The 57,671-nt window shown below is 71.1% G+C and carries 35 protein-coding genes and 1 pseudogene (1 of these 36 running past the window's edge); 15 read left to right on the top strand and 21 right to left on the bottom strand.

Annotation, left to right across the window (positions count from 1 at the left end; all coding sequences use genetic code 11):
- Window positions 1-12,562: the 3' portion of a type I polyketide synthase gene (locus tag J5X86_RS44995; RefSeq protein ID WP_208522418.1), read on the top strand. 5,219 nt of this gene lie to the left of the window's left edge; only the last 12,562 of its 17,781 coding nucleotides appear in the window; its start codon lies beyond the left edge, outside the window; the stop codon is at window positions 12,560-12,562.
- A 74-nt stretch (window positions 12,563-12,636) separates the two neighbouring features.
- Window positions 12,637-13,830 (top strand): cytochrome P450, encoded by a 1,194-nt coding sequence (locus tag J5X86_RS52690; protein ID WP_208522417.1) that lies wholly within the window; start codon window positions 12,637-12,639, stop codon window positions 13,828-13,830.
- 83 nt (window positions 13,831-13,913) lie between these two features.
- On the opposite strand, the gene J5X86_RS44985 is transcribed toward J5X86_RS52690, so the two are convergent.
- The 5 genes from J5X86_RS44985 to J5X86_RS44965 form a co-directional block, all read right to left on the bottom strand.
- Window positions 13,914-14,345, bottom strand: coding sequence for a hypothetical protein (locus J5X86_RS44985; protein ID WP_162952882.1), 432 nt, complete (start codon window positions 14,343-14,345; stop codon window positions 13,914-13,916).
- A 76-nt stretch (window positions 14,346-14,421) separates the two neighbouring features.
- Complete coding sequence (locus J5X86_RS44980; protein ID WP_208522416.1) at window positions 14,422-14,847, bottom strand: hypothetical protein; 426 nt, start codon at window positions 14,845-14,847, stop codon at window positions 14,422-14,424.
- A 211-nt stretch (window positions 14,848-15,058) separates the two neighbouring features.
- On the bottom strand, window positions 15,059-16,549 hold the full coding sequence (locus J5X86_RS44975) for an MFS transporter (RefSeq protein WP_208522415.1): 1,491 nt from the start codon (window positions 16,547-16,549) through the stop codon (window positions 15,059-15,061).
- Between the two features lie 124 nt (window positions 16,550-16,673).
- A complete protein-coding gene (locus tag J5X86_RS44970) occupies window positions 16,674-17,162 on the bottom strand; it encodes a MarR family winged helix-turn-helix transcriptional regulator (protein ID WP_208522414.1) in 489 nt (162 codons plus the stop codon).
- 63 nt (window positions 17,163-17,225) lie between these two features.
- Window positions 17,226-18,080 (bottom strand): LysR family transcriptional regulator, encoded by an 855-nt coding sequence (locus J5X86_RS44965; RefSeq protein ID WP_208522413.1) that lies wholly within the window; start codon window positions 18,078-18,080, stop codon window positions 17,226-17,228.
- Between the two features lie 68 nt (window positions 18,081-18,148).
- On the opposite strand from J5X86_RS44965, the gene J5X86_RS44960 reads away from it, so the two are divergent.
- The 4 genes from J5X86_RS44960 to J5X86_RS44945 all read left to right on the top strand — a co-directional run bounded on the left by J5X86_RS44960 (window position 18,149) and on the right by J5X86_RS44945 (window position 21,765).
- Window positions 18,149-19,168 (top strand): DMT family transporter, encoded by a 1,020-nt coding sequence (locus J5X86_RS44960; RefSeq protein WP_243983105.1) that lies wholly within the window; start codon window positions 18,149-18,151, stop codon window positions 19,166-19,168.
- A 175-nt stretch (window positions 19,169-19,343) separates the two neighbouring features.
- On the top strand, window positions 19,344-19,862 hold the full coding sequence (locus J5X86_RS44955; RefSeq protein ID WP_208522412.1) for a hypothetical protein: 519 nt from the start codon (window positions 19,344-19,346) through the stop codon (window positions 19,860-19,862).
- A 68-nt stretch (window positions 19,863-19,930) separates the two neighbouring features.
- Window positions 19,931-21,133: a sensor histidine kinase gene (locus J5X86_RS44950; protein ID WP_208522411.1), complete on the top strand. Its 1,203-nt coding sequence runs from the start codon at window positions 19,931-19,933 to the stop codon at window positions 21,131-21,133.
- Window positions 21,130-21,765: a response regulator transcription factor gene (locus J5X86_RS44945; protein WP_078638731.1), complete on the top strand. Its 636-nt coding sequence runs from the start codon at window positions 21,130-21,132 to the stop codon at window positions 21,763-21,765. The genes J5X86_RS44950 and J5X86_RS44945 overlap by 4 nt, the downstream gene beginning before the upstream one ends.
- A gap of 199 nt (window positions 21,766-21,964) precedes the next feature.
- On the opposite strand, the gene J5X86_RS44940 is transcribed toward J5X86_RS44945, so the two are convergent.
- From J5X86_RS44940 to J5X86_RS44915, 6 genes are all read right to left on the bottom strand, one after another.
- The gene (locus tag J5X86_RS44940) at window positions 21,965-22,723 is read right to left on the bottom strand and encodes a nucleotidyltransferase domain-containing protein (protein ID WP_208522423.1); all 759 of its coding nucleotides are present in this window, start codon (window positions 22,721-22,723) and stop codon (window positions 21,965-21,967) included.
- Between the two features lie 217 nt (window positions 22,724-22,940).
- Entirely contained in the window at window positions 22,941-24,017 is a 1,077-nt protein-coding gene (locus tag J5X86_RS44935; protein WP_208522410.1) for an aldehyde reductase, read from the bottom strand.
- A 57-nt stretch (window positions 24,018-24,074) separates the two neighbouring features.
- The gene (locus J5X86_RS44930) at window positions 24,075-24,533 is read right to left on the bottom strand and encodes a MerR family transcriptional regulator (protein WP_208522409.1); all 459 of its coding nucleotides are present in this window, start codon (window positions 24,531-24,533) and stop codon (window positions 24,075-24,077) included.
- Window positions 24,534-24,613: 80 nt separating this feature from the next.
- Window positions 24,614-26,104 (bottom strand): MFS transporter, encoded by a 1,491-nt coding sequence (locus J5X86_RS44925; RefSeq protein ID WP_308124926.1) that lies wholly within the window; start codon window positions 26,102-26,104, stop codon window positions 24,614-24,616.
- Window positions 26,101-26,733: a TetR/AcrR family transcriptional regulator gene (locus J5X86_RS44920; RefSeq protein ID WP_243983104.1), complete on the bottom strand. Its 633-nt coding sequence runs from the start codon at window positions 26,731-26,733 to the stop codon at window positions 26,101-26,103. The genes J5X86_RS44925 and J5X86_RS44920 overlap by 4 nt, the downstream gene beginning before the upstream one ends.
- 218 nt (window positions 26,734-26,951) lie before the next feature.
- Window positions 26,952-29,360 carry a beta-L-arabinofuranosidase domain-containing protein gene (locus tag J5X86_RS44915; RefSeq protein WP_208522408.1) on the bottom strand — a complete coding sequence of 803 codons (2,409 nt, stop codon included), beginning with the start codon at window positions 29,358-29,360 and terminating at the stop codon, window positions 26,952-26,954.
- A 231-nt stretch (window positions 29,361-29,591) separates the two neighbouring features.
- Between J5X86_RS44915 and J5X86_RS44910 the strand changes: the two genes are divergently transcribed.
- Window positions 29,592-30,323 carry a class I SAM-dependent methyltransferase gene (locus tag J5X86_RS44910; protein ID WP_208522407.1) on the top strand — a complete coding sequence of 244 codons (732 nt, stop codon included), beginning with the start codon at window positions 29,592-29,594 and terminating at the stop codon, window positions 30,321-30,323.
- Window positions 30,324-30,488: 165 nt separating this feature from the next.
- Window positions 30,489-31,343, top strand: coding sequence for a hypothetical protein (locus tag J5X86_RS44905; RefSeq protein ID WP_208522406.1), 855 nt, complete (start codon window positions 30,489-30,491; stop codon window positions 31,341-31,343).
- 107 nt (window positions 31,344-31,450) lie between these two features.
- Here the strand turns inward: J5X86_RS44905 and J5X86_RS44900 are convergent, their stop codons facing one another.
- Both J5X86_RS44900 and J5X86_RS44895 read right to left on the bottom strand, forming a co-directional pair.
- Window positions 31,451-31,846 carry a hypothetical protein gene (locus J5X86_RS44900; protein WP_208522405.1) on the bottom strand — a complete coding sequence of 132 codons (396 nt, stop codon included), beginning with the start codon at window positions 31,844-31,846 and terminating at the stop codon, window positions 31,451-31,453.
- A 108-nt stretch (window positions 31,847-31,954) separates the two neighbouring features.
- The gene (locus tag J5X86_RS44895; RefSeq protein WP_308124925.1) at window positions 31,955-33,685 is read right to left on the bottom strand and encodes a glycoside hydrolase 43 family protein; all 1,731 of its coding nucleotides are present in this window, start codon (window positions 33,683-33,685) and stop codon (window positions 31,955-31,957) included.
- A gap of 219 nt (window positions 33,686-33,904) precedes the next feature.
- On the opposite strand from J5X86_RS44895, the pseudogene J5X86_RS44890 reads away from it, so the two are divergent.
- Window positions 33,905-34,966: pseudogene (locus J5X86_RS44890) on the top strand (polysaccharide lyase family 1 protein); the annotation flags it as partial.
- Between the two features lie 39 nt (window positions 34,967-35,005).
- On the opposite strand, the gene J5X86_RS44885 reads toward J5X86_RS44890, so the two are convergent.
- Window positions 35,006-36,199 (bottom strand): FAD-dependent monooxygenase, encoded by a 1,194-nt coding sequence (locus tag J5X86_RS44885; protein WP_374229455.1) that lies wholly within the window; start codon window positions 36,197-36,199, stop codon window positions 35,006-35,008.
- Window positions 36,200-36,350: 151 nt separating this feature from the next.
- On the opposite strand from J5X86_RS44885, the gene J5X86_RS44880 reads away from it, so the two are divergent.
- Entirely contained in the window at window positions 36,351-36,863 is a 513-nt protein-coding gene (locus J5X86_RS44880) for a MarR family winged helix-turn-helix transcriptional regulator (protein WP_243983103.1), read from the top strand.
- Between the two features lie 28 nt (window positions 36,864-36,891).
- On the opposite strand, the gene J5X86_RS44875 is transcribed toward J5X86_RS44880, so the two are convergent.
- The 5 genes from J5X86_RS44875 to J5X86_RS44855 all read right to left on the bottom strand — a co-directional run bounded on the left by J5X86_RS44875 (window position 36,892) and on the right by J5X86_RS44855 (window position 41,687).
- The gene (locus J5X86_RS44875; RefSeq protein ID WP_208522402.1) at window positions 36,892-37,365 is read right to left on the bottom strand and encodes an SRPBCC domain-containing protein; all 474 of its coding nucleotides are present in this window, start codon (window positions 37,363-37,365) and stop codon (window positions 36,892-36,894) included.
- 161 nt (window positions 37,366-37,526) lie between these two features.
- The gene (locus J5X86_RS44870; RefSeq protein ID WP_078638720.1) at window positions 37,527-38,273 is read right to left on the bottom strand and encodes a succinate dehydrogenase/fumarate reductase iron-sulfur subunit; all 747 of its coding nucleotides are present in this window, start codon (window positions 38,271-38,273) and stop codon (window positions 37,527-37,529) included.
- Window positions 38,270-40,228, bottom strand: a complete 1,959-nt coding sequence (locus tag J5X86_RS44865) for a fumarate reductase/succinate dehydrogenase flavoprotein subunit (protein WP_208522401.1) — start codon at window positions 40,226-40,228, stop codon at window positions 38,270-38,272. Before J5X86_RS44865 ends, J5X86_RS44870 begins: the two co-directional genes overlap by 4 nt.
- A 2-nt stretch (window positions 40,229-40,230) precedes the next feature.
- Entirely contained in the window at window positions 40,231-40,959 is a 729-nt protein-coding gene (locus J5X86_RS44860; RefSeq protein WP_243983102.1) for a succinate dehydrogenase, read from the bottom strand.
- Between the two features lie 146 nt (window positions 40,960-41,105).
- The gene (locus J5X86_RS44855; protein WP_208522400.1) at window positions 41,106-41,687 is read right to left on the bottom strand and encodes a TetR/AcrR family transcriptional regulator; all 582 of its coding nucleotides are present in this window, start codon (window positions 41,685-41,687) and stop codon (window positions 41,106-41,108) included.
- A gap of 160 nt (window positions 41,688-41,847) precedes the next feature.
- Here J5X86_RS44855 and J5X86_RS44850 point away from each other — a divergent pair, with 160 nt between their 5' ends.
- A complete protein-coding gene (locus J5X86_RS44850) occupies window positions 41,848-43,677 on the top strand; it encodes an NAD(P)/FAD-dependent oxidoreductase (RefSeq protein WP_208522399.1) in 1,830 nt (609 codons plus the stop codon).
- Window positions 43,678-43,712: 35 nt separating this feature from the next.
- Window positions 43,713-45,386: a hypothetical protein gene (locus J5X86_RS44845; protein ID WP_208522398.1), complete on the top strand. Its 1,674-nt coding sequence runs from the start codon at window positions 43,713-43,715 to the stop codon at window positions 45,384-45,386.
- Window positions 45,387-45,456: 70 nt separating this feature from the next.
- Here J5X86_RS44845 and J5X86_RS44840 read toward each other — a convergent pair whose 3' ends face one another.
- Window positions 45,457-46,419, bottom strand: a complete 963-nt coding sequence (locus tag J5X86_RS44840) for a zinc-binding dehydrogenase (protein ID WP_208522397.1) — start codon at window positions 46,417-46,419, stop codon at window positions 45,457-45,459.
- Between the two features lie 193 nt (window positions 46,420-46,612).
- Here J5X86_RS44840 and J5X86_RS44835 point away from each other — a divergent pair, with 193 nt between their 5' ends.
- The gene (locus J5X86_RS44835; RefSeq protein ID WP_208522392.1) at window positions 46,613-47,242 is read left to right on the top strand and encodes a malonic semialdehyde reductase; all 630 of its coding nucleotides are present in this window, start codon (window positions 46,613-46,615) and stop codon (window positions 47,240-47,242) included.
- A gap of 587 nt (window positions 47,243-47,829) precedes the next feature.
- Window positions 47,830-50,703 carry a LuxR family transcriptional regulator gene (locus J5X86_RS44830; RefSeq protein ID WP_243983106.1) on the top strand — a complete coding sequence of 958 codons (2,874 nt, stop codon included), beginning with the start codon at window positions 47,830-47,832 and terminating at the stop codon, window positions 50,701-50,703.
- 5 nt (window positions 50,704-50,708) lie between these two features.
- On the opposite strand, the gene J5X86_RS44825 is transcribed toward J5X86_RS44830, so the two are convergent.
- On the bottom strand, window positions 50,709-52,259 hold the full coding sequence (locus J5X86_RS44825; protein WP_374229451.1) for a bifunctional 3-(3-hydroxy-phenyl)propionate/3-hydroxycinnamic acid hydroxylase: 1,551 nt from the start codon (window positions 52,257-52,259) through the stop codon (window positions 50,709-50,711).
- 317 nt (window positions 52,260-52,576) lie between these two features.
- Here J5X86_RS44825 and J5X86_RS44820 point away from each other — a divergent pair.
- The coding region (locus J5X86_RS44820) for a type I polyketide synthase (RefSeq protein WP_208522389.1) at window positions 52,577-57,671 on the top strand (5,095 nt) is incomplete at its 3' end.

Genomic DNA, 57,671 nt, shown 5'->3' with positions numbered 1-57,671 from the left:
CGTGGCCGCCGGGGTCGACGCGCCGTTGTGGTGTGTCACCCGGGGGGCGGTCTCCGTGGCGGACGGAGACCTGGTGGAGCCCGACCAGGCCGGAGTCTGGGGGCTGGGCCGCGTGATCGGTCTGGAGCATCCGGACCGTTGGGGCGGGCTGATCGACCTGCCGGCGGTCATGGACGATCACGCGGGGGAGGCGCTTGCCGCCATCCTCGCCGGGCACACCGGTGAGGATCAGATCGCCATCCGCGCCACCGGGACGTGGGCCGCCCGTCTGACGCGGGCGGAACCGACCGCCGCGGCGTCGGTCGCATGGCGTGGTCGTGGTACCGCGCTGGTCACGGGTGGTACGGGGGCGTTGGGTCGGCATGTGGCGCGTTGGTTGGCGGATACCGGCGTGGAGCGGATCGTGCTGACGAGCCGTCGGGGGGCCGAGGCACCTGGCGTCGCGGAGTTGGTGGCCGAGCTGGGGGACCGAGTGCGCGTGGTGGCGTGCGATGTCGCCGATCGCGAAGCGCTCGCCGCTCTTCTGGGGACGATTCCGGATCTGCGTACCGTGGTGCATGCGGCGGGTGTCCTCGACGACGGTGTGCTCGAATCGCTGACCCCGGAGCGGATCCGCGACGTGATGCGGGCCAAGGCGGACAGCGCACGCCATCTTCACGAGTTGACCCGTGACACCGGTCTCGACGCGTTCGTGTTGTTCTCCTCGGCCGCCGGGACCGTGGGCAATCCGGGCCAGGGGAGCTATGCGGCGGCCAATGCGGCGTTGGACGGACTGGCCCAGCGGCGCCGGGCCGAGGGACTGGTGGCCACATCGGTGGCCTGGGGAGCCTGGGCCGATTCCGGTATGGCCGCGGGAGTGGCGCGGTCGCAGGGCATGGATCCGAAGTCGGCGCTCTCCGCCCTGGGGCTGGTGCTGGCCGCTGATGAAACCACGGTCATGGTGGCCGATATCGACTGGGCGACCTTCGGGGCGCGGCTCACCGCCTCACGGCCGAGCCCGCTGCTGAGGGAGTTGCTCAGGGACGTATCCGTGCCGACCGGGCCGGCCGGCAGCGGGGCGGCCGACGCGTTCGCCACTCGCTTGGAGGCCATGGCAGAGCGGGAACGGACTGCCACCGTACTGGACCTCGTCCGCACGCATGTGGCCGCCGTACTGGGCCACGCGGCATCCGAGGCGATCGATCCGGCCCGGCCCTTCCAGGAAATCGGCTTCGATTCGCTCACCGCGGTGGAGCTGCGGAACCGGCTCGCCGCGGCCACCGGGGCACGCTTCCCGGCTTCCGTGATCTACGACTACCCGACCCCGGCGGCGCTCGCCGAGCATGTGTGCCGGGAGGCGCTGGGCCTGGCCGGCCGGACACCGGTCCCGGTGGCGCCACGCCCGGTGGACGACGAACCGATCGCCATCATCGGGATGAGCTGTCGCTTCCCCGGCGGGGTGAGTTCGCCGGAGGACCTGTGGGGGCTGCTGGCCGAGGGCCGCGACGCCGTATCGGAGTTCCCGGCGGACCGTGACTGGAACCTGGCCGAGCTGTACGACCCGGATCCCGGCCACCCTGGCTCCTCCTACGTCCGGGCGGGCGGCTTCCTCGATGACGCGGCCGCGTTCGACCCGGGGTTCTTCGGGATCTCGCCGCGTGAGGCGATCGCCATGGATCCGCAGCAGCGGCTGCTGCTGGAGGTCGCCTGGGAGGCGTTCGAGCGCGCCCATATGTCCCCCGCCACGCTCAAGGGCAGCCGGACCGGTGTGTTCATCGGGACCAACGGCCAGGACTACGCCGCTCTGGCGAGCGGGGCCCCGCAGAGCGCGGAGGGCTATCTGGGCACGGGCAGCGCCGCCAGCGTCGCCTCGGGCCGGCTGGCGTACACCTTCGGCCTCGAGGGCCCGGCGGTCACCGTGGACACCGCCTGCTCGTCGTCTCTGGTCGCACTGCATCTCGCCGCGCAGGCCCTGCGCTCCGGCGAATGCTCCTTGGCCCTGGCCGGTGGCGCGACCGTCATGGCCACCCCGGCGGCCTTCCTGGAATTCTCCCGCCAGCGCGCACTGGCGGCCGATGGACGCTGCAAGGCGTTCGCGGCGGGGGCGGACGGCACCGGCTGGGGCGAAGGCGCCGGCATGCTCCTCGTGGAGCGGCTGTCCGACGCCGAGCGGAACGGACACCGGGTGCTGGCAGTCATGCGTGGTTCCGCCGTCAACCAGGACGGTGCCTCCAACGGCCTGACGGCGCCGAACGGCCCGTCGCAGCAGCGGGTGATCCGCCAGGCGCTGGCGAACGCCCGCCTGTCCGCCACCGACATCGACGTAGTGGAGGCGCACGGTACCGGCACCAGCCTCGGCGACCCGATCGAGGCACACGCGCTGCTTGCCACGTACGGTCAGGAACGGCCCGAGGACAAGCCACTGTGGCTCGGTTCGGTGAAGTCGAACATCGGGCACACGCAGGCGGCCGCAGGTGTGGCCGGTGTGATCAAGATGGTCATGGCCATGCGACACGGCGTACTGCCGCGAACCCTGCATGTCGACGAGCCGTCGCCCCATGTGGACTGGACGGCGGGCCAGGTCGCGTTGCTCGTCGAAGCGAGGGAGTGGCCACGGGACGGCGCTCCGCGCCGGGCGGGCGTGTCCTCGTTCGGGGTCAGCGGCACCAACGCCCATGTGATCGTCGAACAGGGGCCGGTGGCGGCCCGGCCCGATGCGGTGGACGGGTCGGAGCCGGTGCCCGGGCTGTTGCCGGAGTCGGCGTCCGGGCCATTGCCGGAGTCGGCGCCCGAGTCGCTGCCCGACCAGCACCGGAGGGCGCTGCCCCTGCCGTGGGTGCTGTCAGGCGCCGGCGAGGCCGGGCTGAGGGGCCAGGTCGAACGCCTCACGTCCTTCATCGATGCCCATCCGGGGCTGGATCCCGCCGATGTCGGATGGACGTTGGTGGCCGGCCGTTCGCTTCAGTCGCACCGTGCCGTGGTGGTGGGCGCGGACCTCGCGGAGCTACGACGGGGGCTGGACGCCATCGAGACCGGCGGCGCTGCCCAGCCCGGGCGCTCGGTGGTGTTCGTCTTCCCGGGGCAGGGGTCGCAGTGGGTCGGGATGGCGTTGGAGCTGATGGAGTCCTCGCCGGTGTTCGCGCGGCGGATGAGTGAATGCGCCGATGCGCTGGCCCCGTTCGCTGACTGGTCGCTGTTCGATGTGCTGGCGGATGAACGAGCGCTGGGCCGTGTCGATGTGGTGCAGCCGGTGTTGTGGGCGGTGATGGTGTCGCTGGCCGAGTTGTGGCGTTCGTACGGTGTGGTGCCGTCGGCGGTGGTGGGTCATTCACAGGGCGAGATCGCGGCGGCGTGTGTGGCGGGTGGTCTGTCCTTGGCGGACGGGGCGCGGGTGGTGGCCTTGCGGAGCAAGGCGCTGCTGGCCCTGTCGGGCCAGGGCGGGATGGTGTCCGTCCCGGTGCCTGCTGACCGGCTTCGTGACCGTCCGGGGCTGTCGGTGGCGGCGGTGAACGGTCCGGCGTCCACAGTGGTGTCCGGTGCGGTCGAGGAACTGGACGTGGTGCTGGTGGAGTTCCCGGAAGCCAAGCGGATCCCGGTGGACTACGCCTCGCACTCCCCACAGGTGGAGCAGATCCGAGGGGAGCTGGCGGAGGTCCTGGCGCCGGTCCGGCCGGGCGCCGGGCAGATCGCGTTCCACTCGACGGTGACCGGACGGCTCACCGACCCCCGCGCACTCGACGCCGACTACTGGTACCGCAACCTTCGGCACACGGTGGAATTCCAGAGCACCCTCGAAACCCTGATGGACCAGGGCCACACCGTGTTCGTCGAGGTGAGCCCGCACCCCGTGCTGACCGTCGGCATCCAGGACACCGCCGACGCCGTCGACACCGACATCGTGGTGACCGGATCGCTGCGCCGCGACGACGGCGGTCCCGCCCGTTTCCTCACCGCCCTCGCCGACCTCCACACCCACGGCGTCGACGTGGATTGGCGTCCGCTCTTCGCCGGCGCCCGCACGGTCGACCTCCCCACCTACGCCTTCCAGCGGGAACGCTTCTGGCTCGAACCCGTGCGGGCGGTGACCCAGGCGTCCGGTCTGGGGCTCGGCGATATCGAGCACCCGCTGCTGGGCGCGGTGCTGCCGCTGCCCGGGACCGAGGGCGGTGTGCTGACCGGATTGCTCTCCCTGGCCGGACAGCCCTGGCTGGCGGACCACAGGGTGCGGGGCACGGTGGTCTTCCCCGGCACGGGCTTCGTCGAGCTCGCGCTGCAGGCCGGTCAGCAGTTCGGCCACCCGGTGGTGGAGGAGCTGACCATCCAGGCCCCGCTGGTGGTGCCGGAGCAGGGCGGTGTCCAGGTGCAGGTGGCCGTCTCCGCGGCGGACGAGTCGGGCCGCAGGCCGGTCACGGTGCACTCGTGCCGCGCCGGGGAGTGGCTGCTGCACGCCTCGGGCACCCTCAGCGTCACAGCCGCCCCGGACGCCACCACGCCGGCCCGATCCTTGGAGGTGTGGCCGCCCGAGGGCGCGCGGCCCGTCGACGTCTCGGGGATGTACGAGGCGATGGCGGAGCGCGGTCACGGATACGGCCCCGCCTTCCAAGGGCTGCGTGCCGCGTGGACACGCGACGACGAGATATACGCCGAGGTGACGTTGGAGCCGACGGCGCAGGACGTGGCGGCCCGGTGCGGTGCGCATCCGGCCCTGCTGGACGCCGCCCTGCACGGAGTCGGGCTCGGCCGGTTCCTCACCGATCCCGGCCAGGCGTATCTGCCGTTCTCCTGGAGCAAAGTGGCGTTGCACGCGGTCGGCGCCTCCGCCATCCGCGTGGTGCTGTCCCCGGCCGGTCCGGACGCGGTGTCGCTGGAGGTGGCCGATCCGGCGGGCGCGCCGGTGCTGTCCGTGGCGTCGCTGGCGCTGCGTCCGCTGTCCGGCCGTCAGATCGCGGACCCCCGGGGCATGGACCAGGACGCGCTGTACCGCGTGGACTGGGCCGAGACGGCGCTGCCGACCACGACGGCCGCCCAGGCGCCGGTGGAGTTCGACGACCTGGGAGACGATCTGGGGGACGACCTGGGACCGGACACCGCCGTACCCGACGTCGTGGTGCTGCCCTGCGAGTCGGCCGGTGACGCCGTGTCCATAGTCGTCGGCCGGGCGCTGACGGCGATACGGCGGTGGCTCGCCGACGAGCGCCGCGCCCGGTCGCGGCTGGCCGTGCTGACACGTGGCGCGGTGTCGACCGCTCCCGGCGAGAACGTCGAAGACCTCGGCGCGGCGGCGGTCTGGGGCCTGCTGCGCAGCGCACAGGCCGAGCATCCGGACCGCTTCGTCCTGGTCGACCACGACGGCCACCAGGATTCCGGTACGGTGCTGGCCGCCGCGGTGGCAGCCGGCCATCCGCATCTCGCACTGCGCCGTGGCCGTGTCCTGACGCCTCGGCTGGCTCCGCTCACCCCTTCGGCCACCACCCCGGCCGCCGGGGACGGGACGCCGTGGCGGATGGACGTCACCAGCCAGGGCACGCTGGAGAATCTGGCCGCCGTCCCCTGTCCGGAAGCCGCCGGTGTCCTCGGCGCCGGACAGGTGCGGGTGGCGATGCACGCGGCCGGGGTGAACTTCCGGGACGTCGTGGTCGCCCTCGGCATGATCCCCGGCCAGGACGTCATCGGCAGCGAGGGCGCCGGAGTGGTGCTCGACATCGGTCCCGGCGTGTCCGGCCTGACGCCCGGTGACCGGGTGATGGGCCTGTTCTCCGGCGCGTTCGGCCCCGTGGCGCTGACCGATCACCGGTTGCTGGCGCGGCTGCCGGAAAGCTGGTCGTTCGCCGACGCGGCGGCCACGCCAGTGGTGTTCCTGACCGCCCTGTACGGCCTGATGGACCTGGCCGGTCTCCGGTCCGGTGAATCGGTGCTGGTGCACTCGGCCGCGGGCGGGGTGGGCATGGCCGCGACGCAGGTGGCCCGCTGGCTCGGCGCGGAGGTGTACGCCACCGCGAGCCCGGGGAAGTGGGACACGCTGCGCGCCGGGGGAGTGGCCGACGACCGGATCGCCTCCTCTCGTACTCTGGAGTTCGCCGAGCGCTTCGACCGGGTGGACGTGGTGCTGAACTCGCTCGCGGGCGAGTACGTGGACGCGTCGCTCGGTCTGCTCGCCGACGGCGGACGTTTCCTGGAGATGGGAAAGACCGACATCCGCGACGGTGAGCACGTCGCCGCCGAACACGGGGTGCGCTACCAGGCGTTCGATCTCATGGACGCGGGCCCCGACCGGATCGGGGAACTGCTCCAGTTGCTGGTGTCGCTCTTCGAGCAGGGGGTCTTCACCGCGCTGCCGACCCGGTCCTGGGACGTCCGGCAGGCGGGCGACGCGCTGCGTTTCCTCTCGCAGGCACGCCATATCGGCAAGCTGGTGCTGTCCGTTCCGCAGCCGCTGCGGGAGCGGGACACCGTGCTCATCACGGGCGGCACCGGCACCCTGGGCGGGCTGGTCGCCCGTCACCTGGTCGAACGGCACGGGGTACGGGACGTCGTCCTGGCCGGACGGCGGGGGCCGGACGCCCCGGGCGCGGCCGAACTCACCGCCGCCTTGCGGGAGTCGGGTGCCCAGGTGCGGGTGGTGGCCTGTGATGTGGCCGATCGGGACGAGCTGGCCCGGCTGCTGGACACCATGCCCGGTCTGCGGATGGTGGTGCACACCGCGGGCGTGCTCGACGACGGGGTGGTGGAATCGCTCACCGCGGAGCGGGTGCGCGAGGTCCTGCGGCCGAAGGTGGACGCCGCATGGCATCTGCACGAGCTGACGGCCGGTCGTGAGCTGGCGGAATTCGTGGTGTTCTCCTCGGCCGCGGGTGTCCTGGGCAGCCCGGGACAGGGCGCCTACGCGGCGGCGAACGCCTGGCTGGACGCGCTGATGGCGCATCGCCGGGCCGCCGGGCTGCCGGGTGTCTCCGTGGCATGGGGACTGTGGGCCGAGCGCAGCGGGATGACCGGCCATCTGTCGGACCGGGATCTCGCCCGGATGGCCAGGGCCGGTGCCACGCCTCTCGCCACCGATCAGGGGCTCCGCCTCCTGGACAGCGCCAGGGCGGCCACCGAGGCGGTGGTGCTGGCGACACCGCTGGACGCCGCGGCGCTGCGGGCACAGGCCGACGCCGGTGCGCTGCCGGCGCTCTTCCACGGTCTGGTCCGCGCGCCGATCCGCCGCGCGACCGGCGCGGGCTCGGGCGAAGACGCGTCGTCACTGCGCGACCGGATGACCGCGATGCAGGTCGCCGAGCGCGAACAGCATGTGCTCGACCTGGTCCGTACGCATGTGGCGACCGTGCTGGGGCACGGCGCCCCCGCCGATGTCGACACGGCGCGTACCTTCGCGGAGACCGGATTCGACTCGCTCACGGCCGTCGAGTTGCGCAACCGGCTGCGCACCGCCACCGGGGTCAGGCTGCCGGCCACCGCGATCTTCGATTACCCGACACCGGCGGTCCTGGCCGGTCATCTCCTCCGGGAACTGGACGGCACCGTGGACGAGGCCGTGCCGCCGCCCGCCGCCCCGGCGGCCACCGGCCACGACCCGGTCGTGATCGTCGGGATGGCCTGCCGCTATCCGGGCGGGGTGACCTCGCCCGAGGAACTGTGGGAACTGCTCGACACCGGGCGTGACGCGGTCTCGGATCTGCCCGACGACCGCGGCTGGGACCTGGACGGCCTGTACAGCGCCGATCCGGACAGGGCGGGCACCTCGTATGTCCGCGCCGGTGGCTTCGTCTACGACGCGGGGGAGTTCGACGCCGGGTTCTTCGGGATCTCGCCACGTGAGGCGCTCGCGATGGACCCGCAGCAGCGGCTGCTGCTGGAGGTGGCCTGGGAGGCGGTGGAGCGGGCCGGTATCCCGGCGGCGTCGCTGAAGGGAAGCCAGACCGGGGTGTTCGTCGGCGCCGCATCGCAGGGCTACGGAACGGGAGCCGGCCAGGCGGCCGAGGGGTCCGAGGGCTATTTCCTGACCGGTGGCGCCGGCAGCGTGGTCTCCGGCCGGCTCTCGTACACCTTCGGTCTGGAAGGGCCGGCGGTCACCGTGGACACCGCCTGCTCGTCGTCGTTGGTCGCGTTGCACCTGGCGGCGCAGGCGCTGCGGTCCGGCGAGTGCTCCCTCGCCCTGGCCGGCGGGGTGACGGTGATGGCGAACCCGGGCATCTTCGTGGAGTTCTCCCGGCAGCGCGGACTGGCCGCCGACGGACGCTGCAAGGCGTTCGCCGACGCGGCGGACGGCACCGGCTGGGGCGAAGGCGTCGGCCTGCTGCTGCTGGAACGGCTGTCCGACGCCCGCCGCAACGGCCATCGCATCCTGGCGGTCGTACGGGGCTCCGCCGTCAACCAGGACGGCGCCTCGAACGGCCTGACCGCGCCGAACGGACCCTCGCAGCAGCGAGTGATCCGCGCCGCACTGGCCGGCGCCGGGCTGGCCGCCTCGGACGTGGACGCGGTGGAGGCACACGGCACCGGCACCAGCCTGGGCGACCCGATCGAGGCACAGGCGCTGCTGGCCACCTACGGGCAGGAGCGCGAACGCCCGCTGCTGCTGGGTTCGATCAAGTCGAACATCGGGCACACCCAGTCGGCCGCGGGGGTGGCCGGTGTGATCAAGATGGTGCTGGCGATGCGGCACGAGGTGCTGCCCCGGACCCTCCACCTGGACCAGCCGTCGACCCATGTGGACTGGTCGGCCGGTGCGGTGGAGCTGCTGACCGAGCCCGTGGAGTGGCCGTCGGCCTCCCGTGCCCGCCGGGCCGGGGTGTCCTCGTTCGGCGTGAGCGGGACCAACGCCCATGTGATCCTCGAACAGCCCCCCGCGGAGTCGGGGGCCGATCCGGCGCCGGCACCCGAGCCCGCCCCGGCGGTGCTGCCATGGGTGCTGTCCGGCCGGGGCGAGCACGGACTGCGGGCGCAGGCCGCCCGGTTGCGGTCCTTCCTGGCCGCCCACCCCGGACCCGACCCGGTGGACGTGGGCTGGTCGCTGGCCACCACCCGTTCGGCACTCTCGCACCGCGCCGCGGTGGTCGGCGCGGACCGGGCGGAACTGCTGGACGGACTGGCCGCGCTGGCGGCCGGCGAGCCCACGCCGGGCGTGGTCCTGGGCACCGCCGGCCCCGGCCGGGTGGGCCTGCTCTTCGCGGGCCAGGGTGCGCAACGGGCCGGTATGGGACGGGAGTTGTACGAGACGTTCCCGGTGTTCGCGGCGGCGTGGGACGAGGTCTGCACCGCACTCGACCCGTATCTGGACCGTCCGCTCGGCGAGGTGGTGTCCGACGCCCCCGGCGCGCTGGACGCCACCGCGTATGCGCAGGCGGGCCTGTTCGCCCTCGAAGTGGCGCTGTTCCGGTTGGTGACCTCCTGGGGTGTGCGCCCGGACTATCTGCTGGGGCACTCCGTCGGCGAACTGGCCGCCGCGCATGTGGCCGGCCTCTGGTCGCTGGAGGACGCCGCCAAGGTGGTCGCGGCCCGGGGCCGCCTCATGGGCGCGCTGCCCGCGGGCGGCACGATGGTGGCGCTGGCCGTACCGGAGGACCAGGTACGGCCGTTCCTCACCGACCGGGTCGCCCTCGCGGCCGTGAACGGACCGTCGTCGGTCGTGGTGTCCGGGGACGAGGACGCGGTGAACGCTGTGGCCGACGCAATGTCCGCCCGAGGGGTGAAGACACGGTGGCTGCGGGTCAGCCACGCCTTCCACTCGCCGCTGATGGACGAGATGCTCACCGCGTTCGCCGAGGTGCTCGCCACCGTGGACTTCCGCACCCCGCGGATACCGGTGGTCTCGAACCTCACGGGTTCGGTGGCGGGGGAGGAGCTGTGCTCTCCCGCCTACTGGGTGCGGCAGGTGCGTGAGACGGTGCGGTTCTCCGACGGGCTGGACCGGCTGCGGAAGCTCGGCACCGGCACCTTCCTCGAACTCGGACCGGACGGCACCCTCACCGCCCTGGCGCAGGCCCAGGTCACCGGGGCCGACGCCGAGTTCATCCCCACCCTGCGCGCCGACCGGCCCGAGCCGGTCACGGTCACCACCGCCCTCGCCCAGCTGCACACCCACGGGGTGGAGCTGGACTGGGCCGCCGTCTTCCCCGGCGCCCGGCGCGTCGAGCTGCCGACCTACGCGTTCCAGCGCTCCCGCTTCTGGCTGGAGCCCTCCCGTACCCCCGGCGACGCGGCCGGTCTCGGGCTCGGCGCGCTGGACCATCCGCTGGTCGGTGCGACGGTGCCGCTGCCGGACGCGGACGGAGTCCTCCTCACCGGCCGAATCTCCGCCGACGCGCACTCCTGGCCGACCGGTCAGCGGGCCCTGGGCGTGCCCCTGTTCCCGGCGACCGGCTTCCTGGAGCTGGTGCTCCAGGCGGGGCTTCAGTTCGACTGCCGGACGGTGGACGAACTCACCCTCCATGAACCCCTTGTCCTCCCCGAACGGGGCGGGGCCGAGGTGCAGGTGTCCGTCCGCGACGCGGACGAGTCCGGCCGCCGCCCGGTCACCGTCTACTGCCGCCGGGACCGGCGGTGGGTCCGCCACGCCACCGCCGTCCTCGGTGCCGGCCGGCCGCCCGCGCCGGCGCCGCACACCGAGAGCTGGCCGCCCACCGGCGCCCGCCCGCTGGAGTCCACCGCGACACCGGCGTGGCGCCGCGGCGACGAGGTCTTCCTCGACATCGAGCTGCCGGAGACCTCCGGGGCCGAGGCCGGGCGATGGACCCTGCATCCCGCCCTGCTCGACCGGGCCTTGTGCGCGGAGGCGCTGGCCGGGCTGGTCACCGAGCCCGAGCGGACCCATCTGCCGTTCTCCTGGACGGGGATCACCCTGCATACGGAGGGTGCCACGAGACTGCGGGTCACCCTCGCGCCCACCGGCCCGGACACGGTCTCGCTCCAGGCGGCCGACACCGCCGGTGCGCCCGTGCTGTCGGTGGACTCGCTGGTGCTGCGCCCGGTGTCCGGGCAGCGGCTGCGGCAGGCCAACGCGTCACTGTTCAGGACGGCGTGGACGGTGTGTCCTACGCCGTCCGAACCGGACCTCGGCCTTGTCCGGTGGGGGCTCGTCGGCGACCCGGACGCCTGGAAACCGGACACGCTCGGCGCGCCGGTCGCCGTGTATCCGGACCTGTCGGCCATCGAAGACGTGCCGGACATCGTGCTCCTCCCGTGCGGGTCCGAAGGCGCGACGGCGTCCGAGGTGGCCCTCCGCGCCGCCGCTGCCGTACGGACGTGGCTGGACGAGGAACGCTTCACCCCCGCACATCTGGTGCTGGTGACCCGGCGCGCGCTCGCCGTGGCGTCCGGTGAGGAGGTCGAGGACCTGGCCGCGGCCGCGGTGTGGTCGCTGGTCGAGGGCGTCCAGGCGGCCCACGCGGGACGGATCACACTCGTCGACACCGATGCGTCCGACCTGCGTCTGCTGCCCGCCGCGGTGGCCGTGGGGAAGGGCCGCATCGCGGTCCGGGCGTCGGCGGTGCTGGTACCCGGGCTGGCCGCGGCGGCGGTCACCGAGCAGAACCCGTCCGCCTGGGGTCCGGGCACGGTGCTGGTGACCGGCGGGTCGGTCACGGACGTGGCCCGGCACCTGATCGTCGAGCGAGGCGTGAACGACCTGGTCCTGGCCGGGGACGGCGACACGGCCGGGCTGGAAGCCCTCGGCGCGACGGTCCGGATCGCCCCGTGCGATCCGGCGGACCGTCAGGCGCTGGCAGCGCTGCTGGAGACGATTCCGCGACTGCGGAGCGTGGTGCACACCGCGGCCGAGGACCTGGAGCGGACCCCGGCCCACGCACTCTCCCCGGAAACCCTGCGGGCACGGCTGCGGTCGGGGCTGGAGGCGGCGTGGAATCTGCACAACGCCACGCGGGACCTGGAGCTGGACCGCCTTGTGCTGCTCACCTCCGCCGACGGGACACTGACCCCCGCGTACGCGGACGCGCTGGCCGCATACCGGCGGGCCCTCGGACTGCCCGCGGTCTCCGTCTCCACCGACCTGGGCCTCGCCCTGTTCGACGCGGCATGCGCCGGGCCCGGGGAGGCGGTCCGGGTCACCACCGCGACAGCGGTCCCGGCCCGCACTGAACCGGCCCAGCGGCCGGTGGATCAACCCGTGGCGGCCGAGGTGTCCGCGACCACGCTGCTGGAGCGGCTGGCCGGGCGGTCGGAGGACGAGCAGGAGGAGATCCTGCTGGAGCTGGTCCGCGACCAGGTCGCGATGGTCCTCGGCCATCCGGAGCCCGCCATGGTCGACCCGGACCGGGGCTTCGTCGATATGGGCTTCGACTCGGTGGCGGCCGTGAAACTGCGGAACCAGCTGGCCCGGGCCACCCGGCTCGAATTGCCCGCCAGCCTCACCTTCGACCACCCCACGGCCGTCGAGCTCGCCCGCCATCTGCGCACCGAAATGCTGCCGGACGACGCGGCGGCCGCCATTCTCGTGCTCGAAGAGCTCAACAAACTCGACGAGTCGATCCTCGACCTCGACCCGGCAAGCGCGGCACGGGTGCGGATCTCGACCCTGCTCCAGGATCTGTCCGCGAAATGGATCGAGCGGACGGATCATCCATGACCACATACGAGCGGACACACCGCATCGTCCCTGACGCACCATCCGCCCCTGAGGCACATACGAGGGAGTCAACAGTGAGCGAGACCTTGCCCCTTCCCGGGACCGTGAAGGCCGAACGGCGTTGTCCGTACGACCCTCCGGAGAACCACCGCCGACTGCGGGACGCGGGTGAACTGGGCAAACTGGAGCTGCCCGGCGGCCTGGTGATGTGGTTTCTGACCAAGCACGACGACATCAGGGCCATGCTGGCGGACTCCCGGTTCAGCGGCTCCAGGGTGCCGTTCCCGGCGATGAGCCCGGAGATACCGGCGGGCTTCTTCTTCTCCATGGACCCCCCGGACCACACCCGCTACCGCCGCACGCTCACCGCCGAGTTCTCGGTGCGTGGTGCGCGCGAACTGACCGGCCGGATCGAGCGGCTGGCCGACCAGCACCTCGACGCGATGGAGGCGGTGGGCACGAGCGCCGATCTCGTGTCGGCCTATGCCAACCCGGTGCCCGCGATGGTGATTTCCGAAATTCTCGGAGTGCCGTACACCTACCACCAGAAGTTCGACCACGAGGTACGCACGCTCAGGGAGACCGGCGGCGACGACCAGGCCGTCGGCGCGATGGCGACCGCGTGGTGGGACGAGATGCGGGGATTCGTACGCGCCAAGCGGGCCGAGCCCGCGGACGACATGATCAGCAGGCTGCTGCACGGCGAGGTCGAGGGCGGGGCGCTGACCGACGAGGAGGTGGTCGGCATCGCCATGACCATCATTTTCGCCGGTCATGAACCCGTGGAGAACCTGATCGGCCTCGGCATGCTGGCGCTGTTCCAGGACCGTGAGCAGCTGACCCGGTTGCGTGAGAACCCGGACCTGCTCGACGACGCCGTGGAGGAGTTCCTCCGCTACTTCCCCGTCAACAACTTCGGCACCGTGCGCACCGCCACCGAGGACGCCGTGATCAATGGTCATCCCATCGCGAAGGGCGAGATGGTGGCCGGTCTGGTGTCCACCGCCAATCGGGACCCCGAGCGCTTCGCCGACCCCGACCGCCTCGCCCTCGACCGGCCGCACGCCTCCCATCTCGCGTTCGGACACGGTGTGCATCAGTGCCTGGGCCAGCAACTGGCGAGGGTGGAACTGAAGGTGCTGCTGCAGCGGTTGCTCGCCAGGTTCCCCAGCCTGCGTCTGGCGGTGGCCCCGGAGGAGATCCGGTACCGGGAGAACACCTCGTTCTACGGTGTCCACGAGCTGCCGGTGACCTGGGCGGCCGAGTAGCCCCAGCCGGTGGCCGGAAGGCCAGGGGCGGGCGGCGGTGGCCGGCGCGTGAGGAAAGAGGCCGCGTACGCCGACGGCGGACCTCAGACGCCGAGCCGGCCACCGGTCAGCCGTGCGAGCGGGCGGCGGCGACGTGCGGCGCGCCTGCGCAGGACCACCGCGGTGGCGCCCGCCGCGGCGGCCCCCGCACCGGCGACGGCTGCCTGGACCTTCCGCGCCTTGAGCGCCATCCAGGCCGAACCCGCCGCCGCGGCAGCCTTCTTGGGGGCCTCAGCCGCCACGGTACGACCGGTGGCCACGGCCTTCTCGGCAGCCACATGGGCCTTGTCGGCGGCGACATGAGCGGTGTGCGCGGCCGTCGTCGCGGCGCTCGCGGCGGCGGTCTTCGCCGTCGTCTCCGCCTCGCCCGCGGTGTCCTTGGCCTTTGCCGTCGTCTCCTTGGCCTTGGTGGTGGTGGCCTTCGCGTGCGCGTTGGCGCTCCTGACACTTGTGTGTGCGTTCTTCTTCTCGGTCATGTCCACCGCGTTACCACTCGGCCCGACAGCAAACCCGGGGCGCCGGGCCGTCGGCGCGGCGGGACGCCGCCTTGGCTCATTCCGTGCCCGAGCCGCGCCGCTGCTGGAACAGCACGAAACCTCCGGCCAGGGCGACCAGACAGACGCCGATGATGATTCCCACGGCGGGCCACGGGGACCCGTTGTCCGACGTCGCCGCCTTCGAGGGCGACTCGCCGTCCGAGTCCGGCGCCTCGCTCTCCGGCCGTGTAGAAGCCGAGGGTGAGGCGGACGGGGCGGCGCCGACAGCCGCGCGCTTGAGCTTCAGCAGTGAGGCGGCATTCTCTGGCTCCGACTCGAACGTCAGTGTCACGTTCTTCGCCAGGGTGTGCGAGTCGGAGGCGCTCACTTCGGTGTGGGCCAGGGCGGGGGAGGCCGTGGCGAGGACGAGCGCCGACGCGGCGATGGCCAGGGCGCCGAACCGCCGCGTCCGCGGGCGGGACGGCAGATGATGTGCGTTCACGGTGTCTCTCCTCGTCATGGGGGGGCACCCGAGCCCTCCGCACCCGGCGCCGGGTGCGTTCATCATGTGCGCCACACTCCCGATACGTACGGCCCGGACACGATGTTCACCGTGTCCGGGCAGGGTTTCGTCCCGGCGCCGTTCGTCGGGCTCGTGGTCTCGGCCGACGCCATGAGGGCGCACCCCTCGCTCGGAAGGGGAGACGAGGGGGTCAGGCGGTGGTGACGGGTGCGGCGGGCGGGTTGGCCTCCCGTGGCGCGTCGGGGCGCTTCGACGCAGGCCCTCGCAGCACGGTGAACGCCACGGCGAAGGCCGCCACGATGAGCCCCGCTCCGACGGCGAAGGCCAGGTGGTAGCCGCCGGTCAGCGCCTCGGCCCGGCCCTTGCCCCGGGCGAGCAGCGCGTCCGTGCGGGAGGCCGCCAGGGTGGACAGCACCGCGACGCCCAGCGCCATGCCGATCTGCTGAGTGGTGTTGAACAGCCCGGAGACCAGCCCGGCCTCGTCATCCTTCGCACCGGACATCCCGAGACTGGTCAGCGCGGGGAGAGCCAGCCCGAAACCGGCGGCGAGCAGCATGACCGGGAGGAGGTCGGGGAGGTACCGGGCGTGCACGGGGACGCGGATGAGCAGCCCGAGGACCCCGGCCAGCAGCGCCAGCCCGGCGAGCAGCACCGCCCGGTCGCCGAAGCGGGCGCTGAGCCGCGCGGAGACGCCGAGTGACACCGCGCCGATGGCGAGGGCGGCCGGGAGCATGGCCAGACCGGTCCTGGTGGCGCCGTATCCCAGCACATTCCGCAGATAGAGGGCGACGAGGATCTGGAACGAGAAGAGCGCGGCCACCATCAGGACCTGGACCAGATTGGCCCCCGCGACACCGCGCGACCGCAGGATCCGCAGGGGCATCAATGGGGTGCGGGCGGTGGCCTGGCGGACCAGGAACAGGGCGAGCAGGAGGAGCGAGACGGCGCCGAGGCCGAGCGTATGCGCCGCCGTCCAGCCGTAGTCCGCCACCTTGACGACGGTGTAGATGCCCAGCATCAACCCGGCCGTGACGAGCAGGGCGCCGAGGACATCGGCACCGGCCGCGAGACCGGGCCCGCGGTCGGCGGGCAGGACGGATATGGCGACCGCGAGGGTCAGCAGTCCGATCGGCAGATTGATCAGGAAGATCCAGTGCCAGCTGAGCGCGTCGGTGAGAAGGCCCCCGAGCACTTGGCCGATTGACGCTCCGGCGGCGCCGGTGAAGCTGAACACGGCGATGGCCTTCGCGCGTTCGGCGGGCTCGGTGAAGAGCGTGACGAGAATGCCCAGGCTGACCGCGGACGCCAGCGCGCTGCCGACCCCCTGTAGAAACCGGGCGGCGATCAGCGCCGCGGGGGAGGTGGCCACGGCCGCCAGAAGCGAGGCCGCGGTGAACACCGCGGTGCCGGCCAGGAACATGCGCTTACGGCCGATGAGGTCGCCGATGCGGCCCGCGAGCAGCAGCAGACCGCCGAACGCGATCAGATAGGCGTTGACGACCCAGCTCAGCCCGGCGGGGGAGAACCGCAGATCGTCCTGGATGGCGGGCATGGCCACGGTCACGATGCTGCCGTCGAGGATGACCATCAGCATCCCGGTGGCGACGACCCCGAGGGCCAGTTGGCGTGATGGAGGGACACGGGAAGAGGGCGGGGCGGACTCGGACGCGGTGGCGGACATGCGGTCACTCCTGTCGGTAGACGCGACAGGAGTGACCGTAGCAGATGGTTTTGTTGCAGACTATTTGTTTCGGTTCTACTCGCGGCTCCAGGTGTGGCTCTGGGTGCGGTCTTTGGGTGCGGCGCTACTTCTCGCTCTGGCGCGCCCGCCGGGCCGGGCGGGGGCTCTCGGCGGGCGCGGCCAGATGCCCCTCGGTCAGCCGGGTCAAGGCCCGTAGCAGGGCGGCGCGTTGGGTCTCGGGTAGCGTCGCCAGCGCCTCCCGGTGAACGCGGTCCACGATGTTCTGGCTCTGCTCGGCGATCCGCGCGCCCTCCTCGGTCACCGCGATGATCCGGGCCCGGCGATCCCGGGTCGAGGCGCGCCGCTCCGCGAGACCCGCCTTCTCCAGGGCGTCCACCGTCACCACCATCGTGGTCTTGTCCATGTCGCCGATCTCGGCGAGCTGTGCCTGGGTGCGCTCCTCCTCCAGAGCGTGGACCAGCACGCAGTGCATCCGTGCCGTCAGTCCGATCTCGGCGAGCGCGGCCGACATCTGGGTGCGCAGGACGTGGCTGGTGTGGTCGAGGAGGAACGACAGGTCCGGTTCGTTCTGGGTGGGCGCCATCGCGGTCATATGGCCCAGGGTAACAATTCGATCCGTACTGGATTATCCGGAACAGTCCTTACCCGGGTGGAGTCAGCCGTTGCGATAAAGCGTGGTGAGCAGCTCGATCGCGGTTTGGGTGGCGGGGTGCGGGTCGTCCCGCCACCAGGCGAGGCGTACCGCGATCGGCTCGGCGTCCCGGACCGGCCGGTAGGCGATACCGGGCCTCGGGTACTGGTTGGCGGTGGACTCCGCCGTCATGCCGACGCAGCGGCCCGCGGAGATCACCGTGAGCCAGTCCTCCACGTCGTGGGTCTCCTCCGTGGCCGGACGGGAGTCGGGCGGCCACAGCTCCGCGGTGGTGGTGCCGGTCCGCCGGTCGACCAGCAGGGTGCGTCCGCTGAGGTCGGCCAGCCGGACCGAGCGGCGCCTGGCGAGGGGGTCGTCGGCCGCCACGGCGCACAGCCGCCTCTCCAGCCCGACGATGGCGGAGTCGAAGCGGCGCTCGTCGAGGGCTCTGCGTACGACGGCCAGGTCACAGGCGCCCTCCGCCAGCCCGGCGGTGGCGGAATGTACACGGACGAGGTGCAGATCCGTCTCGGGGTATGCCTGGGCCCAGCGGCGCTGGAAGGCGGGGGTGTGGCGGCCGAGCGCGGACCAGGCGTAGCCGATCCGCAGATGGGCGTGGCCCGATATGGCCTCCCGGATCAGGCCGTCCGCCTCGGCCAGCACCCGCCGGGCGTGTGCCACCACGCGCAGCCCGGTGCCCGTAGGGGTCACCTCGCGGGAGGTCCGCCGCAACAGCCGTGTCCCCAGGGCGCGTTCGAGCGAGGCCAGGGTCCGGGACACGGCCGCCTGGGAGACGCCGAGCGCGATGGCGGCGTCGGTGAAGGTGCCCTCGTCGACGATCGCCACGAGGCAGCGCAGTTGCCGCAGCTCCACATCCATACGTCCAGCGTATAGATAAGACGTCGAACGCATTATGTGCATGCGTGGGCCCGGCGCACGATCGACGCATGCGACCAGCTCCCGCGTCACGTATCGCCACCGCACGATCGACGGGAACCGCACACCGGATCCCGTCGACCGCCGCCGACTCCGACCCGGGCCTTGGCCTGGATTCGGGCCCCGGCCTCGGTCCGGGCCCGGGACCGAGCCCGGACGCGGACCCGGACCCGGCCTCGGACCCCGATCAGCAGCCGACCGCGCGTCGCTTCGCCGGTGTGGCCACGATGATCGGCAGCGGGTTGTCCAACCAGACCGGCGCCGCGATCGGATCCCATGCCTTCCCCGTCCTCGGCCCGGTCGGGGTCGTCGCCGTCCGCCAGTACGTCGCCGCGATCGTCCTGCTGGCCGTCGGCAGGCCCCGGCTGCGGAGCTTCACCTGGTGGCAGTGGCGGCCGGTGGTGGGTCTTGCCGTGGTGTTCGGCACCATGAATCTCTCCCTGTACACCGCCATCGACCGCATCGGCCTCGGGCTCGCGGTGACGCTGGAGTTCCTCGGCCCGCTGTGCATCGCGCTGGCCACCTCACGGCGCCGGGCGGACGCGTGCTGCGCGCTGGTCGCGGCCGCCGCCGTGGTGACACTGATGCGTCCGCGGCCCTCGGCCGACTACCTGGGTATGGGGCTGGGGCTGCTGGCCGCCGTGTGCTGGGCGTCGTACATCCTGCTCAACCGCACCGTGGGCCGACGGGTCCCCGGCGCTCAGGGGTCGGCGGTGGCCGCAGGGCTCTCCGCCCTGATGTTCCTGCCGGTCGGAATCGCCGTCGCGGTCCATCAGCCGCCGACCGGGAGCGCCGTGGCGTACGCCGTCACCGCGGGCGTCCTCTCCTCGGCTGTGCCCTACCTCGCGGACCTGTTCACCCTGCGCCGTGTGCCCGCCCAGGCGTTCGGGCTCTTCATGAGCGTCAACCCCGTCCTCGCCGCCCTGGTCGGCTGGGTCGGCCTGGGGCAGAACCTGGGCTGGACGGAGTGGACGAGCATAGGCGCCATCGTCGCGGCCAACACACTGAGCATCCTCACCCGGCGCGGCTGAAGGACCGCGTACCACCGCGGACGGCCAGTGTGCGACACCGCTTAAGGTCCCGTCCCAGCGGGTACGACGCCACCGCTCACAGCGCGGTGCTCGGGTGTGGGTGGAGGCTCAGGTCCACCCGGCGTGGACCTGTGGGTTGACGTGTGCGGCGGGGGCTCCGGCCGAGCATGGCGGCATGGATATCAAGGACTGGCTGATCGATATCGCCCTCGTGGGCATGGTGCTGCTGCAACTGCGTGGCCGACGGTTGACGGCGAAGGCGCTGCTGCTGCCGGTGGCGCTCGTCGCGTGGGTGGCGACGAAGTACCTGCACGAGATCCCGACGTCGGGCAACGATCTCCTTCTGATCGTGGCCACGACGCTGACCGGGCTCGCTCTGGGTGCGGGGGCCGGGATGCTGACCCGGGTGTACCACAACGACGCCGGTGAGGTCATCGCGCGCGCCACGGCCATGGCGGCCGTGCTGTGGGTGGTGGGCTGCGGCTTCCGTATGGCCTTCCAGCTATTCGCCACGCAGGGCGGCGACGAAGCGATCGGCCGCTTCTCGACCGACTACCACCTTGATCCGACGGCCTGGGCCCCGGCGATTCTCCTGATGGCGCTCGCCGAGGTGATCGCCCGCACCGCCATCGTGGCCTGGCGCGGACGGGAGGCGCTCCTCGGGTCGGACCGGGGCCGGCTGGGCGTCCAGTGAGCGACGGGCCACGGTGCGAGCGGTGGCCCCTGGGGCTGGGCTGGTCACGGGCACGGCATGCTGGTCGGATGAGTACAGGTGATCTCCGGTCGGGACCCGGCGGACGGTCCGTCCGGCCGGACGGCAATGAGCCGACCGCGGAATGGGCCGTGGGCATGCTCGCCCTGGGCGGCTTGATCTACGGGGCGGTGCGGGCGACACATCCTGGGCTCGACGCCCGCGGCCTGGTCGCGCTGGTGGTCACCGTGGGCCTGGGCCTGGGCTGGGTCGGCTGGCTGGTGGGCATGCGGAGAGGCCGACCGACGGTCGGTGTGTGCTCGGTGGCCCTGGTGGCGGTCTGTGGCGGGGTGGCGGGGGCATGGGCCTCGTTCGGCGCGGTGGTCGTGGGGGTGGCCGCGATGTGCGCCGTCATGCTGGTGGGGCTGCTCCCCGCCACGGCCCTGGCCGGCCTCGGTATCGCTGCCGCCGCCGTCGCCCTCGCCATCGACGGACAGGACGTCGCGAAGCTCGCCGCCGTGGGGGTGGCCGCGCTGCTCGGCCTGCTGCTGGGCGTCGTACGCCGCCAGCGCCGGGAACGGCTGCGGTCCGAGGCCGAGCTGGCGGTGGCGTGGGAACGCGGCGCCGTCGAGCACGAGCGCGCGGAGCTGTTCGCCGAGCGCAACCGGATCGCCCGGGAGGTGCACGACGTGCTGGCCCACACGCTGTCGGCGCTGTCGGTGCAGATCACCGCTCTTGATTCCATCGTCGAGGACGGCGCCGGCACCGACGAGGTGCGGGCCGCGATCGGCCGGTCCCGTCGGCTGGTCGTCGAGGGCCTGGACGAGACCCGCCGGGCGGTGCGGGCGCTGCGCGAGGAGCCGGTCGCCCTCGACGAACAGCTCACCGCCCTCGCCACGGACGAAGGCGCCGACTTCCGGATCGCCGGTTCCGTACGGCCGCTGCCGCCGGCGGCCGGAATAGCCCTGCTGCGGGTCGCCCAGGAAGCACTCACCAACACGCGCAAGCACGCACCGGGCGCCGCCGTCACGGTCACCCTGGCCTTCGGCGAATCGTCCACCCGTCTGACGGTCACCAATGAGGCAACGGTACGATCTGGCGTCGATCCGGCCGGAGAGCTTGCCGAGATCGGCGGTGGCTTCGGCCTCACCGGCATGCGCGAGCGCGTGGAACTGCTCGGCGGCACGCTCGACGCAGGTCCCGAAGACGCAGGTCCCAAGGACGCAGGTCCCCAAGCCGGTGGCTGGAGTGTGGAAGCGGAGGTCCCGGCGTGAAGGTGATCATCGTGGACGACCAGACCATCGTCCGCGACGGACTGGTCACCATCTGCGAGCGGCTGCCCGACGTCGAAGTGGTCGCCGCTGTCGGCGACGGTCGGCAGGCCCTGGCCGCGGTCGCCGAGCATTCCCCGGACGTGGTGCTGATGGACCTGCGCATGCCCCACATGGACGGCATCGAAGCCACGCGGCACATCACCATGGACCATCCCGCGACGCATGTCGTCGTGCTGACCACCTTCATCGACGACGAATCGATCAACGCGGCGCTCACCGCCGGAGCACTGGGCTACCTCACCAAGGAAGCCGGGCGCGAGGACGTCGATCGGGCGCTGCGGGCGGCCGCCCGCGGGCAGGCCCTCCTGGACCCCGCCGTACACGCCCGCCTCGTCGCACTCGCCCGGCAGCAGCCCGCCGCCGGGTCGGGGGAACTGCCCGCCGGGCTGACCGCACGCGAGGCCGAAGTGCTCATCTGCATGGCCAAGGGCCTGTCCAACCGCGAGATCGCCCGATCGCTGTTCGTCAGCGAAGCCACCGTCAAAACCCATGTCAACCGTGTCTTCGCCAAGACCGGCAGCCGTGACCGCGGGCAGGCCATCGCCTACGCGCACCGGCACGGACTCGGTTGAGCCCGGGTGCGTCGTTCGACCTCACCGCGGACCCTGGAGCCGGTGTGGGCGTAGCAGCGGATGCTCGTGCCGAGGGCGCCGGTGTGCGTGTACGGCGTGGCATTTGTGCGTATGCGGCGTGACGTTGCCGAGGCGCCGGTGTGCGGGTGCAGCGCGGCGTTGCCGAGGCGCCGCGCTGCCAACGCGCCCAGGCCACCGCTCAGTCGGCGGCTGCGAACAACGCCTCCGCGTCGGCGACCGCCTCGGCCAGGGCGACGGGCTCCGGCCGCAGCCCTGCCACGATCGTGTCGATGCCGCGCAGGCCCGCCCGCTGGAGGAGGCGTTTCTCGTTGGTGGCCCACTCACCGCGCGCCGCCAGCACCGCGTGCGCCGTCTGCAGGGCGGCGGTCGCCACCGCCCCCGCCACCTCGGTGGCCTGGCCACGTCCGAGGTACGCGGCCGAGGCGTACCGCAGTGTCAGAGCCGCGCGCCCGCGCCACATCGGGGGCGCCGCCTCGCGCAGCGCCGCCGGGTATTCGGGGCGGGGCAGGGCGCCCCGCAGCACCTGGTTGAGGGCGAGTTCGGCCACCACCAGATAACTGGGGATGCCCGCGAGGTGGAACATCAGCGGCTCCCAGCGGAAGCGGCCCTGCCGCGACTCGGCGAGTTCGTGTTCCACCACCTCGAGGTCGCGGTAGTGGACGTCCACGCGCCGTCCGTCGATCGTCAGCCAGGCGCCCCCGTTGAAGACACCACCGCCCCACTCGCCGATCCCGGAGACCTCGCCTTCCCAGCCGACGGCCCGCAGGTCGGCCGGGTCGAAGCCGCCCCGGTAGTACACGGCCAGGTCCCAGTCGCTCTCCGGGGTGTGGGTGCGTTGCGCACGTGAGCCCCCGAGGGTGACGGCGCGTACGGCGGGCAGGGCGGCGAGCCGCTCGGCGACCTCGTCGAGAAACATGTCGTCGGTCATGTTGGTCATGTCGGTCATACGGATCCGATCGTGCGAAGTGGATGACGGGTGCGGCGGGCACACCGAACGGACGCCGGAGCACAGGCTCGTACGGCGTTCACGCGGATCGCGATCGGTGCGCCGGGTCATCACTTCATGACGCCGACCTTACCGCCCCCGCCGGACCCGAGCCCGGCGCTCCGGAACACCGACGGACGGCGGGGCGGGCGGCACGGCCAGGGGCGGTTCAGCCCTTCACCAGGCCCAGGCGGAACAGGCTCTCCGCGGTGTCGAGGATGGTCGTCACCGTGTCACGCGGGGTCCAGCCGAAGACGGAACGCGCCTTCTCGGTGCGCAGGATCGGTACGCTCCCCGCCTGCCCCGCCGCTTCCCGCACCGACGGGTCGGAGCCGGCGGCCATCCGCGTCTCTTCGTCGCTCAGCTCCCGCGTGGGCACTCGGGCGGCGCGCTCGCCGAGGTGCTCGGCCAGCACTCCGGCGATCCACAGGAAGCTGACGGCCCGGTCGCCGCTGGCCAGGAAGCGCTGTCCCGCCGCCGCGGGATGTGTCATGGCCCGCAGATGGAGGTCGGCCACATCGCGCACGTCCACCACGCCGAAGTGCGTACGGGGGACGGCGGGCATCTCTCCCGCCAGCATCGCCCGCACGAGCTCTGTCGAGGCGGACAGCCGGGGGCTGAGTGTCGGACCGAAGATCCCGGTCGGGTTGATCACCGTGACTTCGAGGCCGTCCCCCTCCTTCTCCGCGAATTCCCAGGCGGCGAGCTCAGCGATGGTCTTCGACCGGATGTAGGGCGCGTTGTCGTCCGCGGGGTCGGTCCAGTCGCTCTCGTCGTACTCGTCCCCGTCCTTCGCGCTGTATCCCACCGCCGCGAACGAGGACGTCATCACGACCCTCTTCACACCGTGGTCCCGTGCCGCCCTCAGCACACGAAGGGTGCCGTCCCGAGCGGGGACGATCAGGTCGTCCGCGTTCTCCGGCTGGACGGAGGGGAACGGCGACGCGACATGAAGGACGCGGGTGCACCCCGCCACCGCGTCGTCCCAGCCGTGATCCGCGGTCAGATCGGCGCTGACGACATCGAGCCGCCCGCCGGGATCGACATCGGAGGCCGCGATGGCCGACCGTACGCTCGCTTCGGCGCTCGTGGCCCGGCCGTGCGAACGGACGGTGGTGCGGACCCGATGGCCGCTCCGCAGCAGGCCGCTGATCACATGGGTGCCGAGATAGCCGTTGCCACCGGTGACCAGGACGAGTTCGCCACCGTCGGTGTCGTTGTTGTTGATATCGGAGTCAGTGGACACGGGGATCGTCTTGCCTTCCTTGGATTGCTGTGGATTCCTGTCCCATACGGTTGCTTCTCACAGTGCGTCCATGACGCCCGTGACCTCTTCGATCGCCCGGCGCTCCGCGTCGGCGTCGCCGCGCTCCCGGGCGTCCCACATGCCCGCCTTGAGCCGTAGATAGCGCAGCCGGATCTCCATCAGCGCCATCTCCCGCTCCAGGCGCTCCGCGTTGCGCCGGAAGAGGTCGCGCAGCGGGGCGGCGCCCTGCGCGCCCTCGTCGAGGTGGCCCAGGTAGGCGCGCATGTCCTGCACGCTCATACCGGTGGATCGCAGACACCCCAGTGACCTGATCGTCTCCACCACGCCGGGGTGATAGCGCCGGTGGCCACTGTCCCGGTCGCGGTCCACCGCGGGGATCAGGCCGATCTTCTCGTAGTAGCGCAGTGTCGGCTCCGAGAGACCGCTCAGCCTGGACACCTGCTGGATGGTCATCGGGGAGCCCCGGACCTCTGTCTCTGTCTCCGTCGCTGTCATATGTCGAGCATCCGACACTTGAAGCGCTTGAGGTCAAGCGAGCCGATCGGCAGGCCCCGCCGCAAGCGCCCGGCCGGTGGCTACCGGGACGTCCCGGGCGTGGCGACGGCAGACGGGGAAGCGGGCGCGCCGGGGCGCCGTCCGGGCGTGGAGATGGGGATGTCGCGCATGAGGAGCAGCGCCCCGAGGGCGAGGAGCCCCGCGGCGCTTCCGCTCCAGGCGATGGTGGAGCCGATGGCCGTCGCGGTGGGCGCGGCCGTGCCGGAGTGGCCGATCAGGGACTGGGCGCAGGCCAGGCCGACCGCGCCACCGAGCTGCTTGGTGAGGGCGGAGCCCGCGGTGGCGGTGCCCATGTCGGCGCGCGGGACGGAGTTCTGGGTGGCGATGGTGAGCCCGCCCATGGCCGGTCCGGTGCCGAGCCCGACGAGCAGCAGCAGAACGGACGTCAGCGCGAGCGGTGTGGTGGCCCTCAGGGCGAGGAAGGCGGCGGTGCCGGTGGTGAGCAGCCCCGCTCCGGTCAGCAGGACCGGTTTGACGTGTCCGCTGCGCAGCACGGTGGCGGCGGTGAGCCGGTTGCCCAGGGTCATGCCGATGAGCAGGGGGAGCAGCAGCAGACCGGAGGCGGTGGCCGAGTGGCCGCGGATGTGCTGGAAGTACAGCGGCAGGAAGATCCCCACCGGCAGGGCGGCGACCTGGAAGAAGAATCCGGCGGTCAGCAGGGCCGTATAGGTGCGGTGCCGGAACAGCCGCAGGGGCAGGACGGGGACGGCGGCCCGCCGCTCGACCGCTACGAGCGAGGCGAGCAGGGCCAGACCGCCGAGCAGGCAGCCCATGACGGCCGGATCCGTCCAGGAGGGCGCGTGCCCTGCGGTCGCGTTGCCTTTGAGGCTGAGGCCGGTCAGTGCGAGGGAGAGCCCGGCGGCGAGGAGGAGGATCCCCGCCGCGTCGAGCCGTCCGGACGGCGGAGTGGCGGGACGGCGGTCGGGCAGGGCCAGGGCGATGACGGCGATGGCGGCCAGCCCGAGGGGGAGATTGAGCCAGAACGCCCAGCGCCAGCCGACATGATCGGCGAGCACCCCGCCGAGGAGCGGGCCACCGACCATGCCCATGATCATCATGGTGGCCATCGCCGTCTGCATCCGGATCAGGCCCTGGGGGCGGGACGGTGGGTGGAGGTCGCGGGCCAGGGCCATGCCGAGGGTCAGCAGGGCTCCGGCGCCCAGGCCCTGGAGCGCGCGGGAAAGGATCAGAGTCGGCATGGTGGCGGACAGGCCGCAGGCGATGGAGCCGATCAGAAAGACGGTGAGCCCGCCGATCAGCAGCCGGCGGCGGCCGTAGAGGTCGGAGAAGCGGCCGTAGACCGGCACGCTGACGGAGGAGGTCAGCAGATAGGCGGTGACCAGCCAGACATACCAGGCGTCCCCTCCGCCGATCTGCTCGACGATGCGGGGCAGCGCGGTGCCGACCACGGTGCCGTCCAGCATGGCCAGGAAGGCGCAGCCCAGCAGGGCGAGTGTGACCAGGGTCCGGCGGCGGGGCGGGAGTTCCTCGTACGCGTCGAGTCCGGTCACCTGGCCTCCCCGGACGCCGCGAGCGCGCCGTGCAGGAAGAGGTCCACGACTTCCTCGGTGGTCAGCGGGTCGGGGGCGCCCAGCCGCCCGGCCGACATCAGCGTCAGCTGGAAGGCGTCCGCGAGCCGTTCCGGGGCGAGCCGCAGGCGGTCCCGGTCGGGCTCGAAGAGCGCGGCCAGCGCCGCGCGCGGCCGGGCCAGGCTCGCCTCGCGGTCCGGGAGGCGCCCGTCCTTATCGGGCTTGGGGGCGGCGCGTTCCAGCCGCCCGGCCGCCGCGAGCGCTCCGGCGACCGCGCCGATGCGGGCCATGTGCCCGCGCACCACATCGGCCGCCTCGGCGAGCCGGTCCGTCAGCGGCTGATCCAGGGCGATCGACTCCAGATGGGCCACGGTGTCATCGGGCCGCACGGCCTCGGCCATACAGGCCGCGAGCAGGGCGTCCTTGTCCTCGAAGACGCGGAAGATGGTGCCTTCCCCGATGCCCGCGGCCCGGGCGATCTTCGCCGTCGTCACGGAGGCGCCGTATTCGACGACGAGGGGGAGCGCGGCGGCGACGATCATCGCGCGGCGCTGGTCGGGATCCATAGCCGGCGCACGGCGCCGGGGCGGGGTGGAGGAGTTCTCTGCCATGCCGATACCGTACGGAGTGAGTACTCACTCCGTCAATGCGTTTGTGGGGAGCCACGAGGGGAGTGCCTGCGGGGGCCACCCGGCGCTGAGCGCGGGGCGGGCGGAGGTGCCACGGCGCCGGGCGGACGGCCCGGCGCCGATGGCCTCATCCGCTGACGTCGTGCCGACACCTTCCAATGGAGTGTCGCCGCGCCCGCGACGTCATGTTCCGGGCCCGATCACACGAGCCGCCACAGATGGTCATCGGTTCCGTTGTCGTCGTACTGCACCACCTGGGCGCTGTTGGCGGTGGACATGCCGTCGACGCCCAGCACCTTCTGGCTGTTCTTGTTGAGGACGCGGAACCAGCCGTCGCCGTTGTCCACCCTCCTCCAGAGGTGATCGGCCGTGCCGTTGTCGTCGTACTGGACGACGATGGCGCTGTTGGCGGTCGACATCCGGTCGACGCCCAGGACCTTGCCGCTGTGGCCGTTGCGGATCAGGAACCAGCCGTCGCCCCGGTCGATCCACTGCCAGGCGTGGTCTCCCGTCGGCGTGTTGTCGAACTGCACCACGCGGGCGCTGTTGGCGGTGGACATCTCGTCGACCGCCAGCACCTTGCCGCTGTGTTTGTTCCGCAGACGGCGGAAGGGCGGCTCCGGGGTCCATGTCCGGCCGTCCGGCGAGGCCGTCGGAAAGCAGGTGATGCGCAGCCGGGCCGCGCCCATGGGGATGAGGGTGACCGTCTCGGCCGGTGTGTCGGCCCGGGCCGGGCTCTGCTGCAGCGGGGTGACCACCTGCTCGTCGTCGGAGACCCACTCGGGGATGCGACGCGCCTGGGCGGTCATGCGGACCGGGGTGCCCTCGTGGGTGAAGGGATTGGCGGCGAGCGGACCGTCGTCGCGGGTGAGGACGGGAAGGGCTCCGGGGGTGAGGCCGTAGTTCCACGGCGTGGTGGCGTGCACTTCGTACTCGGGAAAGGCGTCGGTACCGGCGTAACGCACGAAGTCCTCGCCGATGCGCAGGGAGTACGTCAGCGGGCCGTGGTCGACGCTGACCGCGTCGTGCTGCCCGGACCACGTCCGCAGGGTGGTGCGCTGCGGCAGGCGGATCGTCACCACATCGCCGTCCGACCAGCTCCGGTCGACCTTGACGAAGGCCGGACCGCCGCCCGCGGCCACCGCCCGGCCGTTGACCTCGATGCTCGGGTTCGCGCACCAGCCGGGGACACGCAGATGGAGCGGGAAGGCCACCTTCTCGCGGGTGGACAGGGTGAGCCTGATGGTCTCGTCGAACGGATAGTCGGTGTCCTCGGTGAAGGTGACCGTCGTACCGTCGGCCACCTTCGCGCTCACCTGGCACGCGGCGTAGAGGGAGGCGGCGAGCCCCTTGTCGGGAGTGGCCAGCCACAGCTCCTCGGCGAAGTACGGCCAGCCCATGCCGTAGTTGTGCGGACAGCAGCGGTACTGGTCGACACCCGGCTGGTACGACTGCATCGCGAAGCCGTTCTGGAACTGCCCCTGGGACTTCACCGCGTTGTTCAGATCGATGCTGTTCGCGCTGGTGATGTAGTGGGTGCCGGTGCCCTGGGGGTCGAGGGCGGCGGGCAGCATATTGAAGGCCAGGTCTTCGCAGCGGTCCGCCCAGACCGGATCGCCGGTGATCCGGGTCAGCAGCTCATGGCTGGTCATGAACTCGACGATGCCGCAGGTCTCGAACCCCTGCCGGGGGTCCGCGAAACCCGGGCGGTAGTTCTCGTCGCCGGCGATGCCACCGCCCGGGAACTGGCCGTATGCGCCGAGCACCGACGCGTAGGTGCGGTAGGTCGCCTGTCTGAGCTCGGCGGAGCCGGTCACCTGCGCGTACTGGGCGGGCTCGCGGAAGCCCTGGGCGATATTGACGTTGTGCGGGCTCGGGAGGTTGCCGACCCAATTGGCCCCGTAGGTATGCATCTTGTGGACGAGGTCGAGGAGGAACGCCTCGCCGGTGCGGCGGTACAGCCACATCGCGGTGTCGAGCCCGTCGCCCCAGCGGTAGGAGACCCAGCTGGAGTCGAAGGCGCCCGGCCCCTGCGCGTTCATGAAGCTCAGGAAGCGGGTCAGGAAGGGGACGACGCGCTGGTCGGCGGTGAACTCCTCATGGGTGCGCAGGGCCATGAGAAGGGGGAGGAACGGCCAGAAGTCGGGGCCGCCGTTCAGCTTTGTCCGCAGGGAGCGCGGCCCGAAGAAGCCGTCGCTCTGCTGGGTGGCGAGGATGGCGTCGATCCACCTACGGGAGTTCGCGAGCGCTGCCTGGTCACGGGTGGCCACGGCCAGCGGGACATAGCCACGCAGCCAGTAGGGCACCTCTTCCCAGCCGTCCTGGTCCGGATGGGTCCACCCGGTGGCGTTGACATCGAGGAAGTGCGAGCGCTCCTCGTACCGGCCGCAGAGCCCATGGAGTTGGAGACGCAACTGCTCGGCCAGCCATCCGCGCGGGGTGATGCTCCCGGACGGGAGCCGGTCGAAGGCGTCGGTCAGCGGGGCCCTCGGCCGCTGGGCCGGGGATGCCGGGGATGCCACGGCGGCCGGGGCCAGGTAGGCGGCGAGCGCGGGGGCACCGAGGGTGAGGGCGCTGGTGCGGAGGAAGCGACGTCGGTCGAGGGGCATCGTGCGGCTCCTGTCGGTGGGGTGCCGAGGAAGTGCCGAAGAATTGCCGAGGGATGTCAAGGAAGACACGTCGTGCCTGACATCGTTGTCGGGCATCACAGCACGCCACCGGCGCCCTGTCCAGGTGCATGACAGGCCGGGAGCGCGACAAGCCGGGAGTGCGGCAGGTCGCGAGTGTGACAAGCCGGGAGTACGACCGTCCTGCCCCGGTGGGGTTCTATGCTGAGCGTGATGTCCGTACCCCAGGGCCCTACCTTCCGTGAGCTCGTCGTCCAGGCGTTGTCCTCCGTCGAGCACGGCTACGACCTGCTGGCCCCGAAGTTCGACCACACCGGGTACCGGACCCCGGTATCGGTGCTGGACTCGGTGACCGGCGCCCTGCGCGGGCTCGGGCCCTTCGACGGCGGCCTCGACGTGTGTTGCGGAACCGGCGCGGGCATGGGCGTGCTGCGGCAGGTGTGCCGGGAGCGGATCACCGGCGTCGACTTCAGTGCGGGCATGCTGGCCGCGGGCCGGGCCCGTACCCCGGTGGTGCCGGAGGCACCGCGCATGGACTGGGTACGCGCCGACGTGCGTGCCCTTCCGTTCGGTCCGGTGTTCGACCTGGCGGTGAGCTTCGGGGCGTTCGGCCACTTCCTGCCGCGGGAGCTGCCGGGGCTTTTCGCCCAGGTCCACTCCGTGCTCCGGCCGGGCGGTCGGTTCGCCTTCCCGATCGGGGCACCGGCCCGTCCGGGATCCCGGCAGTACTGGGAGCTCCTGGCGTTCGACACCGCGATGCGGGTGCGCAACGCGGTATGGCGGCCGCGCTTCGTGATGTACTACCGGACCTTCCGGCTCGCGGAGGTGCGGGAAGAGCTGGTCCGGGCCGGGTTCGAAGTCGAACTGCGGGTACTGGAGGAGCTCGGCCGACGGGTGGACGGCAGCCCTCGCTGCCGACTGGTGGTGGCCACCCGGCCCGTCTGAGCGGGCTCGTTGGCCACCGGCCGGTCTGAGCGGGTTCGTTGGCCACCGGCCGGTCTGGACGCGCCCCACACGGTACGCGGCGGATCGCACGCACGGGCGGCAACCCAAGCGGCGGTGGCGGCGACCTGAGGCTGACAACTTGTCAGCTAACCAAGGGAGTTCACAGTGCGCTCATTCCTCGCGCGCCTGGCCACCGTGCTGGCCGCCCTGGCCGCGCTGGTCGCCGCGCCCGGTGTCGCGACGGCCGCCCCGTCGCGGGTCGCCGACGACTGGAACCCGCCCGCCAACCTGGTGCAGCCGCTGGGCGAGGTGTGGAACCACGTCGAGTCGACCTACCCGGATCTCTACGGCTTCCGCAACTACGGCTGGGACCAGGTCATGGCCAACAGGGGAAGCGTCAACTACTGCGTCCGCTGGGAGTCCGACGCACCCGTCAGCGCGGCGCTGCGCGACCAGATCCACGCCGCGGTCAAGAAGCAGTACGCCAAGTGGATGGCGGCCATGGTGGAGAACGGCAAGGGACACAACGCCTGGCCCTACACCAACGTCCCGGTCAACATCGTCGGCTGGGCCGTGAAAAACCGCTCGACACTCCAGTGGACCGACAACTCGGTCGACATCTACGCCGGAAACCTCGACAGTGGCGGCGCCCCGCAGTGTTCACCCGACTGTGGACGCTTCTTCCACCAGGACGGTAACTACTCGCGCTGCCCGGGTGGTGCGGCCCGCCACTACGACCAGTCGCTGTGGCTGACGAAGGGCTTCCAGGGTGGCGCCGGCGGGGACTGGGGCCAGCGCGTGGGACAGGAGTACTTCACCGGTGCGCTGAACCAGGAGAACATCCACATCTACCTGCATGAAGTCGGCCACACCTTCGGCCTCGACGACTTCTACGACTGGACGCCGACCGGCCAGTGCTGCTTCCTCATGAAGGCGGGAAGCGCCACGCAGATCACGGAGTTCGACAAGTGGATGCTCCGTGACTTCTGGCGCCATCTGAAGAGCCGCTACGGCCTCTGAGCGGACGGTGTCCGCACCCGCTCACCATGACCCCTGGTCCCGTTATCCGAGCCGTACCGGGCCTTCGGCGACGTCCCCTGCCCGGCCGGCAGGGGACGTCGGCCCGTTCAGCCGTCACATTCGCCGCGCCAGGCGAGGCTGGTCAGGGTGGCCTTGGAACCGATGATCAACTTGTAGTCGCCGGGGCCGGGGTTGAAGTGGAGGCACCTGCCAAACGTCTGTCCGTTGAAGACCCAGGTGGCCTGGATGTGATCGTGGCCCGGCTGACGGGTGCCGTTGTTGAAGATCGTGCTGCCGACGATGCCGGTCGGGTGGGAGCCCCTCCAGTTGCCGGTCGTCTTGATCACGGCCGGACCGTCGGTGCCCACGTTGCTGTCGAAGACACAGACGTTCCCTGAGGGGCAGTCGGGCGGACTGGGCTCGGCCGACGCGGTGGGCGCACTGGCGAGCACGGCGACGAGGGCCGCGGACAGGGCTGCCGTGACGGCGATGCGCTGGTGCATGGTGTTCCTCCCGGCTTCCGCTGCGGGCGCCCTCCTGGGCGGCCCCTTCCGCCGACAGGGCACCACGAACCGGCGGGGACTGGTCCCCAAGGCCCGTCCCCCGGCCATCTATGAGGAAATCGGTCCCATCCGGAACCAGTCGAACTCCGCCACACCGCCCCTACCGCCGGTCGCCGGACCGGTGGCGAAGAGTCCCACGGTCGCTCCGATCCACTTGCCCGCGGTCGCGGGGAACGGCTCCCCGAGCGGCGTGAACCCCCGCTCGTCCACCTCGGCCGCGAACTGGCACACCGCTCCCGGCCGCACACTCACCCGGAGCCGTACGGCCGAGCGTCCCCTCCGCAACGGCACCGGCGTGACGGCGTCCACCTCGGCGGCGTCCTGGGCCGCGGTACGGCATACGAGGACGATCCGGTCGCCGTCGTGGCGCAGGCCCACCCAGGCGTAGGTCTCACCCAGAACCACCAGCCCGGCCCGGGACCCCTCCGTCATGGTCGACAGGCTCATCGAGGTCGTCGCGGTGAACGATTCGGCGGGCAACCGCTGGGTCAGCACATGGGGCAGCAGCCGTAAGTCACCCGCGACCGGGCTCGGTTGGCAGACCAGGGCGAGCCGGCCCGGGGAGCGGCGCAGCGACCACCACGCCGGGTCGGCGTTCGCCTGCCACATCCACTGCCCGCCCAGCTCCGCCCCGGTGAACTCGTCGCTACTGGCCGGCGCGGTGACCTCCGTCCGGCCGTTCACCCGGGGCTTGGTGTGCACCAACACCGGCGTACCCCGGCCACTGCCGTCGTCGGTGCCCATCACCGGCCAGCCGTCCGTGCGCCACCGCATCGGCTGGAGGTGCACCACCCGCCCGTAGGCATCGCGGTCCTGGAAGTGCAGGAACCAGTCCTCACCGCTCTCCGTGGTCACCCACGCTCCCTGGTGCGGCCCGTTGACGGGGGTGTCGCCCTGGGCGAGGACGATGCGGTCCTCGTACGGGCCCCAGATGGAGCGGGAGCGGAACGCCGACTGCCAGCCGTTGGTGACGCCTCCGGCAGGTGCGAAGATCCAGTACCAGCCGTCCCGCTTGTAGAGTTTCGGGCCCTCGAGCGTGGTGTAGCCGGGGAGGTCATCGCCGTTGATCACGATCCGGCCCGCGTCGAGCAGCTCGGTCCCGTCCGGGCTCATACGGTGCAGTGTGAGCCGGTTGTTGATACCGCTGCGGCTCTTCGCCCACGCGTGGACCAGATACGCCTGCCCGTCGTCGTCCCACAGCGGACACGGGTCGATCAGCCCCTTGCCCGGTTTGACCGGACGCGGTGTGCTCCATGGCCCTCGCGGGTCGGTGGCGGTCACCATGAAGATGCCGAAGTCGGGGTCGGGATAGAAGATCCAGAACCTGCCGTCGTGATGGCGCAGGGCCGGGGCCCACACCCCTTCGCCGTGCCTCGGCTCGCTGAAGTGGTCCTTGGGCTCCAGCTCGGTCAGGGCATGACCGATGACACTCCAGTTGACCAGGTCGACCGACCGCAGCACGGGCAGTCCGGGAACGCGGTTGAAGGTGGAGGCGACCAGATAGAAGTACGGGCCCACCCGGATCACATCGGGGTCGGACCAGTCGGAGTTGAGCACCGGGTTCTGATAGCGGCCGTCCCCCAGGTCGGCCACCCATGGCAGATGTGTCCGGGCCGCGGCCGGTTCACTTGCCGTCACCGCGCCACCTGCCTCGATCGGCCCGCCTGGCCGTGGCGTCGCCGAGGCCGGGGTGGTGGCGCCGACTCCGCCGAGCACCGTCGATCCGGCGACCGCGCCGAGGCCGGTCCGTAATACCTGCCTGCGACCGTGTTCGCTCACTGTTCCCTCCGGGGCGACTCATGGGGATGCGTCCGTCGGTTGGGTGGTGCGTCCGTTGGTAAGCGCTTTCCGTCTTCCGTCGGAGTCTGTCAGCGCGCCATGGCCCGGGCAAGACCGGCGAGAATCCGCCACCGGACAATGGGCGGCCCCGGCAACCTCCTGCCGCGCGGTGGCGACAGTCGCACGGCAGATGTCGTCGAGCAGTGGGAGTGGTGGGCCATGGAAGCCGAACGTCGGGCGGTGGGGCGCGGCAGGCGTCGTGGGCTGGCAGCGATCATCGGGGCCCTGACGCTGGCGGGCGCGGTCGCTCTGCCGGGGGAGGGGGCATTCGCCGAGGGCACGCGCGGACCGGCCGCCGCGCCCTGGAGCGCCGATGTCGCCGACGGGTTCGCATCCGTCAGCGCGCTGGGGCAGAACGGTACGTACGGGGGCCGGGACGGCCGTACGGTCACCGTGCGGACCCTCGCCGATCTCGAGAAGTACGCGACGGCAGCCGAGCCGTACGTCATCGTCGTGGCCGCGGCGATCACGATGGATCCCAAGGGCAAGGAGATCAAGGTCGCCTCCGACAAGACCATCGTGGGCTCGGGCACCTCGGGTCAGATCGTCGGTGGCGGCTTCTTCCTGGGCCAGGGCGTGCACAACGTCATCATCAGGAATCTGACGATCCGTGATTCCTACGAGGGCACCTGGAACGACAAGGAGCACGACTGGGACGCCATCCAGATGGACGGCGCCCACCATGTGTGGATCGATCACAACGAACTGCGGCATATGGCCGACGGGCTGATCGACAGCCGTAAGGACACCACCTTTCTCACGGTGTCCTGGAACCGGCTGCAGCAGAACAACAAGAGCTTCGGGATCGGCTGGACGGAGAACACCACGGCCGACATCACGATCCACCACAACTGGTTCCGCGAGAGCGAGCAGCGCAACCCGTCCGCCGACAACATCGCCCATGCGCATCTCTACAACAACTACCTGCAGGACGACCCCGGCACGGACATCAATTCCTCCTACGGCAACTACGCCCGGGGGAACACCAAGATGGTGCTGGAGAACAGCTACTTCCAGGGCTTCGAGAACCCCGTCATCAAGGACGCCACCGCCGCCCTGGTCCAGCGCGGCAACGTCTTCGTCAACACCACCGGCCGCAACGAGAACGGCGGCACCGCGTTCGACCCGAAGGCGTATTACTCCTACACCCTCGACTCCGCCGACCGGGTGCCGTCCATCGTGACCTCCGGCTCGGGCCCCACCCAGGCCATCGGCACCACCGGCTGACCCGGCCGGCGCCGATATCGGCGTGACCTGCCCTTACGTGGCGTCGTAGCCGGGGAGGGCCAGTGCCGAGTGCGCCTTCCGGCCCCTGCTGTTGAGCACGGGGGACGGGTCGCGCAGCGCCTCGTTGCGCCGTGCCAGATCCTCGGGGGTACGGGGAGACAGGCCCGCGCTCCCTTCGGTGGCGAGTGCCTGGTTCATCTCCACGAACGACCGCACGGTGCGCTCGTACCTCTCGTAGGCGTCGGCGTGGTCGGGGCCCGTGGCCAGCTCACCGGCGAGGACGTACGCGCCGACCAGCGCCAGGCTCGAGCCCTGGCCGGAGAAGAACGACGGCGCGTAGGCGGCGTCGCCGACCAGGGCGACCCGGCCCGTGGACCACCGTGGCATATGGATCTGGCTGACCACGTCGAAGAAGAGGTCGTCGCTGTCGCGCATGGCGGCGACCATGCGCGGGATCTCCCATGTGTATCCGGCGAACGTCCCGGCCACGAGGTCGCGCTGGGCGGCGGGGTCGCGGAAGGCGTCGAGGGGCGGGTCGGGGCGCAGGAAGCTGAGGAAGGCGTGCACCCGGTCGCCGTCGCGGGGTGCGTAGAGGACGGCGGTCCTGCCCGGCACGTTCCAGGTGAGACCCTCGTGGGCGAGCCCGAGGTGGTTGGGCATGGTGAATCCGGCGAAGCTGTGGCCGAGATAGCGGTGGTAGGGCTCCTCGGGGCCGAAGGCCAGGCCCCTGGTGTGCGAGTGGATGCCGTCGGCGCCGATGACCAGGTCGAAGGTGCGCCGGGCTCCGCCGCGGAAGGTCACGTCCACACCGCCGTCGTGGTCGTGGAGGGTGGCGATGGAGTCGTTGAAGAGGAGTTCGACGTCGTCGCGGATCGCCCCGTAGAGGATCTCGGCCAGCTCTCCGCGAGGGATTTCGAGGTCATGGCCTTCCTCGCCGCCGGAGAGCGCTTCGGGCCGGAGGTCGGCTATCGGACGGCCTTCCACGTCGACGAAGGAGATCCGGCGGACGGCGACGTGGGCGTCCTGGAGCCGGGGGAGCACCCCCATGCGCCGGACGACCTCGACCGCGGTGCCGCGGATGTCGATGGGGTAGCCGCCACCGCGTAGTGCGGCCGCCTTCTCGACGAGCGTGACCGCGAAGCCGTACCGGTGGAGCCAGTAGGCCAGCGCGGGGCCGGCGATGCTGGCCCCGGAGACCAGGATCGTGCGCTTCGGCGCGGTGTTCATGCCGCTCATGGGCACTCCTCTCCGGCCCTCCTGCGGGGAGGGCCTGGCGTATACCTAACTCAGGTATCCTTTTTAGTGGCGTGAAAGGGCCCTGGATGCGGGGCCGATGGGATGACTATATACCTAACTTAGGTAGATGTGGAGGGCGGGCATGACCGCCGAGGAACCGGAGGCCGGGCAGAGCGGCGGCGGTGAACACGACCTGCTGGCCATGCTGCCCCGTCTGACGCAGCTCAGCGGTGCCGTGAACCGGGGCCGCCTGACCGAGCGCGCCATGGAGGCCGCCGGTGTATCCGTGGACCGGCCCGCGATGTCGGTGCTGATCTCCCTGCACGTGGCGGGCGGTCCACTACGGGTGGGGGAGATCGCCGCACGGATGCAGGTCGTCGGGCCCCATGTGACCCGGCAGGTGAATGAGCTGGCGCGGCGCGGACTGGTCCACCGGGTCACCGATCCGGACGATCAGCGCGCTCGGCTCATCGAGCCGACCGCCGAGGGAGCGGCGGCGACCGACCGCTATATGCGGACCGTCCTCGGGTGGTTCGGCGACGCCCTCGCGGGCTGGAGTCCGCACGACCGCGAGGTCTTCGGCAGGCTTCTGGCGCGCTTCGTCGACGACCTCACCGCCCATCTGGACTCCCTCGACGACGATCGGCCCGCATAAGCGGACACGCGCCCGGCCGGAGGTCCTCCTACCCGGACGCCCGGCCCGTCTCGACGAGGTCGGCCAGCTTGTCCAGGCTCATGCGGGTGCCCAGCTCGTTGTCGGCGGCCGGTACGGCTTCGGGGAGCCCCTCGTGCAGGATGTGGACGTCCGTGCCGCCGCCCTCCGCGTCGGTGAGCGTGGTCGTGATCGTCATCGTGGTGCGCAGGGCGGGATCCGTGGTCTCGAACTCGGACACCTCGACCACCTGCTCGTCCGGCACCAGCCGGCTGAAGCGGCCGTGGTAGGTGTCCGTATGGCCGCCCGACTTGCCGGTGCTCGCCGGGTCGTCGTAGATGAGCGAGATGCGGAAGGTCCCGCCTTCGCGGGGGTCGAACTCATGCACCCGGCAGGTCATGCCGTCGGGCACCCGCCAGGCCGCGACGGCGCTCGCGTCGAGAAGCGCCCGGTAGACGGCCGAGCGCGGAGCGTTCATGCGTCTGGAGACTCGCGTGGCATACATGCGCCCAACCTAGCGGCCGGGTGGCGGGCACATAAGCCGATGGCCCGGCGCCCGGCCGCTGGGTTGGGCGGCGGAGGTCTTGCGTCCGGAAAGACCTCCGCCGCCGGGACACCCCATCCACGGAGCGTTGTCGAGGGGTGCCGTTTTCGGGGGAGTGCGGGTCAGCGCTTGACCTTGCGGGTCGCCCGCAGCCACTCCTTGTTCATCGCGGTGATGGAGAACAGGGGGATGCCCTTGGGGCAGGCGGTGGCGCACTCACCGGTGAGGGTGCAGCCGCCGAAGCCCTCGGCGTCCATCTGGGAGACCATGTCCAGCACCCGGGTCTCCCGCTCGGGAGAACCCTGGGGCAGCACATTGAGGTGGTTGACCTTGGCCGAGGTGAACAGCATCGCCGCACCGTTGGGACAGGCCGCCACGCAGGCGCCGCACCCGATGCACTCGGCGTGCTCGAACGCGAAGTCCGCGTCCGCCTTGGGCACCGCAGTGGCGTGTGCCTCCGGCGCGGCCCCGGTCGGGGCGGTGATGAAGCCACCGGCCTGGATCACCCGGTCGAACGCGGAGCGGTCCACCACCAGGTCCTTGATGACCGGGAAGGCGGAGGCACGCCACGGCTCGATGTCGATGGTGTCGCCGTCCTGGAAGGACCGCATATGGAGCTGGCAGGTGGTGGTGCGCTCGGGACCGTGGGCGTCACCGTTGATCACCAGGCTGCACGCACCGCAGATGCCCTCACGGCAGTCGTGGTCAAAGGCCACCGGCTCCTCACCCTTGACGATGAGTTCCTCGTTGAGGATGTCGAGCATCTCCAGGAAGGACATGTCCTGGGAGACGCCGTCGAGCTGGTAGGTGGCCATGGCACCGGGGGTGTCGGCGTTCTTCTGGCGCCAGACGCGCAGGGTGAGCTTCATGCGTAGCTCCGCTGAGTGGGGTGGACGTACTCGAAGGTCAGGTGCTCCTTGTGGAGCACGGGGGCGGCGCCGGTGTCGGTGAACTCCCAGGCCGCGGCGTAGGTGAACTCCTCGTCCCTACGGGCGGCCTCGCCGTCGGGGGTCTGGGACTCCTCGCGGAAGTGGCCACCGCAGGACTCGGCCCGGTGCAGGGCGTCCAGGCACATCAGCTCGGCCAGCTCCAGATAGTCCACGACCCGGTTGGCCTTCTCCAGCGACTGGTTGAACTCCTCGCCGGTGCCCGGCACCTTGATCCGCCGCCAGAACTCCTCGCGGATCTGCGGGATGCGGTCCAGCGCCTTGCGCAGCCCCTCGTCGGTGCGGGCCATGCCGCAGAACTCCCACACCAGCTCGCCGATCTCGCGGTGGAAGGAGTCGGGGGTGCGGTCACCGTCGACGGCCAGCAGCTTGGCCAGCCGGTCCTCGGTCTCCCGCACCGCCTCCACGGCCGCGGGGTGCCCGGCGTCGACCTCTTCCTTGTGCGGGTGGCGGGCCAGATAGTCGTTGATCGTCGACGGCAGGACGAAGTAGCCGTCGGCCAGGCCCTGCATCAGCGCGGAGGCGCCGAGCCGGTTGGCACCGTGGTCGGAGAAGTTGGCCTCGCCGATCGCGAACAGCCCCGGCACGGTGGTCTGCAGGTCGTAGTCGACCCACAGCCCGCCCATCGTGTAGTGGATCGCGGGGTAGATGCGCATCGGGACCTCGTACGGGTTCTCCGCCGTGATCCGCTCGTACATGTCGAAGAGGTTGCCGTACTTCTCCTCGACCGCCTTGCGGCCCATCCGGGCGATGGCGTCGGAGAAGTCCAGATAGACGCCCTGGCCGCCGGGTCCGACGCCGCGGCCCTCGTCACAGACGTTCTTCGCGGCGCGGGAAGCGATGTCGCGCGGCACCAGATTGCCGAACGACGGATAGATCCGCTCCAGGTAGTAGTCGCGCTCGTCCTCGGGGATCTCGGCCGCGGGACGGGTGTCGCCCTTCGCCTTGGGCACCCAGATTCGGCCGTCGTTGCGCAGCGACTCGCTCATCAGGGTCAGCTTGGACTGGTGGTCCCCGGAGCGCGGAATGCAGGTCGGGTGGATCTGGGTGAAGCAGGGGTTGGCGAAGTACGCGCCGCGCCGGTGCGCCCGCCAGATGGCGGTCGCGTTGGAGTTCATGGCGTTCGTCGACAGATAGAAGACGTTGCCGTAGCCGCCGCTGGCCAGCACCACCGCGTCGGCGAAGTACGTGGAGATCTTGCCGGTCACCAGATCGCGGGCGACGATGCCACGCGCCCGCCCGTCGACCACGATCAGGTCCAGCATCTCGGTGCGGGCGTGCATCTCCACATTGCCCGCCGCGATCTGGCGGGACAGCGCCTGGTAGGCGCCGAGCAGCAACTGCTGGCCCGTCTGACCGCGGGCGTAGAAGGTGCGGGAGACCTGCACACCGCCGAACGAGCGGGTGTCCAGCAGACCGCCGTACTCCCGCGCGAAGGGCACGCCCTGGGCCACGCACTGGTCGATGATCTCCACCGAGATCTGCGCCAGGCGGTGGACATTGGACTCGCGGGCGCGGAAGTCGCCGCCCTTGACGGTGTCGTAGAACAGCCGGTGGATCGAATCGCCGTCGTTGCGGTAGTTCTTCGCCGCGTTGATCCCGCCCTGGGCGGCGATGGAGTGGGCCCGGCGCGGCGAGTCCTGGTAGCAGAACTGCACCACGTGGTAGCCCTGCTCGGCCAGGGTGGCGCCAGCGGCGCCACCGGCCAGGCCGGTGCCCACCACGATGATGGTGTGCTTGCGGCGGTTGGCGGGGTTGACCAGCTTGGCCTGGAAGCGGCGGGTGTCCCAGCGCTCGCTGACCGGCCCGGAGGGGGCCAGCTCGTCCTCGATCGGCTCGCCGACGGTGTACTCGGTGTATTCGCTGTACGAGGTCATGGTCAGCTCACCACTCCGGTCATGACACCGACGGGTATCGAGATGAACCCGGCGGTGAGAAGAATCGCCAGCCCATTGGCAGTGGCCTTGAGGGCACGGTCACGGGTGCGGCTGCCCGCGCCGAGGGTCTGCGCGGCGCTCCAGAAGCCGTGCTGGACGTGCATGCCCATGGCCAGCATCGCCACGATGTAGATGACGTTCCCGTACCAGGTGGAGAAGGTGTCCACCACGTTCTGGTACGGATGGCCCTCCTGGAATCCGCCGCTGTGCGTGGTGCCGGTGGTGAGGTCCAGGATGTGCCACACGATGAACAGGGCCAGGATCACCCCGCCCCAGCGCATGGTCCGGGTGGCATAGCTCATCCGTGGCTTGGCGTGGACGTAGCTCTGCGGCCGGGCCTTGATGTCGCGCCTGCTCAGCTGGTAGGCGGAAACACCGTGCAGGATCACCGCGGCGACGAGAACGATACGGGCGATCCACAGGCCCCACTGATGGTGCAGGACGGGCGCCCCCATGACGCGCAGCCAGTGTCCGTAGCCGTTGAACTCCCCGGGACCGAAGAAGATCTTCATGTTTCCGAGCAGGTGGGCACAGAGGTAACCGATCATGATCAGACCGGTCACGCCCATGACGATCTTCTTGCCGAGGGTCGATTGCCAGAATGTGAGCGCCATGGACGGCCGTCGCTCCGCCCGCGTCGGACGCTGCTCCGGCCGCGTTGTCAATGCCATGAACACGACGGTAGAACCGGGCGGGTCGAAAGGGCCAAGATATGATTCTGATCATCTCGATAGACAGTGCCTATCGAGGGCCGCTCAGATCCGGCCACGCTTGGCCCAGCCGTCCCCCTGGCCGTCTCCCGGCCGGGTGAAAACGGTCAGCGGAAGCCCTCGCGGGTGATGCCGATGGCCTGCCGGAGCAGGTCCACGACATCGCGCTCACGGCGTTCGAGAGCCGTCTGCCCTACGACGCGGAAGGCGGCGAGCAGGGTCGCGGCGAGGACCTGGGCCCGCAGCGGGGTGTCCGGTCCGGCGGGAAGGCGCTCTTCGGCGGCCTCGGCGAGATCGCGCTCGGCGGTGGCGTAGGTGGCGACCAGCTCGGGGAGCAGCGCCGGATGCAGGCGCAGGGTCCGGTAGTGCTCCTCCTGCGCCGGGTCGGCGGCGAACTCGGTGGAGTGCTGCTCGGCGGCGCGGATGACCGCCGTCATCAGGGATTCCCCCGCCGGGCGGGCCCGGATCAGCTCGACCAGCCGGACCGTACGCGCCCTGTCGTGGTGCAGCAGCGCCTGTTCCTTGCTGGCGAAGTAGTTGGAGAAGGTGCGCCGGGAGACGGTGGCGGCATCGGCGATGGCCTCCACCGTGAGGTGCTCGACGCCGTGCTCGGCGGCGAGGCGCACGGCGGCATCGTGCAGCGACTGGCGGGTCGCCGCCTTCTTACGCTCGCGCAGGCCGGTAGTCATCGCCGGTGAGCATACGCGAGAAGGCCGATTCTTGCCCACTGAGAAATCTTGCGCAATGAGAACGTTTTCTGTGAGGCTGAGCCCGCGCCGCCGATCAACGGACCCCGGGCGGCGCCCGAGCCCCGCAGACCTTCCGACGACAGAGGCACGAGGACCCCCTATGCCCACCCCCCACCACCATCCGCCCGCCGCCACCACGTCCATGGACGCCGAGGAGCTGGGATTCGACCCGGACGCCCTGCGAGCGAAGTACCGGACCGAGCGTGACCGCCGGATCCGCCCCGACGGCAGAAAGCAGTACCGGCGCATCGCCGGCGACTTCGGCTCCTACGCCGAGGACCCGTACGTGGAACCGGAATTCACCCGGGAGCCACTGCACGACCGGGTCGAGGTGCTGATCATCGGGGGCGGATTCGGCGGTCTGCTCGCCGGTGCGCGGCTGCGGCAGGCCGGTGTGCGGGAGATCCGCATGATCGAACAGGGCGGGGACTTCGGCGGCACCTGGTACTGGAACCGCTATCCGGGTGTCCAATGCGACATCGAGTCCTACGTCTATCTGCCCCTGCTCGAGGAGATCGGCTACGTACCGCGGTGGCGATACGCGCCGGGCGAGGAGATCAGACAGCACGCGCGGGCGATCGGGCGCCACTTCGACCTCTACCGCGATGTCTGCTTCCGGACCCAGGTAACCGAACTCCGCTGGGACGACACCGAGTTGGAGTGGACCGTCCACACCGACCGGGACGACCGCATCCGGGCGCGCCATGTGGTGATCTCCAGCGGAACACTCAGCCGGGCGAAACTCCCCGGCATCCCCGGGATCGAGACCTTCAAGGGGCATACGTTCCACACCAGCCGCTGGGACTACGACTACACCGGCGGCGACGCGAGCGGCGGACTGCACGGACTCGCCGACAAGCGCGTGGCCCTCATCGGCACCGGCGCCACCGCCATCCAGGTCGTGCCACATCTGGGACGGGGCGCCGAGCACCTGTATGTGTTCCAGCGCACGCCCTCCTCGGTCGATGTGCGTGGCAACCGCCCCACCGATCCGGGGTGGGCCGCATCGCTGACGCCCGGCTGGCAGCGGCGCCGCAGGGACAACTTCCTCGCCGTCGTCACCGGCGGCCAGGCGGCCGAGGACCTGGTGAACGACGGCTGGACGAGCACCGCGCGGCTGCAACAGAAACTCATCCCGACCGACAGCTACGCGGGCCTGCGATCCCAGGAGCGCGAACGCCTCTACGAAATCGCGGACTTCCAGAAGATGAACGGGATCCGCGACCGCGTGGACTCCATCGTCGAGAACACGGCGACGGCCGAGGCGCTCAAGCCCTGGTACCGCTACATGTGCAAGCGCCCCACGTTCAGCGACACCTATCTGGACACCTTCAACCGGCCCAACGTCACACTCGTGGACACGGCCGACCACGGGGGCGTCGAGCGCATCACCGAGAACGCCGTCGTGGTCGACGGGGTCGAGTACGAGGTCGACTGCGTCATCTTCGCCACCGGCTTCGAGGTCGGCGTCTCCGGCGTCACCTCCGGACTCCTGCCGGTGCACGGCCGGGGCGGTGTCACCCTGACCGAAGCCTGGAGCGACGGCCCGAAGACGCTCCACGGCTTCTACAGCCACGGCTTCCCCAACCTCTTCCAGCTCGGCCCACTGCAGAACGCCAGCGCCGTCAACTATGTGCACATCCTCGATGAGCAGGCGATCCATGTCGCCGAGGTGCTCGCCGAGGCGCACAAGCGCCGGGCCCGGTATGTCGAGCCGACCGCCGAGGCCGAGGCGGCCTGGCGCGCCACGATCCGTGAGAAGGCGGCGGACCTGTACGCCTTCCAGGCCGAGTGCACCCCCGGCTACTACAACAACGAGGGCATGCCCAGGGAGCGCAGCGAGTCCTTCGGCGACGGGCCGATCGCCTTCCATGAACTGCTCAGGCGCTGGCGCGCGGACGGCGGCATGAACGACGTGCTGGTGGTCTGACACCGATGGATATCACCCATTCCCAAGGAGCGACGATGCACCCCAGCCGGTTCGACGACACCGGCCGCGGCCAGGCCACGAGCGACCGTATGGAGGTGCGTCGACTCACCAGGGCGAACCGGCTGTGGGGTTCCAACGGCGTCACGTTCGGCCCCGACGGTCGGCTGTACGTGGCGCAGTTCCTCGCCGGGCAGATCAGCGCCGTGGACCCCGCCTCGGGCGATGTCGAGGTGGTGGTGCCGCTCGACGGCCCGGTGGAGGCGCCGGACGACCTGGCCTTCGGGGCGGACGGCTCGATGTACATCGCCGATCTGACCCCCGGCCGGGTGTGGCGGCGCAGCTCGGAGGGCGCGTACACCCTCGTCTCCGACCAGGTGTCGGTGCCCAACGGCATCACCTGCGTCGGCGACCGCCTCTTCGTCAACGAGATGAAGATGAACGGCCGGCTGATGGAGCTGTTCCCCGGTGGCGGCGACCCGGCGGTGCTGACCGACGGGCTGGCCCTGGGCAACGCGATGCAACTCGGCCCCGACGGCTGCCTGTACTACCCGCAGATGATGCGCAACCAGGTCTGGCGGATCCCGCCCGACGGCGGGGTGCCCAAGCTGGTCGCCGAGGAGGTGGACGACCCGGTCGCGGTGCGGTTCGACCGGGGCGGCGTGCTCGTCGTGCTGTCCCGTGGCATGGCCGGTCTGGTGACCCGGATCGATCTGAACACCGGGGCACGGACGGTCGTGGCAAGCGGCATCGTGGGGCTGGACAACGCCGCGTTCGACCACGAGAACCGGATGTTCGTCTCCAGCTTCGCCAGCGGCGGGATCGCGGAGGTGCACACGGACGGCAGGACGCGGGTGGTGGTCCCCCAGGGGTTCGACGGGCCGTTCGGCATCACGGTCGACCTCGGTGGCACGGTGTACGCGGCCGACCACTTCCGCCTGGCGAGCCCGGACGTCTCCGGCTCCGGCTCCGGCTCCGGTCCCGGTCTCGGTCCCGACTTCCGTCCCGGCTCCGTTCCCGGCGCCGGTGAGGACGGAGACGAGCCCGGTGTCGTCACCCATGAGCTGATATACGCCGTGCACAACGTCACCGCCGACAACGCCCTGCTGCACCTCACCTCACAACTCGGCGATGTGCGCACCCACGACCCCGTCAACAAGACCACGCGGGTGCGGGCCACCGGACTGGACCAGCCCACCGGGATCGCCGTCGCACCGGACGGCTCCCTCGTGGTCGCCGAGACCGGTGCGGGCCGCATCCTGCGCATCGACGACACCGACACGGTGAGCGTGCTCGCCGAGGGGCTCGACCACCCCCTGGACGTCGCCTTCGACGGCGAACGGCGCTGCTACGTCAGCGACGACCGATGCGGCGCGGTGCTCCGGCTGGAGGACGGCGCGGCGGTGGTCGTCGCGGACGGGCTCGGCGCGCCGCAGGGCCTGGCCGTGCGCGGTGACGAGCTGTTCACGGTGGAGGTCGCGCAACGGCGGCTGCGGGCGATCTCGCCGGCCACGGGAGAGAGCAGGATCGAAGCCGAGAACCTGGCGGTCGGCCTGCCGCCCGGGATCACGCGCACCGAACCCGAGCCGATCCCCGGAGTACCCGGCCGCCCGCGCCAGTTCGCCGGGCTCGCCGTCGCCCCGGACGGGGCCCTCCTCGTATCGGCCAATGGGGAGGGGAGTGTGCTGCGTCTGACCGGGCCGGCCGAATGAGGGTCGCCGCCGGGGCGGCTACCGGAGCGGCTGCGCCGGAGCCGCCGCTCAGGAGAGGTCGACCCACACCTCAGGAGAGGTCGACCCACACCTTTCCCGCCGCGGTGTACGCCGCGGTGAACGCCTCCTGGACGTCCTCCAGGGCATAGCCGTCGCTGACCACCGCCCCGAGCCGGGGTGGTGTCCGCGACTCCAGGGCGCTGACGGTCTGTGCGAAGTCCACCGGATGGTCGTAGATCATGCTGCCGATGAGAGTGATCTGCCCCGCCACCAGATCGCGGGGCGAGACCCCGAGAGGGGAGGTGTTCATCCCGATCAGAACGGCGGTGCCGGGTTTGGCGAGCCGTCGCAGCCCCTGCTCGATGACTCCGGGGGCGCCGGAGGTCTCGAAGAGGCAGGGGAGCCCGTCCGTGTCCGGTGGCAGGGGCGTCGCGCCCAGGGAACACGCGCGGTCGAGCCGGGCCTCGTTGGGCTCCTGGACGAACACCGTCACACCGTGGTCGACCAGCGCCTGACACAGCAGCAGGCCCTGGGAACCGGCCCCGATCACCAGGCAGCTCTGCCCCGGAGCGATGCCCGAGCGCCGCATCGCCGCCCGAGCCACGGTCGCCGGTTCCACACAGACCAGGTCCTCGAGCGGCAGCCGCGGGGCGACCGGCCAGACGAACGCGGCCGGCGCCACGACGTAATCACTCAGCAGACCGGGAACGGTCAGTCCCACAGCGGCCCGGCCAGCGCAGGCCGACGTCCGCCCGGCCCGGCAGGGGGCACACGTCAGACAGCAGTAGTCCGGTTCGATGACCACGTCCTGGCCGGTGCGCAGACCGCTGACCGCACTGCCCAGCTCGACGATCCGCCCTGTCCCCTCGTGGCCCAGGATCCAGGGCAGACGCGGTGGCCGCCGGTGTCCCGCGTGCACCGCGAGATCGGAGCCGCACAGCCCCGTGCCCCGCATCCGGATCAGCACGTCCCCGGGGCCGCAGGACGGCTCCGGCACGGACACCACGGACAGCACACCGGGCTCCGTCAGCACGGCGGCCCTCAAGGGAACGCCTGCTTTCCAGAAAGACGCGCCGCCAGCATCATGCCAAGAGCGTGCCACACATGATCCGCGCGGCGGTAGACCACACCACCGGCGCACCTGACCAAGTCTCAGCCGCCGCACACCACCTACGCGTACGCTGAGGACGCGATTTGCCATACCGTGAGCAAGGAGTGGAACGGCCATGTCGGACAGCACCCTGGCCCCCGATATCGATCAGGCCCTGTACGCACTTTCCCCCGAGGGGCGGAAACTTCTCTTCACCGAGGCCAAGACGGCCTATGACTTCAGCGACAAGCCGGTGGGCGACGACCGCCTGCAGGCCATCTATGAACTGTTCAAATGGGCCCCGACCTCGGCGAATATCAATCCGCTGCGCATTTCGTACGTGCGCACCGAGGAAGGAAAGCAGCGCCTGCTGACCGGAGTGGCGCAGCCCAACCAGGAGCAGACCGCCTCGGCCCCGGTCACCGCGGTGCTGGCCGCGGACACCCGGTACCCGGAGTATGTGCCGTTCCTCGCGCCGTCCAACCCGCAGTTACAGCAGATGCTGGAGGCCAACCAGGAGCTGCGCGAGTCCCACATGGACTTCAACGCGGTACTCCAGGCAGGCTACTTCGTGCTGGCCGTCCGCGCGGCGGGGCTCGCCGCCGGGCCGATGAAGGGCTTCAACGCCGCAGCGGTGGACAAGGAGTTCTTCCCCGATGGCCGGTGGCGGTCGATCCTGCTGGTCAACATCGGTTACCCGGGTGCCGAAGCCTACCGGGACCGGCTGCCGCGCCCCTCGTACGAGCAGGCAGTACAGCTGGTCTGACAGCAGTGAGGTGATGTAAGGCGCGCACACCCATGGGATCAGGCCACTTCATACGCGGTGACCTGATCCCTCGTAGCGTCGGGCGGCGCTCCCCTCGCCGTGCCGGCCTCGTTCGGCGCCGGTACGCCGAGCCACGTACGCGGGACCCCTCGAGGACCGTCGACTTTCGGCCCAATCACCGGCCCCCACCGCTCGTCCACACCGCCCGTACGGTGCCCTCCCGTAGGGACGAGGGCCACGTCGAGGCGGCCGAAAAACGCGGCGTGATCGTTTCGTGATGTACGACTCAGTCGCTTGACAGCGCGGCGCGCCGGGACCTACGCATAGGACCCGAGACTGCCCCTATCCGGTGCATGTTGCAGCCACACGCTGTTTACATGCTGTTGAAACAAAAGACTCCGGCCCGGCTCGTGTATTTCCCTCACCCATTCTCTCCCCTAGTGGTGCGCCGCAGGCATCGAGGGTGGGCAACGCGCTTGTGCCGCTGAGGAGTTCTGCCTGCTCGTCATGCGCTTTCGCGCGGACATGCCCTATGAGCGGCCGCGCGGATTGAGGAATTTCAGAAAGCTGGGGTGCCTGTGAGCTTGATGGAATGCCACGATTCCACGGCCGACGCCGGTCGGCCGGCGATCGGTTTCCGGAGGGACCAGGAGGGCCAGGGAAACCAGGGGGATCGCGGGACCGGCGGCGGACCCCCCGACCTGGTCGAGCGCGACGACATCCTGGCCGGCCTGGGCGGGCTGCTCGCCGATGCCTCCGGGGGCAAGGGGCAGCTGGCCGTCGTGGACGGGCCGCTGGGCAGTGGCAAGAGCCGGCTGGTGCACGAGTTCCTCGAAACCCTTGAACCGGACGGCGCCTTGGTCCTGAGGGCCACCGCCTCGCTCCGGGAACACCTTCTGCCGTTCGGCGTGGTGACCCAGCTCTTCCACGGGATGACGCTTCCGCCGCCCAGCCGGGACCGGGTGCGCGCCCTGCTCACCTCGGCGGTCGAGCACACCGTCACCGACGGGGAGTTGGCCGGGGGCGGCTCGGAGGTCCAGGTCGTCGACGTCTTCCAGAAGCTCACCATGGAGCTGGCCCAGCTGGCCGAGACCACCCCCTTGGTGATCTGGGTCGACAACGCCCACTACCTGGACCCGCCCTCCCTGCACTTCCTCGCCGGCATCGTCCCGTGGCTGCATTCCGCCCGCATCCTGGTGCTGCTCACCGATGACCACACGCTGCGGTGGCCGCGCTCGCCCCTGCTGGCCGGACTGCTTTCGCAGAGCCCCAACGCACACCGGATCCCCCTGAGCCCCCTGAGCCGCGGCGCCGTCGACGCCCTGGCCGTCCGGCTGCTCGGACCGCACACCGCCTCCCCTCGGCTGACCGCGGAGCTCCACCGCATCAGCGGTGGCAACCCCCTGGCCGTCCAGGCCCTGATCATCGATCAGCAGGCGGGCGGCGCATGCTATCCGGCGGGCTACGGACGGGCACTGCTCGACCTTGTGACGCACTCCCGGCCGTCGATGCTGTCCGTGGTGCGCGCCCTCGCCGTGCTCGGCGGTGCGGCGTCGGTGACGGATGTGGCCCTGCTGGCCGGGGTGGACGCCAAGGTGACCAGCTGGGCCCTGCACGCCCTGGTCAGCGCAGGACTGCTCACCAAGGGCCATGCCTTCCGCCATCCGGTGGCCGCCACCGCCGTGCTGGACGACATGCCCGCCGACAGCCGGGCCGCCCTGCACCGCGCGGCCGCCGAGCTGCTGCACGAGGCCGGCGCGCCCGCGCTGACGGTGGCCGGGCAGTTGATGAGCGCCGGGGATCCCCGTGCCGACTGCGCCACCGAGGTGCTGGTGACGGCCTCCGACGAGGCACTGGCGGCCGGCGATGTGGACACCGCTCTCGGCTGCCTGGACCTCGCCCAGCGCACCCGGACCGACGACCCCACCGCGGCGCGCATCCGCGCCCGGCTCAGCCGCCTGGAGTGGCAGCTGAAGCCGCAGGTCGCCGTCCGTCATCTCCGCCCCCAATTACGTGACTTCACCGCGGGCCACCTGGACCGGCAGGAGGTCTCCGAACTGGTGCTCGGCCTGGCCAACGCCGGTGCGCTCAATGAGCTCACCGCCCTGCTGGACGCCCTGCGCACCCGCGCCCACCAGGGCGCCGGCTCCGGGACCGAGGACCTCCGCCCGCTGACGAACTGGGCGGCGATGGCGTACCCCCTCCACACCGGGCTGCGGAAACTGGCCCAGTCGGTCGCCGCGGCCACCCCCGAGGCCGCCCCCTGCCACGACCCCTGGTTGCCCTCGGCGGTCACCCTGGCCGACGACCTGATCCGCGGACGCAACGACCAACTGGTGCACCGCGCCGAACTGCTGCTGCGCACCTTCCACCTCGACCACGGCTCACTGTGGAACGCCGAGGCCGGAGCGCTCGCCCTGCGCGCGCTGCTCTACGCGGGTCGTCTGGACGAGGTCGTGGCCTGGTGCGAAAAGCTCGAGGCCGAGGCCGCCGCCCACCATGCCGTCGCCTGGCAGGGGAAGTTCCTCGCCATCCGCGCCGAGGCTCACCTGCGGCAGGGAGACCTGATCTGCGCCCACGACCTGGCGGCCCGCGCCATGGCCCTCGTAGCGCCCCAGGGCTGGGGGATCGGCCTGGCCGGGGTGCTGGGCTGCGCCATCCTGGCCGCCACCCGGTCCGGCAGGCTGGAGCAGGCGGAGAAGTACGTGGCACAGCCGATACCCGAACCGGTCCTGCACAGCCGCCACGGCGCACACTATCTGCACGCCCGGGGCCACTACCGGCTGGCCACCCACCACCCGCAGGCCGCGCTCGCGGACTTCCTCGCCTGCGGCAGATTCGCCGAGACCTGGCACGCGCCCGGCGCCGACGCGGTCTCGTGGCGGACCAGCGCGGCCGAGGCATGGCTGGCGCAGGACGACCAGGACCAGGCCAAACGTCTGGTACGGGAACAGATAGCCCGGCTGTTCCCGGGCCCCTCCCGGGCCCGCGGGCTGTGCCTGCGCACCCTGGCGGCGGTCAGCCGGGTCACCCGCCGCCCGCAACTGCTCACCGAGGCCGTCGACATGCTCAAGGACAGCGGCGATGACTACGAACTGGCCCGTGCGCTGATCGACCTCAGCATCGCCTTCAAGGACACCGGGGATCAGCGCAACGCCCGCCGGGTGGCCCACCGCGCCTGGCATCTCGCGAAGCAGACCGGGGCCGAGCACCTGTGCCGGGAGGCCGCCCTCGACCCCATCGACCCCGAGGCCGAGCTGGCCGCGAAACAGCGCCAGGACGGGCTGTCCGCGCTCACCACGCAGGAGCGCAGGATCGCGCTACTGGCGGCCAAGGGCTACACCAACCGCGAGATCGCCGCCAAGCTCTACATCACCGCGAGCACGGTCGAGCAGCACCTCACCCGGGTGTTCCGTAAAGTCAACGTCAAGCGGCGCCAGGATCTGCCGCATTTCCTCTAGCCTTGTCACTCCAGCAGCCCGGACCTGAACTGGCCTATCAGCGAGCTGAGTTCACGGGAGGTGCGGGCCGCGCCGTAGATGTGGTGGTCCGGGCGTACCAGCAGGAACCGCGCCCGCGCCGCTTTCAGCAGCGGCAGATACACCTCGTCGACGTCGACGACGGCACCCGGTGCCGCCTCGGCGTCCCCCGCCACCATGTGCACCAGATGTGTGCCGAGCCCGGTGAGGAAGGTGAGCTGAGACTCCTCCAACGCGGCGGCCGGATCCGCCGACCCCAGGAGCACCGGACCGGTTCCCACCACCTCGTCGAACAGCCCGGTCACGCCCTCGTGTCGCACCCGGCCCTGCGGCAGCACCTCCCCGGCCGGCGGCACCGGCGCCGTGCCGATCCCGGTGTACAGCAGACCGGTCCGCAGCGGCGGACCCGCGCCGTGCCGCCTGCCCCGGCCGGTGTCCGCGCCCACGCCCGCGAGCAGCGAGGCGTCCCGGCTCGCGGCGGTGGCGGCGTCGGTCACGCACAGCACCCTGCCCAGCCGTACCGAGGTGTCGATGGCCTCCCGCACATGGTCGATGCGCTCACGCGGATAGGTGTCCAGCAGCCGCTCACCGGCGGCGCCCCGCAGCGCCAGGTCCAGTTTCCAGGACAGATTGAGCGCATCCCGGATGCCCGCGCACATGCCCTGACCGGTGAACGGCGGCATCAGATGGGCGGCGTCCCCGGCCAGCAGCACCCGCCCCCGCCGCCATTCGTCGGCCCAGGCGGCCTGGAAGCTGTAGACGGTATGCCGCCGCAGGGTGGCGTTCTTTGGGGTGACGTCGAAGCGTTCCAGCAGGCGCCAGGCCGTTTCCGTCCGGTTCAGCTCGGCCACGCTCTCCCCGGGCAGCCGCATGAACTCCCAGCGCCGCCGCCCCGGTCCGCTGCCCACCGCCGTCGTCGGCCGGTCCGGATCGCAGTGCTGCACATTGAGCGGGGAGAACACCCGCGGTTCATGGAGCACCACATCGCACAGCAGCCAGTCGAAGGAGAAGCCGAGATCCGTGGTGCGCACCCCGATGTGGTCGCGGACGAAGCTGTTCGCCCCATCGCAACCGACCACCCAGGAGGCGGCACACCGCAGCCGCCCGCCCGCCGTGTCCGTCGCCGTGAGCTCGACCCCGGTGCCGTGGTCCACCAGGTCCGTCGCGCCGTAACCGCGCAGCACCCGCAGATTGGGCAGCCGCTCGGCGCGGGCGCACAGCACCGCCTCCAGCGCCGGCTGGTGCATCGTGGTCGTCTCCGGCCAGCCGTGCACACCCCGCTCGGCAAGCTCGACCCGTAGCAGGGACCGGCCCTCGGCGTTGCGCCAGTCGTAGGCGTCGGCCGGCAGCCCGATCTCCGCGAACGAACCGGCCACCCCCAGCGACGCCAGGGTCCGGGCCGTCTCACCGTCGAAGCTGGTCGCCCGGGGCAGTGTGTAGGGGGTCTCCCACCGCTCCACGACCAGCACGCGCCAGCCTCGGGTGGCCAGCAGGATGGACAGCACCTGACCGATGGGTCCGTAGCCGACGATGAGCACGTCTGCTTCTGGCGCATCCGTTTCAGGCCTGTCCGTTTCAGGCGTGTCTGCCTCTGGCGTGTTCGGCCCCCGCCCAGAGCCCGCAGGGCGCATCCGCTCCTCCCTCCTCCGGTGCGGCGAAACCTATCAGCGGGTGCCGGGCGGACTACGGAGAGCGGCCCAACGGACCACGGATCAAGGGGGCTTGGCGATCACCAAGTAAGGGGGGATGAGGGGGGTGAATCAGGGGATTCTTCTAGTTTTCCGGTGTGAAGCTGGAGTGGGTGAAGCCGCTGACGCATCACCGGGAACCCTGACCGCAGGGAGGGGAGAGGTGCATGCTGCGCACCGAACTGATCCGCCCGATCCAGGACCTCCTCACCGAGCAGAGCCGCCGCTTCGGCGACAAAACCGCCTACATCGACGCCCGTCGCGCCATCAGTTACGCCGAACTGGAGGTGCGCACCCGTCGGCTCGCCGGCCATCTGGCCGGACTGAGTCTGCTGCCGGGTGACCGCGTGGCCATGTACCTCGGCAATCGCGTCGAGATGGTGGAGAGCTACTTCGCCGTCGTCCGCGCCGGTGGCATCGGCGTCCCGGTCAATCCGCATGTCTCCCAGGCCGAATTGGAGCATCTGCTCACCGTTAGCAGCAGTCAGGTCGTCATCACCGACACGGCCCACCTGCCGTTGCTGCGTCGGCTGAATCCCGGGGCGAGTCCGCCGACCGTGCTGGTGGTGGGGGAGGATCCGGTCCCCCCTGGCTGTCTGTCCTACGAGCGGTTCGCCACCACCGAGCCGGACACACCGGCCCGCGACGACCACGGGCTCGACGACATCGCCTGGATGCTCTTCACCTCCGGTACCACCAGCAAGCCCAAGGGCGTGCTCGCCACCCAGCGCAACTGCCTCTGGTCGGTCGCCGCGTCGTACGTACCCGCGCTCGGCCTCACCGCCGAGGACCGTGTGCTCTGGCCGCTGCCCCTGTTCCACAGCCTCTCCCACATCGTGTGCGTGCTGGCCGTGACGGCTGTCGGAGCGACCGCCCGGATCACCGACGGATACTCCGCCGAGGATGTGCTGGAGCAGTGGGGCCAGGAGCGCTCCACGGTCATCGCCGGTGTCCCCACGCTTTACCACTTCCTCGTCCGCGCCTCCAAGGCGCCCGGGTTCACCGCCCCCGAGCTGCGGGTGGGCCTGGTCGGCGGCGCCGTGACCACCGCGGCGCTGCGGCGCTCGGTCGAGGACGCCTTCGGGGCCCCGCTCATCGACGCGTACGGCAGCACCGAGACCTCGGGTTCGATCGCCATCAACTGGCCGACCGGGGCCAGGGTCGAGGGCTCCTGCGGACTCCCCGTCCCCGGTCTCGCCCTGCGGGTGGTCGACCACCGCACGGGCCTGGACGTGCCCGACGGGACCGAGGGCGAGGTGTGGGTCCGCGGCCCGAACATCATGGCGGGCTACCACAACCAGCCCGAAGCCACCGCCGAGGCGCTGCGGGACGGCTGGTTCCACACCGGCGACCTCGCCCGCCGCGACCGGGACGGCTATCTGACGGTCACCGGGCGGCTCAAGGAACTCATCATCCGCGCCGGGGAGAACATCCACCCCGTGGAGGTGGAGGACGTCCTGCGGATGGCGCCCGGCGTGGCCGACGCCGCCGTGGTCGGCAAGCCGCACGAGGTGTTCGGCGAAGTCCCCGTGGCCTTCATCGTCCCGGCGCCCGGCGGCTTCGACCCGGCCCAGGCGCTCGCCCTGTGCCGGGAGAGGCTCTCGTACTTCAAGGTCCCCGAGGAGCTGTACGAGATCGCGCGGATCCCGCGCACCGCGACCGGCAAGATCACCCGGCACCGGCTGCTGGACGGCCCGGCACGGCTGCGCGCGGTCGGCAACACCTACCATGACGCACTCTTCCGCACGAACTGGATCCCCCAGCCGTCCAACCCTCCGCCCCGGCCCGGCCGTTGCGCTGTGCTCGGACAGCGGGCTCCCGGGCTCGTCGGCCTGTTGCGGGCCACCGGCGCCGAGCCGGTCGAGCACATCGACACGGATGGCCTGAGTGCGGCGGTGGCCGCCGGAAGCACCCCCTTGCCCACCGTGGCCCTGCTACCGGCCCCCGCGGATACCGGGGCCGACGCCACCAGTCAGGGTTCCGGGCGCGCCACCGCGACCGAGGCGGTTCTGAGGGAAGTCGAGACGTGGCTCGCCTCCGCCGAACTGTCCGATGCGCTGCTGGTGGTGCTGACCCACAGCGCAGTGGCCACCACCACGGGCGAAGACGTGCGGAATCCGGAACAGGCGGCGCTGTGGGGGCTGGTGCGGTCGGTGCAGGCCGCTCATCCCGGCCGTATCGCCATCGTCGATCTCGACGAGCCGGATGACGAGGCGTCTGTCGCCGCCCTGGTGGCGACGGCGGCCTCGGGCTTGCCACAGAGCGCGGTGCGCTCGGGCGTCGTGCTGCTGCCACGGCTCGAACGCGTGGCGCTGGATGTGGGCTTGGGCGTGGGGGTGGGGCCGGATGTGGGCCTGGGTGTGGGCGTGGGGGTGGGGCCGGATGTGGGCCTGGGTGTGGGCGTGGGTATGGACGCCGAGCGGGACACCTCCGTGTCCTTCGACCCCCACGGCACCGCGGTCGTCACCGGAGTGGACACCCGGCGCGGCGCCGCCATCGCCCGGCACCTGGTGGCCGGTTACGACGTCCGCCGACTGCTGCTGATCGCCCCGCCAGGGCAGGGCGGCCGGGCCGCCGAGCTGTGCGCCCAGCTCACCGACGCCGGGGCCGATGTGCGGCTCGTCGAATGCGACCTGGACAATCGCACGAAGCTGAGGCGGGCGCTGGCCAAGGCGGGCAGCCCCTTGAGTGTGGTCGTACACGCCTGGGAGGCCGTGGACGAGCCGTCCGACGGCCGAGTGGCCGCCGAGGCCAGAACGCTGCACGAGCTCACCCGGAACGCCGACCTCACCGCGTTCGTGCTGTCCTCCTCGACCAAGGGGCTGCTGGGCGCGGCAGGGGAGACCACCGAGGCAGCCTCCGCCGCCTTCCTCGACGCCTACGCCCAGCATCTGCGCATGCGGGGGATACCGGCCCAGTCCATCGCCTGGGGGCCGTGGGAGGGGGAGACCGACGCGACGACCGGTGCCCTGAGCCCGCAGCAGGCGCTCGCGGCACTGGACGCCGCCCTGGCGGTGGACCAGGCCCAACTCGTAGCGATGAAGCTCGACTCGACGGCCGTACCCACCGGGACGTTTTCCCCGCTGCTGCAGGACCTGATCGACGTCCCGACACGTACCGCCACCGTGGACGAGGCCGTCGCGGTCGCCCTGCGGGAGCGGCTGACGGATGCGCACGAGGCCGACCGGGACCGGCTGCTCACCGATCTCGTCCGGGCACACCTCGCCGACCTGCTGGGCCTGGCCGACAAGCAGGCCGTCGAGCCCGAGCGGGCCTTCACCGACCTGGGCCTGACCTCGATCACCGTGGTGGAGCTGCGCAACCGGCTGAGCGAGGCCACCGGGCTCCGCCTGCCCGCCACCTCCGCCTTCGACCACCCCACACCGCTGGCGTTGGGGAGCATGCTGCGGCGGGAACTGCTCGGCGGCGGTACGGCAGTGGCATCGGCGTCGCCGGCTGCTGCGCTTCCGGCTGCTGTTTCGGCCGCTGTCGCGGTCGCGGGCTCTGGCGCGGTCGACGAGCCGATCGCGATTGTGGGGATGGCGTGCCGGTTGCCGGGTGGGGTCGGCTCGCCGGAGGAGTTGTGGGAGCTGGTTCTGGCAGGGCGTGAGGGCATCGGGGCATTCCCGGCGGATCGGGGGTGGGATCTGGAGAACCTGTTCGACCCGGACCCGGATCACGCGGGGACGAGCTATGTGCGTCTGGGCGGTTTTCTCTATGACGCGGGGGAGTTCGACGCGGATTTCTTCGGGATCTCGCCGCGTGAGGCGCTGGCGATGGATCCGCAGCAGCGGTTGCTGCTGGAGACGTCGTGGGAGGCGTTGGAACGGGCCGGGATCGATCCGGGCTCGTTACGAGGCCAGGACGTGGGCGTCTTCGCCGGGATGATGCATCAGGACTACGGAGTCGGCTCCACCGAAGGAGCAGACACGCCGGCTGGTCTGGAAGGCCACCTGATGACCGGCACCTCGGCGAGCGTGTTGTCGGGTCGGGTGGCGTACACGCTGGGGTTTGAGGGTCCTGCGGTGACGGTGGATACGGCGTGTTCGTCGTCGTTGGTGGCGTTGCATTTGGCGGCGCAGGCGTTGCGGTCGGGTGAGTGCTCGATGGCGCTGGCCGGTGGGGTGACGGTGATGGCCGGGCCGGACGCCTTTGTGGAGTTCTCCCGTCAGCGTGGGCTTGCTGTCGATGGGCGGTGCAAGTCGTTCGCGGCGTCGGCGGATGGTACGGGGTGGGCCGAGGGTGTGGGTGTGCTGGTGGTGGAGCGGTTGTCGGATGCGGAGCGGTGTGGTCATCGGGTGTTGGCGGTGGTGCGGGGTAGTGCGGTGAATCAGGATGGTGCGTCGAATGGGTTGACGGCGCCGAATGGTCCGTCGCAGCAGCGGGTGATTCGGCGGGCGTTGGCGGTTGCGGGGTTGGTGGCGGCGGATGTGGATGTGGTGGAGGCGCATGGGACGGGTACGCCGTTGGGTGATCCGATTGAGGCGCAGGCGGTGTTGGCCACGTACGGTCAGGATCGTGATCGGCCTTTGTGGTTGGGGTCGTTGAAGTCGAATATTGGTCATGCGCAGGCGGCTGCGGGTGTGGCTGGTGTGATCAAGATGGTGTTGGCGTTGCGGTGTGGGGTGTTGCCGAGGACGTTGCATGTGGATGAGCCGTCGTCGCAGGTGGATTGGGCGGCTGGTGCGGTGGAGTTGTTGACTGAGGAGCGGGTGTGGCCGGAGGTGGGGCGTCCGCGTCGGGCTGGGGTGTCGGGGTTTGGTGTCAGTGGGACGAATGCGCATGTGATTTTGGAGCAGGCTCCGGACCGGTCGGGGGATGGTGTCCCGACGCCGGAGGTGCCGGGTGGTGTGGTGCCGTTGGTGGTGTCGGGCCGTGGCAATGCGGGGTTGCGGGCGCAGGCGCGGCGGTTGCTGGACTTCGTCGAAGGCCGACCTGATGTGGGTGTGGTGGAGCTGGGAGCAGCGCTGACGTCCGGTCGGGCGGCGTTGTCGGACCGTGCGGTGGTGGTGGCTGGGGATCGGGGTGAGGTGTTGGCGGGGCTGGCGGCGGTGGCGGAGGGCGGCGGGGCAGGCAAGGCGGATGTTCGGGGTCGGGTGGTGTTTGTTTTCCCTGGTCAGGGGGCGCAGTGGGTGGGTATGGGTGCGGAGTTGTTGGAGTCGTGTGGGGTGTTTGCGGAGGCTTTGGGGGAGTGTGCTGGGGTGTTGGATCCGTTGACGGGGTGGTCGTTGGTGGATGTGGTGCGGGGTGTGGGGGGTGGGG

The organism is Streptomyces sp. NEAU-YJ-81 (assembly GCF_017592595.1).
GTDB classification, from domain to species: domain Bacteria; phylum Actinomycetota; class Actinomycetes; order Streptomycetales; family Streptomycetaceae; genus Streptomyces; species Streptomyces hygroscopicus_B.
The sequence above is the reverse complement of the archived record's forward strand: the minus strand, read 5'-3'. Positions and strand labels throughout refer to the sequence as shown.

What these genes read in the sequence shown, in the direction of transcription:
- J5X86_RS44950 (WP_208522411.1), top strand. Translation starts at nt 19,931, where the DNA reads ATGAGTACAGGTGATCTCCGGTCGGGACCCGGCGGACGGTCCGTCCGG.
- J5X86_RS44970 (WP_208522414.1), bottom strand. Translation starts at nt 17,162, where the DNA reads ATGACCGCGATGGCGCCCACCCAGAACGAACCGGACCTGTCGTTCCTC.
- J5X86_RS44965 (WP_208522413.1), bottom strand. Translation starts at nt 18,080, where the DNA reads ATGGATGTGGAGCTGCGGCAACTGCGCTGCCTCGTGGCGATCGTCGAC.
- J5X86_RS44850 (WP_208522399.1), top strand. Translation starts at nt 41,848, where the DNA reads ATGCCCACCCCCCACCACCATCCGCCCGCCGCCACCACGTCCATGGAC.
- J5X86_RS44900 (WP_208522405.1), bottom strand. Translation starts at nt 31,846, where the DNA reads ATGCACCAGCGCATCGCCGTCACGGCAGCCCTGTCCGCGGCCCTCGTC.
- J5X86_RS44880 (WP_243983103.1), top strand. Translation starts at nt 36,351, where the DNA reads ATGACCGCCGAGGAACCGGAGGCCGGGCAGAGCGGCGGCGGTGAACAC.
- J5X86_RS44940 (WP_208522423.1), bottom strand. Translation starts at nt 22,723, where the DNA reads ATGACCAACATGACCGACGACATGTTTCTCGACGAGGTCGCCGAGCGG.
- J5X86_RS44830 (WP_243983106.1), top strand. Translation starts at nt 47,830, where the DNA reads ATGGAATGCCACGATTCCACGGCCGACGCCGGTCGGCCGGCGATCGGT.
- J5X86_RS44845 (WP_208522398.1), top strand. Translation starts at nt 43,713, where the DNA reads ATGCACCCCAGCCGGTTCGACGACACCGGCCGCGGCCAGGCCACGAGC.
- J5X86_RS44930 (WP_208522409.1), bottom strand. Translation starts at nt 24,533, where the DNA reads ATGACAGCGACGGAGACAGAGACAGAGGTCCGGGGCTCCCCGATGACC.
- J5X86_RS44865 (WP_208522401.1), bottom strand. Translation starts at nt 40,228, where the DNA reads ATGACCTCGTACAGCGAATACACCGAGTACACCGTCGGCGAGCCGATC.
- J5X86_RS44860 (WP_243983102.1), bottom strand. Translation starts at nt 40,959, where the DNA reads ATGGCATTGACAACGCGGCCGGAGCAGCGTCCGACGCGGGCGGAGCGA.
- J5X86_RS44910 (WP_208522407.1), top strand. Translation starts at nt 29,592, where the DNA reads ATGTCCGTACCCCAGGGCCCTACCTTCCGTGAGCTCGTCGTCCAGGCG.
- J5X86_RS44920 (WP_243983104.1), bottom strand. Translation starts at nt 26,733, where the DNA reads ATGGCAGAGAACTCCTCCACCCCGCCCCGGCGCCGTGCGCCGGCTATG.
- J5X86_RS44855 (WP_208522400.1), bottom strand. Translation starts at nt 41,687, where the DNA reads ATGACTACCGGCCTGCGCGAGCGTAAGAAGGCGGCGACCCGCCAGTCG.
- J5X86_RS44960 (WP_243983105.1), top strand. Translation starts at nt 18,149, where the DNA reads ATGCGACCAGCTCCCGCGTCACGTATCGCCACCGCACGATCGACGGGA.
- J5X86_RS44985 (WP_162952882.1), bottom strand. Translation starts at nt 14,345, where the DNA reads ATGACCGAGAAGAAGAACGCACACACAAGTGTCAGGAGCGCCAACGCG.
- J5X86_RS44975 (WP_208522415.1), bottom strand. Translation starts at nt 16,549, where the DNA reads ATGTCCGCCACCGCGTCCGAGTCCGCCCCGCCCTCTTCCCGTGTCCCT.
- J5X86_RS44915 (WP_208522408.1), bottom strand. Translation starts at nt 29,360, where the DNA reads ATGCCCCTCGACCGACGTCGCTTCCTCCGCACCAGCGCCCTCACCCTC.
- J5X86_RS44885 (WP_374229455.1), bottom strand. Translation starts at nt 36,199, where the DNA reads ATGAACACCGCGCCGAAGCGCACGATCCTGGTCTCCGGGGCCAGCATC.
- J5X86_RS44835 (WP_208522392.1), top strand. Translation starts at nt 46,613, where the DNA reads ATGTCGGACAGCACCCTGGCCCCCGATATCGATCAGGCCCTGTACGCA.
- J5X86_RS44875 (WP_208522402.1), bottom strand. Translation starts at nt 37,365, where the DNA reads ATGTATGCCACGCGAGTCTCCAGACGCATGAACGCTCCGCGCTCGGCC.
- J5X86_RS44870 (WP_078638720.1), bottom strand. Translation starts at nt 38,273, where the DNA reads ATGAAGCTCACCCTGCGCGTCTGGCGCCAGAAGAACGCCGACACCCCC.
- J5X86_RS44955 (WP_208522412.1), top strand. Translation starts at nt 19,344, where the DNA reads ATGGATATCAAGGACTGGCTGATCGATATCGCCCTCGTGGGCATGGTG.